This is a genomic window from Rhodopseudomonas sp. G2_2311 (assembly GCF_047501505.1).
Lineage (GTDB): Bacteria > Pseudomonadota > Alphaproteobacteria > Rhizobiales > Xanthobacteraceae > Rhodopseudomonas > Rhodopseudomonas palustris_H.
The window spans coordinates 57,307-112,468 of record NZ_JAZDRK010000006.1 but is presented as its reverse complement, the minus strand read 5'-3'; the positions used below and the strand labels follow the sequence as shown (position 1 = coordinate 112,468).

The following is a 55,162-nucleotide window of genomic DNA, read 5'->3' as shown; positions in this document are numbered from 1 at the left end:
TGATCTGTTCGACGTCGCGGCCGACATAGCCGACCTCGGTGAACTTGGTCGCCTCGACCTTGAGGAACGGTGCGCCGGCGAGCTTCGCAAGCCGCCGCGCGATCTCGGTTTTGCCGACGCCGGTCGGGCCGATCATCAGGATGTTCTTCGGCAGCACTTCTTCGCGCAAGGATCCTTCGAGCTGCAGCCGACGCCAGCGGTTGCGCAACGCGATGGCGACCGCGCGCTTGGCGTCGGCCTGGCCGACGATGAAGCGGTCGAGTTCGGAGACGATTTCACGGGGGGAAAAGTCGGTCATGGGGCCTACGTAAGGTCGGTCGAACGAGGGAACAAGCGGAGTCAGATGATCGGAGGTCCCGCCTGCCATTGCCGGATGGCATCGAACGGATGAATCAGCATGATCACGTTGAGGGTCAGATTGTCGCGGATGTGCAAGCCGACCAGCACTTCGAACAGCACCGCGATCGCGACGGTTGCGGCGATCGGCAGCCAGCGTGCGAGCAGGAATCCAAAGATCATCGCAAGCGTATCGGCGACCGAATTGACGATGCTGTCGCCGTAGTAATCGAGCGAGATCGTGCCGGCACGGTAGCGCTCGATGATGAAGCTCGAATTCTCAGCCAGCTCCCAGCCGCCTTCGATCAGTGTCGCCACGATCAGCCGCGCGGTCCACGACCAGCGCCGCAACAGCAGCCATGTGCCGGCATAGAACAGGAAGCCGTGGATGATGTGCGAGAACGTGTACCAGTCGGTGAGGTGCTGCGAGTTCTCCGAACTCTGCACCACGCCGTGCCACAGCTTGACGGTGCCGCAGGTGCAGATCGGCACCCGTCCCATCGCAAACAGCGCGGTCGCCTGGACGGCAAGCAGAGCCAGGACGACGGCCAGTGCCCAGCGGACCGGCAGGCCGGCCGCTGACGACATCGGCCGTTCGGCCCCGGCCGCGCTCATGCGGTCAGCGTCTCGAGCGTGAGATTGCCATTGGTGTAGACGCAGATGTCGGCGGCGATGCCGAGCGACTTGCGCACGATGGTCTCGGCGTCCTGATCGGTGTCGATCAGCGCGCGGGCGGCGGCCAGCGCGTAATTGCCGCCGGACCCGATCGCCATCACGCCGGCTTCGGGTTCGAGCACGTCGCCGGTGCCGGTCAACACCAGCGACACGTCCTTGTCGGCCACGATCATCATCGCTTCCAGTCGGCGCAGATACCGGTCGGTGCGCCAATCCTTGGCGAGTTCGACCGCCGCGCGGGTGAGCTGGCCGGGGTACTGCTCGAGCTTGGCTTCGAGCCGCTCGAACAGCGTGAAAGCGTCGGCGGTGGCGCCGGCGAAGCCGCCGATCACATCGCCCTTGCCGAGCTTGCGGACCTTCTTGGCGTTGGCCTTGATCACGGTCTGTCCGATCGAGACCTGGCCGTCGCCGCCGATCACGACCTTGCCGCCCTTGCGCACGGTCAGAATGGTGGTGCCGTGCCAGACCGGGGGGCCGGCGTCTGCCGAAGAGCTATGAGGTGCCATGGAGTTCCTTTCGCGAGCGCTGATCTAGGCACGGCCGGGCGGCGATGCAATTGCTCTCCGGGAGGCCGCCGGAGCGGCCAATCCGCTCACCATAGGACGAAGATCGGCCCCGCTCCGCAGCTGGCGCAGTAGCGAAGGTGTCACCGGCCTGTTAAAAGACCGGCGTTTTTACCGGAGAGCCCGCTTCATGCGCACGGCGACGATCAAGCGCAAGACCAAGGAGACCGACATCGAGGTCACGGTCGACCTCGACGGCACCGGTGTGGCCAACGCCGCCACCGGGATCGGCTTCTTCGACCATATGCTCGATCTGCTCGCCAAGCATTCGCGGATCGACATCACCGTCAAGGCGGTGGGCGACCTCCATGTCGACTTCCACCACACCACCGAGGATGTCGGCATCGCGCTCGGCCAGGCGGTCAAGCAGGCGCTCGGCAACATGGCGGGCATCAGCCGCTATGCCAGCATCTTCATGCCGATGGACGAGACCCTGACCCGGGTCGTGGTCGACGTCTCGGGCCGGCCGTTCCTGGTGTTCAAGGCCGACTTCCCGCGCGACAAGATCGGCGAATTCGACACCGAGCTGGTGCGGGAGTGGTTTCAGGCCTTCGCCATGAACGCGGGCGTGACTCTGCACGTCGAGACCCTATATGGCGAGAACAGCCATCACATCGCCGAATCCTGCTTCAAGGGATTGGCCCGGGCGCTGCGCGCGGCGGTCGCGATCGATCCCAAGACGGCCGGCGAAGTGCCCTCGACCAAGGGGCAGCTCGGCGGCTAAGCGCCGTCGGGCGGCGGAGACAAGTCCATGCCGGTGTTCACTGTTCATGCCCCGCGGGCGGACGATGACGAGCTGCAGCAGGCTGCGCCCGATCAATTCCGCTTTGTCCGCGATGGATTCTACGTTTGGGCCTTCGTGTTCGGCCCGTTCTGGCTGCTGTATCGCCGGCTCTGGCTGGCGACGCTCGGCTATCTGGTGGTGATCGCCGTCTCCGCAGTGGCGCTCACGGCGCTGCATGCGGGAAGCGGCACCCGGTTCGTGGTCGCGCTGCTGCTCGCCAGCCTGCTCGGGCTCGAAGCCGGCAGCCTGTGGCGCTGGACACTGGCCCGCCGCGGCTGGCAGTCCGTCGGCGTCGCGGTCGGCGAGGACCGCGAGATCGCCGAACGGCGGTTCTTCGATCGCTGGGTCGCAGGCCAGCCGCAGCCGATCAGCTTCACCCTTCCGGTCGACCGCGGCGCGCCGCCGCCGGCGCGCAGCATTCCGCTGCCCGCGTCGTCGATCCATGGCGACATCTTCGGTTCGTTCCCGAACCCCGGAGGCTCGCGATGAGCGTTGCGATCATCGACTACGGCTCCGGCAACCTGCACTCGGCGGCAAAAGCGTTCGAGCGCGCGGCGCGGAGCATGGAAAACCCCGAACCGATCCTGGTGACCCGCGATCCGGACCAGGTGTTTCGGGCCGACCGCGTCGTTCTGCCCGGCGTCGGCGCCTTCGCCGACTGCCGCAAGGGGCTGGATTCGATCGACGGTATGGTCCAGGCGCTGAACGAGACGGTGCGGGTCAAGGCCCGGCCGTTCTTCGGCATCTGCGTCGGCATGCAGTTGATGGCGACCCGCGGCAAGGAGCACGTCACCACCGACGGGCTCAACTGGATCGCCGGCGACGTCGTCAAGATCGCGCCCAACCGCGAGGACCTGAAGATCCCGCATATGGGCTGGAATACGCTCGATCAGGTCCGCGAGCACCCGGTGCTGGACCGGCTACCGCTCGGTTCGAAGGGCCTGCACGCCTACTTCGTGCACTCCTTCCACCTCGCCGCCGAACACGAGGGCGATGTGCTGGCACGCGCCGATTACGGCGGGCCGGTCACCGCCGTCGTCGGCAAGGACACCGCGATCGGGACTCAGTTTCACCCCGAGAAGAGCCAGCGCTTCGGCCTGGCGCTGATCTCGAACTTTTTGAAGTGGAAGCCGTGATTCTCTTCCCCGCGATCGATCTCAAGAACGGCCAGTGCGTGCGGCTCGAACAGGGCGACATGGCGCGCGCCACCGTGTTCAACCTCGATCCCGCCGCCCAGGCGCAGAGCTTTGCGGCCCAGGGCTTCCAGTACCTGCACGTCGTCGATCTCGACGGCGCCTTCGCCGGCAAGCCGATGAATGCCCAGGCGGTCGAGGCGATGCTGAAGGTGGTCAAGATGCCGGTGCAGCTCGGCGGCGGCATCCGCGACCTCAAGACGATCGAAGCCTGGCTGTCCAAGGGCATCGCCCGCGTCATCATCGGCACCGCCGCGGTGCGCGATCCGGCGCTGGTGAAGGAAGCCGCCAAGGCCTTTCCGGGCCGTGTCGCCGTGGGTCTCGACGCCCGCGACGGCAACGTTGCGGTCGAGGGCTGGGCCGAAAGCTCGCAAGTGACCGCGCTCGACATCGCGCAGCGGTTCGAAGACGCCGGCGTTGCCGCGATCATCTTCACCGACATCGCCCGCGACGGCTTGCTCAAAGGTATCAACTGGGACGCGACCATCGCGCTGGCCGAGGCGATTTCGATCCCGGTGATCGCCTCCGGCGGCCTCGCCTCGATCGAAGACGTCAAGACGCTGCTCAGCCCGCGCGCCAAAAAGCTCGAAGGCGCGATCGCCGGGCGGGCGTTGTACGACGGCCGGCTCGATCCCACTGAGGCGCTGGCGCTGATCGGCGCCGCCAAGGCCGCGTAAGGACACCGCGATGTTCAAGGTCCGCGTCATCCCCTGCCTCGACGTCAAGGACGGCCGAGTCGTCAAGGGCGTCAACTTCGTCGACCTGCGCGACGCCGGTGATCCGGTCGAGGCGGCGATCGCCTATGACGCTGCGGGCGCGGACGAACTCTGCTTTCTCGACATCACCGCCACCCATGAGAACCGTGGCATCATGCTCGACGTGGTCCGGCGGACGGCTGAAGCCTGCTTCATGCCGGTGACGGTCGGCGGCGGCGTCCGCACCGTCGACGACATCAAGACCCTGCTGCGCTCCGGCGCCGACAAGGTCTCGATCAATTCGGCCGCGGTGGCGCGGCGTGAGTTCGTCAAGGAAGCCGCCGAGAAGTTCGGCGATCAGTGCATCGTGGTGGCGATCGACGCCAAGCGGGTGCCGGGCCGCGACCGCTGGGAGATCTTTACCCATGGCGGCCGCAAGGGCACTGGCATCGACGCGATCGAATTCGCCCAGGAAGTGGTGTCGCTCGGTGCCGGCGAAATCCTGCTGACCTCGATGGATCGCGACGGCACCAAGTCCGGATTCGATATTCCGCTGACCCGGGCGATCGCCGACAGCGTCGGCGTCCCGGTGATCGCCTCGGGCGGCGTCGGCAATCTCGACCACCTGGTCGACGGCATCCGCGAAGGCCACGCCACCGCGGTGCTCGCGGCCTCGATCTTCCATTTCGGTGAGTACACCATTCGTCAGGCCAAGGATCATATGGTCCAGGCCGGGCTGCCGATGCGGCTCGATCCCTAGCGTAACGCGGCGAGGGGCGGTACTCTCGCACCAAGAACCGGCAGAGTTAGCGTATGGCCCGTTTCACCCTTCATGATCTCGCCGCGACGGTCGATGCCCGCGCGGCGTCCGGCGGCGAGAGCTCCTACACCAAGAAGCTGCTCGACAAGGGCCCCGAGCACTGCGCCAAGAAATTCGGCGAAGAGGCGGTCGAGATGGTGATCGCGGCGGTCGAGAACGATCGCGGCCATCTGATCTCCGAGACTGCCGACGTGCTGTTTCACATGCTGGTGCTGCTGAAGTCGCGCGGCGTGAAGCTTGAGGAAGTCGAGGCCGCGCTGGCGCAGCGCACCTCGATGTCGGGCTTGGAGGAAAAGGCGTCGCGCAAGCGCGACTGACGGCATCGGCCGCAGCAAGCGGTCGCAATAACAATAAATCCCGCCACTCAAAACCAAGGCGAAGGGCCCGCGAGATGGACGCAAGGTCGGATCTGCACCACTACAACCCCTACCGGGTGTTCTCGCGGGCGGAATGGGCGAGCATGCGTGAAGACACGCCGATGACGCTCGATGCCGCCGAGGTCGCGGCGCTCCGCTCGATGCACGACCGGCTCGATCTCAGCGAGGTCGAAGAAATCTATCTGCCGATGTCGCGGCTGTTGTCGATCCACGTCGCGGCGATGCAGCAGCTGTACTACGCGCAGCGCCGCTTCCTCGGCGTGGTCGAGCGCAAGATGCCGTTCATCATCGGCGTCGCCGGCTCGGTGGCGGTCGGCAAGTCGACCACCGCGCGCGTGCTGCAGGCGCTGCTGGCGCGCTGGTCGCCGCGCCCGACGGTCGATCTCGTTACCACCGACGGCTTCCTGCATCCCAACGCGGTGCTGGAGCGCGCCGGGTTGATGCAGAAGAAGGGCTTTCCGGAAAGCTACGACCTGCCGGCGCTGCTCGGCTTCCTGTCCGACATCAAGTCGGGCCGCCGCAAGGTCAAGGCGCCGATCTACTCGCACCTCACCTACGACATCGTGCCGAACAAGTTTACGGTGATCGACCGCCCCGACATCCTGATCGTCGAGGGCGTCAACGTGCTGCAAACCGGCCGGCTGCCGCGCGACGGCAAGGCGGTGCCGGTGGTGTCCGACTTCTTCGATTTCTCGGTGTATCTCGACGCCGACGAGCCGGTGCTGCGCGACTGGTACGTCCGGCGCTTCCTGGCGCTGCGCGATACCGCATTCCACGATCCGCGGTCGTACTTCCATCGCTACGCAGTGCTGTCGGACGAAGAGGCGACCGCGACCGCGATCGCGATCTGGGAACGCACAAACCTCGCAAACCTCGAAGACAACATCCTGCCGACCCGCCCGCGCGCGACGCTGATCCTGAAGAAGGGCGCCGACCACGTGGTGGACTCGGTGGCGCTGCGAAGGTTGTAGTCTTCGCCGGTTACTCAGCGTCATCCGCGGGCTTGACCCGCCTGCGCGGCCGAAGCCGCTTCGGCGCGGCGAAGGCCCGCGGATCCATCGCGCACGCAAGCGCGCGTGACGATGTGTTTTCTCGAAGACGATGGATTGCCGGGTCAAGCCCGGCAATGACGGACGTGTCGGGTGGATGAACCCTGCTACGCCGCGTGCCGCGACGCATCCGCGCCGAAATGCTCGATGTAGCGAGCGCTGATCGCCGACACCGGCAGGATGATCAGCACGTCGGTGGTACCGAACTGATAATCGATCACCGCGCCCTCGCCGATCGTGGCGCCGAGCCGCAGATAGCCTTTGATCAGCGGCGGCAGCTCGCGCAGCGCGGCCTTCTGGTCGATCGCCTCTTTGGGTAGCCGGTTCATCTCGACATAGCGCGACGGATGTGCGCGCGCGCGCCAGGCTTCCGGCGCCGGCGCGTAGTGATGCAGGAACGACAGCGGCAGCGCCAGGCGATCAGGATCGGTGCCGTCGAAGCTGGCGCAGCCGAGCATCACGTCGACGCCGTGCTGGCGGACGTAAGTCCAAATGCCGTGCCACAGCAGTTCGACGGTGCGCTTGTTCCGATACGGCGGCAGCACGCAGGAGCGGCCGAGTTCGAGGAAGCGCAGCTCCGGGTGCCGGGTGATCAGTCCGCCGATATCGAACTCGCTCTCGGTGTAGAAGCCGCCATTGCGATTGGCGACATCCTGACGGAGCAGCCGATAGGTGCCGACCACCGGCTGCTTGCCGCTCAGCGACGGCTTGGCGGCGTGATCGACCACCAAGAGGTGATCACAGATTGGATCGAACGCATCCTTGTCGCGCCGCGCCAGCATGGTGGGCGCGTCGGCAATCGCGGTGCCGTCCTTGTAGAACACCCGGTAGCGCAGCTTCTGGGCGCGCTTGACGTCCTGTTTGGTCTGCGCGAGCCGAACCTCGAGCGGGCCAAGGCGGCCCAGCGTCGCCGGCGACGGGCCGATCGGCTTGCCGGTCTCGGCCAGCTTCGACGCAGGCTTGAACCAAGTAATTGCGGTTTGCGCGGCGGCTCCGGCGGTCTCCGGGCGCAGCAGCTTAATGAATTTCTTCGAACGGGCGAGATGGTCGGTGTGCATGGCGTCCTCGCGACCGCACCCGTCCCGTAACGGAATCGCTGCGGCCTGATCGCACCAACAATCATGACCGTTCAACAGCGATGTGACACGATGATTGCCGAACGATGACATCGCGGCTGACTTTGTTGTTAGCAGCCGCGTTCGGTATTTACTTGCCGTGTCAGGCGGTTTGATGCGCGACGGATACGTTCGCCAGGATTTCGGCGAGCTTGTCGGGATCGACCGGCTTGATCAGGAAGCCATCCATCCCGGCCGCGAGGCACGCGTCGCGATCTTCCACCAGGGTATTGGCGGTCAGCGCCAGGATGGGCACCCGCGGCTTCGTGCGTTCGGCTTCCTGCGTCCTGATCTGACGGGCGGCTTCGAGCCCATCGAGGATCGGCATCTGCACGTCCATCAGCACGAGATCGAATGGTGTACCGGTGTTGTCAGCAGTGACCCACGCCTCGACGGCACGGCGGCCGTCACCGACGATCTCGGCGTGATGACCGAGCCGGTTGAGCAGCGCGCGAATCAGCAGCGCGTTGATGTCGTTGTCTTCGGCGACCAGGATCGCGAGCGGCTTATCCGGGATGGCTGACGGCCTATGTTGCAGCGTCGGCGGATCGCCGTCCGCGATACTCGGCGCCGCGACCTCGACCGGTGCGCCGAGCCGTGTGGCCAGCGAGGCGGCGCGTAGCGGCTTGACCAGATAGCCGGTGAATGCGGCTGGAAGAGTCGGTAATAGCTCCTGCCGTGCCGCCGGGGTCAGCATCACCAGGCGATGGGTCACCCGCGGCTGAGCCGCGCGCGCCAGGGTCTCGATTGCGCCTGGGCCGAACGCATGATCGATCAGCACCGCGTGCCAGTCGCGCTCCGGCAAACGTGTCGTCGCGGCGGCGATATCATCGCATAGGCAGGTCTCGGCGCCCCAGCGCCCCAGCCGCCGCGCGGCCAGCGACGCTTCGACCCCGTGCGGCGAGACGATCATCACCGAACTGCCGTGTAGATCGGGCAGCGCAAAGCCGGCGTTGCCGTCTTCGGCAGCGACGAGCGGCAGCGTAACGGTGAAGGTCGACCCCTGCCCCGGCTGACTGTCGAGCGCGATGCGGCCACCCATCGCCGTGATGATGCGGTCGCTGATGCTGAGGCCGAGACCGGTGCCGCCGAAATGGCGGGCGATGCCGGCGTCGGCCTGTTCGAACTCACGGAAAATCCGCGCCTGGGCTTCCGCCGCAATCCCGATTCCGGTGTCGCGGACGATCACGCGGAATTCGCCGGCCTCGCCCGGCTCGGCGATCAGCGCCACGCCGCCGGATTCAGTGAACTTGATGGCGTTGCCGCACAAATTGAGCAGGACCTGCCGCAGCCGGGCCGCGTCGCCGATCAGTCGTGCCGGCAGCCGTTCGTCGACATCGGCGGCGATCTCGAGCCCGCGCGCCTGTGCGCGCGGCGCCAGGAGTTCGGCCACGTCTTCGATCAGGCCGCCGAGCGCGAACGGCTTTGCGTCGAGTTCGATCTTGCCGGCCTCGACGCGTGCGTAATCGAGCAGTTCGTCGGTCAGTGCCAGCAGCGCCTCGCCGGAGGTTTTCACGGCCTTGGCGTAAGTTGTCTGTTCGGGGCTGAGCGGCGTATCGAGCAACAGCCGGCTCATGCCGATGATGCCGTTCAGCGGGGTGCGGATCTCGTGCGACGCCATCGCCAGCAGCCGCGACTTGGCGCGGCTGTCCGCCCCAGCGCTGTCGCGAGGTTCAGCCACGGCAGTTCGGCCGCCATGCTCCGGCGGGCTCGCCGTCGCTGTGTCACGCAGATCGGTGAGCAGGCGCAGGCGGCTCCGCATCCGCCGCAGCCGCATCGTCTGGATCGCCAGCGCCAGGCAGGCCAAGGCGAACAGGAAGCTGGTGCCGATCGCAAACGCATGCGGATCGTAGCCGGAGATCTCCGGCCCGCTGCCGAACAGCAACCCGTAGGCACCGCCAAACCCGGCGGAAAACGCCGTCACGGCGCGGCCCGCCATCGCGATGCGCGGATGCCGGCGCGCCAACAGACGCAGCCTCGATCTGATCCGCAGCTTTCCCGCCATCGCCGCTCCACCATTTGCCGTTGTCCGGCAACGCAGAAACATGCGCTTGGGGTGCTGCCATCCGGTTGAAAGTGGCACAGGACGGCGTCGGTGCTAATAACAGAGTTGATAGCGCGTTAACGGCGCTCACGCCGCGCGACGCTGATCGTCGGCCAACGCGCGATACGACAATGCTTCGGCCAGATGGACGCGGCCGATACGGTCGCAGCCGTCGAGATCGGCCAGCGTGCGGGCGACCCGCAGCACGCGGTGATAGCCGCGCGCCGACAGCCGCATGGTTTCGGCGGCCTCGTGCAGTAGTTTCAGCCCGGTCGAATCCGGCTGTGCCGTTGTTTCCAGCACCGCGGCCGGCGCTTCCGCATTGGTGCGGATCTGCGGCAGCCCGATCGAGGCGTAGCGCGTCCGCTGTACCTCGCGTGCCGCGGCCACCCGCGCCGCAACTTCAGCCGAGCCTTCGGCCGGTGGCGGCAGGATCAGGTCGGCGGCGCTCACCGCCGGCACTTCGATCCGCAGATCGATGCGGTCCATCAACGGACCGGAGATGCGGGATTGATAGTCCGAGGTGCAACGATCGATCCGGCCGCGCTTGCAAGCAAAGCCCGGTTCGAAGGCGTGGCCGCAGCGGCACGGGTTCATCGCCGCCACCAGCATCACCCGCGCCGGATAGGTGACGCGGTGATTGGCACGCGACACGGCGACTTCGCCGGTTTCGAGCGGTGCGCGCAGCGAATCCAGGACGCGCGGATCGAACTCCGGCAGCTCGTCGAGAAACAATACGCCTTGATGCGCCAGTGAAATCTCGCCCGGCCGCGCCTTGATGCCGCCGCCGGTCAGCGCCGCCATGCTGGCGGAGTGGTGAGGTGCACGGAATGGCCGCCGGGCCGTCAGTGCGCCATCGCGGATTTCGCCGGCGACCGAGGCGATCATCGAGACTTCCAACAGCTCGGCCGGTGACAGCGGCGGCAGGATCGACGGCAGCCGCGCCGCCAGCATCGACTTGCCGGCCCCCGGCGCTCCGATCATCAGGAGGTGATGCCCGCCGGCCGCGGCAATTTCGAGCGCGCGCTTGGCGCTCTCCTGGCCCTTGATGTCGCGCAGGTCGAGCATCGACGCTTCGGCTTCCCGGACCCGCGGCTGCGGCCGCCCGAGCAGTTGCGAGCCCTTGAAGTGATTGGCGATCTGGATCAGGGAGCTGGCCGCGATGATCTGGATGTCAGGGCTCGCCCAGGCTGCTTCGGAGCCGCAGGTCGCCGGGCAGATTAGGCCGTGCTCGCGCGCATTGGCGGCGATCGCGGCCGGCAAGACGCCGGCCACCGGCGCGATCGAGCCGTCGAGCCCGAGCTCGCCGAGGACCGTGAAGCCTTCGAGCGCGTCGGCCGGGATGGCGCCGATCGCCGCCATCAGGCCGAGCGCGATCGGCAGGTCGTAATGGCTGCCCTCCTTGGGCAGATCGGCGGGAGCGAGATTGACGGTGATCCGCCGCGCCGGCAGCGCCAGGCCCGAGGCGATCAGCGCCGATCGCACCCGTTCGCGCGCTTCCGACACGGCCTTGTCGGCCAGCCCGACCATGGCGAAGGCCGGGAGCCCCGGCGACACCTGCACTTGGACGTCGACGCTGCGCGCCTCGATGCCTTCGAACGCTACGGTGGATACGTGCTGGACCATAACGCCCTCTCCGCAGAGCAACGAGGCTAACCGCGGCGCAGTCCCTGCGCAAGAACATTAAGGGAACAAACCGGCGGGCATTCGCCCGCCGGCGCGCTGTCAGGCACTGCTTTTGGTGCGGCTTTCGAGCGCGATTTCGGTCAGGTCGACCTCGAGCCGCGCCATCATCAGCAGTTGGACCGCCGACGAAATGCCGAGCTCTTCTGCCTGCTCGATGGCGCGGTTGATGGTCGAGGCCAGCGCGTCGATGCAGACTGCGTGCTGCTTCAGCGGTGGGTTCAGGGTGATCGGCCGGGCGCCGCGCGGTTTGGAAGGGGCGTTCATGAAATCACCTGGAATTCCGGAAGCGAATGACGACGGATGGCTTCGAGCCCGCGCCATTCCAGCGTCGGGCCGGGCACCGCGCGGCGATTGCAGATGCCGACCCAGGCGTCGTCATCAACGTCGACGATCACCGCGGTGGTCGAGAAGCCGTTGATGTCCTGAGGCAGGCCGAGTGGCTTGGCCTTCCAGCCCTGGTCCACCAGCCGCGGCAGCCACCAGGTCTCCAGCACGATGGTGAAGGCCGACAGGCCGATCGACAGGCCGTATTCCATCGCGGCCGCCTGGATCACGGCTTCGGCCCGCGGGCCGCCATGTTCGCCGCGCTTGCGCGGCACCACGAAGATCCGCGACAGCTCGTAGGCATCCGGCCGCCGCACCGGGCCGGCCAGCGCAAGCTGCGGGAAGACGTCGCTGAGCAGCGTCGGTGACGTGGTCGGCAACATCCGCATCCCGGCGACGATGTCGTCATTGTCGACGCCGAGCAGATACACGGCGTCCTCGGTGTCGAACTGATCGATCTCGCGGCCGTCCGGCCGATCGAGCTCCTTCCAGCCGCGCTCGACGACGTAGATCTGGTGACGGATGCGGAAGTACTTGTCGAGCAGACCGGCATAGAGCGCGCGGTTCTCTCGACGGATGACATGAACCTGCATGATGAAATTCCCCTCCTGCAGCGGGTCTGCAGGCGGGAACAGTGCAGGTGCGAACGGGAACCGAACTACTGTCCGATCGGACAGGTCACAAACGGATCAGGCCGAGTGTTAATGCCTTGGCGACGGCCGCGGTGCGGTTGGCGGCATCGAGCTTGCGGGCCGCCTCGATCAGATGAAATTTCACGGTGCGCTCGGTGATGCAGAGGATCATCGAGATTTCCCAGGCGGTCTTGCCCTGGGCCGCCCACTGCAGGATCTCGCACTCGCGCGGCGTGAGCCGGTTGCGCCGGATCGGCTTTGGTCGGCTGAGTGCGCGCAGCCGACTATGTGCGTAGATGCTGACCAGCTGCATCGCGCCGCGGGCCGCCGGACTGAGGTCGGGCTCCCGACCGGCCATGCTGATCGCCGCGCTGCCGTCGTCATAGTGCAGCGGGATGCAATAACCCTCGACCAGTCCGAAGTCCGCCGCGCGGGTCATGACCCGGTGGGCGGCCGGATCGCGGTCGCGATCGTAAGGCGCCTCGGACCATACGAAAGGATGAACCGTGGTGGCGCCATGGCGCGGCACCGGATCGACCGCGCTGAAATTCTCGCTGACATAGAGATCGAACCAGTCGCGCGGCCAGCCGTTCGCCAGCGTCAGTTCGGGCAGTCCGGCGTTTCGCGACGGCAAGCCGGCCATGATGTAGGCGGTAAAACCGCAGCTCGCGATCAGCGATTCAAACCGGCTGATCAGCGCGGGCGCTTCGAGCCGCTCGACGGAATCGACAAATTCCAGCGCCCGCCGTCCCCAATGCTGATCTTCGCCGACGATCATACCGTCGCTACCTCTGATCCCATTACCAGGAACAGCGGGGCCATGTGCCTGCCGCCGTCCGACCTAACATCATTAGCTTACCGCTGCCGCTTTCACCATGCGTCCACGTCGCGGCAGATCCCGCGGACGTCCGCATAGTGGACGATCCTCGTAGTTGTGCGGCCACCTTTGCCGACTGGCAAGGGCGACGTTGCCTCAGCCGTGCTCCCGGCAGCAGATCAGGCGCGCTTGGCCTCGATCACGTCCCAGATCTTCGCCGCGATGTCTGGCCCGCCGAGCCGTGCCACCGCACGGATACCGGTCGGCGAGGTGACGTTGATTTCGGTCAGGTAGCCGTCGATTACGTCAATACCGACGAATAACAGCCCGCGCTCACGCAGCTTTGGCCCGAGTGTCGCGCAGATCTCGCGCTCGCGCGGCGACAATTCGGTCGCCGCCGCGGCGCCGCCGCGGACCATGTTGGAGCGCAGATCGTCTTCAGCCGGCACGCGATTCACCGCGCCGGCAAATTCGCCGTCGACCAGGATGATGCGCTTGTCGCCGTGCTTCACCTCGGGAAGGAAGCGCTGGATCACCCACGGCTCGCGGAACGTGACCGCGAACATGTCGTAGAGCGAGCCGAAATTGATGTCCTGCGGCAGCACCCGAAACACCGCCGCGCCGCCATGGCCGTGCAGCGGCTTCATCACCACCGCGCCGTGCTCGGCCCTAAAGGCGTTGATCTCATCCTTATCGCGGCTGATCAGCGTCGGCGGCATCAATTCGGCAAAATCCATCACGAACAATTTCTCCGGCGCGTTGCGCACGCTGGCCGGATTGTTGACCACCAGCGTCGACGGATGAATCCGCTCGAGTAGGTGGGTCGAGGTGATGTAGGCGAGGTCGAACGGTGGATCCTGCCGCAGCAGCACCGCGTCGTAACTACGCATATCGACGCGGGTCGGTTCACCCAGGGTGAAGTGATCGCCTTCCTGATCGCGCACTTTCAGGCTCTGCACCGAGGCGACGACGTCGTTGCCGCGCAGCGACAGCTTGTCCGGTGTGAAGTACGAGATCGCGTGGCCGCGAGCCTGCGCTTCGAGTAGCAACGCGAACGTCGAATCGCCGCGGATGTTGATCCGCGCGATGGGGTCCATCTGGACGGCGACCTTCAATGTCATATCGTGTGTTCCGAGGTTGGCAGAGCGGCGGTGACGATGCGGGGTGGCGGCGGCTTGGTCAAGCAGCCGGGCTCATGGCGTGGCGTCGAACGCGCCGGGCAGATGCCGAGGCGCTGTGTTGGGGGCAATCAGGATGGCGTCGAAGCGCAGCTCGCTCATCGCGTGTTCGGGATGCCGGCTCAGCCATGCTTCGGCGGCCGCAACGATGCGGCTCTGCTGCCGCGGTGTCACCGCGTAGGCGGCATCGTCAACATTGCCGCGTGCCTTCACCTCGACGAACGCCACCAGCGCGTCGCGCTGCGCCACCAGATCGATCTCGCCGCAGCGGGTTTTGAAGCGTCGCGCCAGGATCCGGTAGCCTTGTCGTTCGAGATAATCGGCCGCGCTGGCTTCAGCCGACAGCCCGGTGCGAAACGCTGCGATGCGCGCCAGCACGGAAGGTTGCGAACGATCAGTCTTCGCCATCGTCGGCCTCGCGTTGCCGCGACAGCTCCAATGCGCGCGCGTAGATCTCGCGCTTGTGACGGCCGGAGAGTTCGACCGCCTGCGCGACCGCGTCCTTGACGCTGTGGTTTGTTAGAGCTTGGTTCAGCCAGCGGTCGAGGTCGTCATCGCTCATCACGCGTGAGGCCGGATCGGGTGGCCCGATCACCACGACGAATTCGCCGCGCGTCTCCATCGTGTCGGCCTGCGTGGCGAGCTCGCCGAGCGTGGCGCGTCGTACCTCCTGATGCAGTTTGGTGAGTTCGCGGCAGATCGCCGCCTCGCGCGTCGCGCCGAGCAGGTCAGCAAGATCATGTACCGAGTTCTGAATTCGGCTGCCGGCCTCGAACAGCACCAGCGTCGCGTCGATCGACGCCAGCTCACCGAGCCGCGTGCGGCGGGCTCCCTGTTTGGAAGGCAGAAAGCCGTCGAAGAAGAACCGGTCGGTCGGCAGGCCGGCGAGCGACAGGGCAACCAAGACGGCTGACGCGCCGGGTAGTCCGATCACTTGATGTCCGGCGGCGTACACCTCGCGCACCAGCTTGTAGCCGGGATCGGAGATCAGCGGCGTACCGGCATCGGAGACCAGCGCGACCGACCGGCCCTGCGCCAGCATCTCCAAAAGCTTCGGACGCGCCTGCGCGGCATTGTGCTCGTGGTAAGGCTTCAGCCGCGCCGAGATGCCATATCGTTCGAGCAAGCGGTGGGTAATTCGTGTATCTTCGCACGCGATCAGATCGGCACCGGCGAGCGTTTCCAGCGCACGTAGCGTGATGTCGCCGAGATGACCGATCGGGGTGGCGACGAGATGCAGTCCCGGTGCGATACGCGGGGCGGCCAGACGTTGGCCGGCGACCAGAAACGTTCGTGCCTCCGGTTCCGCGGCTGCGGGCGGCGGTGCTGAAATGTCTGGTTTGACGCGCATCGTCACTAACTTGATCGGCCTGGACGGCAGGATGGCAGAGGAAAGGTTGAAAACGACGGCACGGTGATTTGTCCGGCGCTCGTAATGAGCATAAACCTTTTGGCCCGGTTATTCATTGGCCGACATTGTGATGAAATCTTCCGTCAAAGGCCGAAAGGCCGATCGTACGGAGGACGACACGGGATCCGGCAACCCGCCGGACCGCTGCAAGAGATGGCATGGCAAGCTTGCACGATCCACACACGAAACCGTTGCGAACCACCCGCCGCACCGCGCTGGGCCTGCTCCTCGGAGCGCCGCTGCTGAGCGCCTGCTCCGGCGTCCAGCAAAGCCTGAGCGATCAGTTCGGCCAGCAACAGCCTGCCGCCGGACCGGCGCAGCAGCCGGCTGCGGTCGGCAACGGCCGGGTCAAGGTCGGGCTGGTGCTGCCGCTGTCGGCGCCGGGTAACGCCGGGCTCGCCGCACAGTCGATGAAGAACGCCGCCGAAATGGCGCTCGCCGAATTCCGCAATCCGGACGTTCAGCTCCTGATCAAGGACGACGCCGGCAATCCGACCGGTGCACAGACCGCGACCCAGCAGGCGCTGGACGAAGGCGCCGAGATCATTCTCGGGCCGCTGTTCGCCCAATCGGTGCCGGCTGCCGCGCAGGCGGCCCGCGCCCGCGGCGTGTCGGTGATCGCGTTCTCGACCGACTCCAGTGTCGCCGGTCGCGGCGTGTTTCTGCTCAGCTTCCTGCCGGAGTCCGACGTCAACCGCATCATCGGCTATGCCGGCAGCATCGGTAAGCGGTCCTATGCGGCGCTGCTGCCCGAGAACGCCTACGGCGCGGTGGTCGAAGCTGCGTTCAAGCAGATCACCAGCCAAAAGGGCGGCCGCATCGTCGCGTTCGAAAAATACGGTGCCGACCGTGCCGGTCCGGCGCGGACCATCGCGGCCTCTCTTGCCAGTGCCGATGCGCTGTTGCTCGCCGATGATGGCGACGCGCTGGCCGCGGTGGCCGATGCGCTCGGGGCTGCCGGCGCCGATCTGAAGCGGGTGCAGCTGCTCGGCACCGGGCTGTGGGACAATCCGCGGGTATTCGCCACGCAGAGCCTGCAAGGCGGCCTGTTTGCGGCGCCCGATCCGTCCGGCTTCCGGGCGTTCGCGGGCCGCTATCGCGCCCGCTACGGCCAGGATCCTGTCCGCACCGCCACGCTCGCTTATGACGGCGTCGCACTGGTGGCGGCGCTTGCCCGCACCCAGGGCCCGCAGCGGTTTTCGGCCGAAACGCTGACCAATCCGTCCGGCTTTGCCGGCATCGACGGGCTGTTCAGGTTCAGGGCCGATGGCACCAACGAGCGCGGCCTTGCGGTGATGAAGGTCGCCAGCGGCGGTGCTCAGGCGGTTGCCGGCTCGCCGAAGAGCTTCGGCGCCTGACAACCAACGTCAGCGCCTCAGGGCTTCTGCTCCACCCAGCCCAGCAGGGCGTCGAGCGCGGGGCAAAGTGACTGCCCCCAATCGGTGAGGTGATATTCCACTCTCGGCGGTACTTCCGGATACACCGTTCGGGCCACGATGCCGTCGGCCTCCAGTTGCCGGAGTTGCTGGGCCAGCATCTTCTGCGAGACGTCGGGGATCGAGCGCTCCAGTTCGGAGAACCGCAAGACGCGGCCGCCGAACAGATGAAACAGGATCAGGATTTTCCAGCGCCCCTCGAGGAGCCGGAAGCCGGCCGCGATTCCCTGCGCGGCGGTCAGCGGCGTGTGGGCTGGGTTACTTCGAGGTAAGTCACCGACCTTTTCGTGCGTTCTTGCCATGGCCGCAGCCTATTGCCAGCTCTGTCACGTCGCAATCCTGCGGCGCTTTCGAGAGTTGAGCGAGGTCCCCATGACGGTTTCCCTTCCCGCACCGATCGAAGCCTATTTCGTCGCCTCCAATGCACGGGCGGTGCAGGATGTTGCAGCGGCCTTTGCCGCCGATGCCGAGGTCCGCGACGAGGGCAAGATCCATCGTGGGCGCGAAGCGATCGCGGACTGGAAGCGCGCGGCACTCGACAATTATCAGATGCAGATGGAGCCACTGACGATCGAACGGGCTGCACAGACCGCGATCGTGACGGCCCGTGTCGCAGGCGATTTTCCGGGCAGTCCCGCGCGGCTGACTTATCGGTTCGGTCTCGGCGAGGATGGCATCACATCGCTCGAGATCGGCGCATAGTCCGCTAGGCCGCCAGATCGGCCACCACGGCGTCCAGCACCGGGAAGCCCTCTTGCGTCACGCGCAAACGGCCGTCGGCGTCGACCGCGATCGCGCCCTCTTCGCGCAGCAGCGCGATCCGCGACGGATCGAGCGGGCGGCCGGACAGTAGCTGATAGCGCTGCGGATCGATGCCTTCGGCGAGCCGCAGCCCCATCAGCAGGAATTCGTCGGCGCGTTCTTCGCTGGTGAGGCGTTCGTCGGCGATCAGCCCGTCGCCGGTGGCTTCCACGCGCATCAGCCAGCTCTCGGGACGTTTCTCGGTGGCGGTGGCGTAGCGCGCCGCACCGATATCGAGCCGGCCGTGGGCGCCTGGGCCGATCCCGGCATATTCCTGGCCGCGCCAATAGATCAGATTATGCCGGCACTCCGCGCCCGGGCGGGCGTGGTTGGAAATCTCGTAGGCCGGCAGACCGAGTTCGGCGCAAACTGATTGCGTGACGTCGTACAGCGCCCGCGCCTCGGTCTCGTCCGGCGTCGGCAGCTTGCCGGCCTTGTGCAGCGAATAGAACGGCGTGTCGGGCTCGATGGTGAGTTGATACAGCGACAGATGCTCGGCGGCCTCGCCGATCGCGTAGCGCAGTTCGGCCTCCCACATCGCCGCGGTCTGTCCCGGCCGCGCGTAGATCAGGTCGAACGAGTAGCGGTCGAATGCCGACTTGGCGATCGCCACCGCATTCAAGGCCTCTTCGGCCGAATGCAAGCGTCCGAGCGCCTTCAGCGAGGCGTCGTCGAGCGCCTGCACGCCGAGCGAGACGCGGTTGACGCCGGCGGCGCGATAGCCGCGAAACCGCGTCGCCTCGACGCTGGTCGGGTTGGCTTCGAGCGTCACTTCGGCGTCGGGCGCGACCTGCCAGTGCCGGGCGATCGCGTCCAGGATTGCCGCCACCGTCGACGGTTGCATCAGGGACGGCGTGCCGCCGCCGAGAAAGATCGAGCTCACCTGACGCGGCCCGATCCGCTCGGCGGTGGTGGCGATCTCACGCGCAAACGCGCGGGCGAACCGCTCCTCGTCGATCGCGGCGTGGCGGACGTGGCTGTTGAAGTCGCAATACGGGCACTTCGACAGGCAGAACGGCCAGTGCACGTAGACGCCGAAAGCTGGGTCGGAGCTAGCCCGCAAGGCAGATCTCCGCCAGTTTGACGAACGCCTTGGCGCGGTGCGACAGACCGAGGCCGAGCGGCGGCAGGCCGTGTTTTTCGAGGCTGGTCATCTCGCCGAAGGTGCGGCTGTGACCCTCGGGCAGGAACACCGGGTCATAGCCGAAGCCGGCGGTGCCGCGCGGCGGCCAAACCAAAGTTCCGTCGGCGCGGGCTTCGACCTCTTCGATATGCCCGTCCGGCCAGGCAACGCACAGCGCCGAGACGAAATAGGCGCGGCGCTGATCCGGCGCGGTGGCGCCGCGTTCCTGCAGCAGCCGTTCGATCCGCGCCATCGCGCCGCCAAAATCCTTCGAATCCCCGGCCCAGCGGGCCGAATAGATCCCGGGAGCGCCGTCGAGCGCATCCACCGCAAGGCCGGAATCGTCGGCAAACGCCGGCAGCTGCGCGGCCTTGGCGGCGGCTTCGGCCTTGATCCGGGCATTGGCCTGGAAGCTGTCGCCGGTCTCGTCCGGCTCGGCGAGGCCGAGTTCGCCGGCGGAGATCGCCTCGATGCCGTAAGGCGCCAAGAGCTCTCGCATCTCGGCCAGCTTGCCGGGATTGTGGGTGGCGATCACGAGCTTGCCGGTGATTCGACGATGCATGGCGATGTCAGCCTAGCTCAGCTCGCGTTGCAAAGAAGTGGCAGGAATGACTCACCCAACCGCCATTTTCTGCAGGTCCACCAGCCGGGCGACGCCCTTTTGCGCCAGCGCCATCAGCTGCAGGAACTCGTCCTGCGAGAACGGGGTGCGTTCCGCGGTGCCCTGCACTTCGACCAGACGGCCGTCGCCGGTCATCACGAAGTTGGCGTCGGTCTCGGCCTCGGAATCCTCTGCGTAGTCGAGGTCCAGCACCGGCGTGCCGTTGTAGATGCCGCAGGAGATCGCCGCGACGTTGTCGCGGAGCACCTGGCCCTTGATCATGTTGCGGGCCTTCATCCAGTTCAGGCAGTCCGCAAGCGCCACCCAGGCGCCGGTAATCGAGGCGGTGCGGGTGCCGCCGTCGGCCTGCAGCACGTCGCAGTCCACCGTGATCTGGCGTTCGCCGAGCGCCTCGAGATCGACGATTGTGCGCAGCGAGCGGCCGATCAGGCGCTGAATCTCCACGGTCCGGCCGTTCTGCTTGCCGGCCGAGGCTTCGCGGCGGGTGCGCTCCAGGGTGGCGCGCGGCAGCATGCCGTATTCGGCCGTCACCCAGCCGCGGCCCTGCCCCTTCAGCCACGGTGGCAGCCGCTCTTCCAGGGTGGCGGTCACCAGCACATGGGTGTCGCCGAACTTCACCAGGCAGGAGCCCTCGGCATATTTGACGACGCCGCGTTCCAGCGACACGGCGCGCAATTCGTCGGGCGCACGGCGGCTCGGCCGCATGGGGGACCTCCATCTATGGCAGGGGGAAGAACAATGTTGCGGTGCTTTTAGGGGGCCGCAGCCGCAGCGGCAAGGGTTGCGGGCCAAAGCCATGCGCTCCCCGCTTGTAACCGGGCCGAAGCGACGACAAATTAAGGGGATTACGGAGGACAATTTGGCTCAGCACGACCCGATCGGCCTGATCGCGCCCAATGCCGGCCTTGCCCAGCTCAACGAGCGCTCGCGGGAGATTTTTCGTCAGATCGTCGAAAGCTATCTCGCGACCGGTGAGCCGGTGGGCTCCCGCAACATTTCACGTCTGATTTCCGTCCCGCTGTCGCCGGCTTCGGTGCGCAACGTGATGGCCGATCTCGAACAGCTCGGCCTGATCTACGCCCCGCACACCTCGGCCGGCCGGCTGCCGACCGAACTCGGCCTGCGATTCTTCGTCGACGCCCTGATGCAGGTCGGCGACCTGACCGAGCCGGAGCGGCAGTCGATCCAGGCGCAGCTTTCGTCAGTGGGGCGGGCCCACACGGTCGAAGCCGCGCTCGGCGAGGCGTTGACGCGGCTGTCCGGCCTGACGCGCGCAGCCGCGGTGGTGCTGACCGCCAAGGCCAACGTCCGGCTCAAGCACATCGAATTCGTCAGGCTGGAGCCTGAGCGTGCGCTGGTGATCCTGGTGGCCGAAGACGGACAGGTCGAGAACCGCGTGCTGACGTTGCCGCCCGGGGTGCCATCGTCGGCGCTGATCGAAGCGGCCAATTATCTCAACGCGCGGATTCGCGGCCGGACGCTGGCCGAAGCCCGGCTCGAGCTCGAATCGCTGATGGTTCAGAACAAGGCCGAGCTCGATCAGCTCACCCAGAAGGTCATCGCGGCGGGCATCGCCAGCTGGTCCGGCGGTGACGGCGAGGATCGCCAGCTGATCGTGCGCGGCCACGCCAATCTGCTCGAAGACCTGCACGCGCTCGATGACCTGGAGCGGGTGCGGCTCTTATTCGATGATCTCGAGACCAAGCGCGGGGTGATCGATCTGCTCGGCCGCGCCGAAAGCGCCGATGGCGTACGGATCTTCATCGGCTCGGAAAACAAGCTGTTCTCGCTGTCGGGCTCGTCCACCATCATCGCGCCCTATAGCGACGGCGCCGGCCACATCGTCGGCGTGCTCGGCGTGATCGGCCCGACACGGCTGAACTATGCGCGGGTGATCCCGATGGTCGATTACACCGCGCGGATCGTCAGCCGGATGCTCGGCGGCTGATTTTCCGAAACTTGATTTTCGCGCCGCAAACCACGATATCCCGGCCAGCTCTCCCGTAACGATCCAGAGATTTTTCAAGAAGGTAGCGTGATGACCGAGACTGATGGACAGAAGGACAACAACCAGGACACGGCGCAGGCCGCCGCCGATCCGGTCGTTTCCAAGCCGTACATCATGCCGGACGACCCGGAAGAAGGATCGAACGAGGCACTGGTGCGCGAGGCTGCGGACGCGCGCGACAAGATGCTGCGGACGCTCGCCGAAATGGAGAATCTGCGGAAGCGGACCCAGAAGGAAGTCGCCGACGCGCGCACCTATGGGGTGACCTCGTTCGCGCGCGACGTGCTCGATATCGCCGACAATCTGCAGCGTGCGCTCGACGCGGTGCCGGCCGACGCCCGCGCCAATGCCGAGCCTGGTCTGAAGGCGCTGATCGAGGGTGTCGAGCTGACCGAACGCTCGCTGCTCAACGCGCTGGAAAAGAACGGCGTCAAGAAGTTCGACCCGAAGGGCCAGAAGTTCGATCCGAACTTCCAGCAGGCAATGTACGAAGTGCCGGATCCGTCGGTACCGGCCGGCACCGTGGTGCAGGTGGTTCAGGCCGGCTTCACGATCGGTGACCGTGTGCTGCGTCCGGCGCTGGTCGGTGTCGCCAAGGGCGGCGCCAAGGCGGCGCCGAGCGACGGTGGCAGCGAGACCGGCAGCGTCAACTGAGCGAGCTGCGGCTTCGGCGCGAGCCGGAGCCGCGCCGCTGATCAGCCTCAAGTTGTTCTGAGTGACAAAAACGACGCGCCGCCTGCGCGTCGTTTTTCATTTGATCAGCGCGGTTGCAGACCGTCGCGGACTTTGCGGAAGCGCGGAAACGCGGTTTCCCATTGGTCTTTCGGCGACGAGCCGATCACCCGCATTGCCACATTGGCGCTGCCGAAGCGCAGCCACTGCACCACGGTCACCGGCGTATTGTCCTTGCCGCTGACGCCGGTGACCCGGGTCTCGAATCCGGGTGCGCCGTCGATCCGGATCGGCTCCGACATCGTGATTTTACTCTCGCGCACGCCGGGGATCGCTTCGGCCGCCTGCTGGGCGAAGCGGGCCCGGTCGTCGGTCTTCTCCGGCACCGAGCCGATCAGTCCGAGAACCATGAAAGGACCGGTCTCGACCGCCTCTTCGTTGCCGTCGGTCAGCAGCAGCGCAGCGCCGGGCGCCAGCGTCCGCACCGTCTTGAAGTCGCCGAGCTCGCGGATCTTGAACGGCATCTGCGCGACCTGCTCGTCGACCGGCACCTGCTGCCGCACCGACACCGACGACAGCATCTTCTTGACGGCCTCGTCCGAGTAGGTCTTGGCCTCGGTGGCCGGCACCTGGACGGCGACGTAGCCGGAAAACAGCTTGCTGCCGGGCACGATCAGCGAGTAGCGGCGGACCTTGTCGGGCCCCACCACAGCATCTTCGGCGGTGAAATAGCCGTTGCCGGCGGTGGTCTCGATCTTCTCCGGCTTGACGTTGCCGAGCGAGCCTTCGGGCGCGGCTTTGAAGGCCGCGTCGATCTGATCGAACGCCGGCCCCGGCAGCTCGGACACCAGCACCTTGACGCCTTGGTCGGCGGACTCAAAGCCCAGGAAGGCCGTGGACTGGTTCAGCCCCGGCATCGGCACGATGCCGACCCGGATGCCGCGTGGGTAAACCGCATCGGCGGCGACCGCGTTGGTCGCGGCGGCCGACAGCAGGGCAATCGCAAACAAGCGCGCTATCTGTCTCATGGCGAGTTGTCCTGGGGCTGCATTGAGGCCGTTGTTTGGTCGGGTTCGACCGGGTTTGGTGCTGCAAATCGGACGGCCGGCGACCGCGATGATGCGCTGCGCGCGCCAGCCCGGCAAGCCGCGCCGCAGCGCGCTATGCAGGCGGTTCGTAACGATTCGTAAAGCCCATGTTTTCGTGATCGAAACGCCGCCACGGTCCTTGCGGACCCGACCCCCCCTCCTATATCAGGCTCACCGCCGCCAAATCGCGAGCAAGTGAATTTTCTTAGGGGGTTTGGACCGGTGCGCCGTCAGGGCCCGTCCAACTCGCCGCAAAAAGAAGGATGTGAACACCATGGGAAAGGTCATTGGTATCGACCTCGGCACCACGAATTCGTGCGTTGCCGTAATGGATGGTAAGTCTGCCAAAGTCATCGAGAACGCCGAGGGTATGCGCACGACCCCGTCGATCGTCGCGATCACCGACGACGGCGAGCGTCTGGTCGGCCAGCCGGCGAAGCGTCAGGCGGTCACCAATCCCGAGCGCACCTTCTTCGCAGTCAAGCGCCTGATCGGCCGCCGCTACGACGACCCGATGGTCGAGAAGGACAAGGGTCTCGTCCCCTACAAGATCGTCAAGGCTTCCAACGGCGACGCCTGGGTCGAAGCCGACGGCAAGACCTATTCGCCCTCGCAGGTCTCGGCCTTCATTCTGCAGAAGATGAAGGAGACCGCGGAAGCGCATCTCGGCCAGAAAGTCGATCAGGCCGTCATCACCGTTCCGGCGTACTTCAACGACGCCCAGCGCCAGGCCACCAAGGACGCCGGCAAGATCGCCGGTCTCGAAGTGCTGCGCATCATCAACGAGCCGACCGCGGCCGCGCTGGCCTACGGTCTCGACAAAGCCAAGACCGGCACCATCGCGGTGTACGACCTCGGCGGCGGCACCTTCGACGTCTCGATCCTGGAGATCGGCGACGGCGTGTTCGAGGTGAAGTCGACCAACGGCGACACTTTCCTCGGCGGTGAAGACTTCGACATGCGTCTGGTCAACTACCTCGCCGACGAATTCCAGAAGGAGCAGGGCATCGACCTGCGCAAGGACAAGCTTGCGCTGCAGCGCCTGAAGGAAGCCGCCGAAAAGGCCAAGATCGAGCTGTCGTCGACGACGCAGACCGAGATCAACCTGCCGTTCATCACTGCGGACCAGTCCGGTCCGAAGCATCTGACCATGAAGCTGACCCGCGCCAAGTTCGAAGCGCTGGTCGACGATCTGGTGCAGAAGACCATCGAGCCGTGCCGCAAGGCGCTGAAGGATGCCGGCCTCACCGCCGGTGAGATCAGCGAAGTGGTGCTGGTCGGCGGCATGACCCGCATGCCGAAGGTCCAGGAAGTGGTGAAGCAGCTGTTCGGCAAGGAGCCGCACAAGGGCGTCAACCCGGACGAAGTCGTGGCGATCGGCGCGGCGATCCAGGCCGGCGTGCTGCAGGGCGACGTCAAGGACGTGCTGCTGCTCGACGTCACCCCGCTGTCGCTGGGCATCGAGACGCTGGGTGGCGTGTTCACCCGCATCATCGATCGCAACACCACGATCCCGACCAAGAAGAGCCAGGTGTTCTCGACCGCCGAAGACAATCAGAACGCGGTCACCATCCGGGTCTTCCAGGGTGAGCGCGAGATGGCGGCCGACAACAAGATGCTTGGCCAGTTCGATCTGATGGGCATTCCGCCGGCACCGCGCGGCATGCCGCAGATCGAAGTGACGTTCGACATCGACGCCAACGGTATCGTCAACGTCTCGGCCAAGGACAAGGCGACCGGCAAGGAGCAGCAGATCCGCATCCAGGCTTCTGGCGGTCTGTCCGACTCCGAGATCGACAAGATGGTCAAGGACGCCGAAGCCAACGCGGCCGAAGACAAGAAGCGCCGCGAAGCGGTCGACGCCAAGAACCACGCCGACGCGCTGGTGCACTCCACCGAGAAGGCGCTGGCCGAGCATGGTTCGAAGATCGACGAAGGCGAGCGCCGCAGCATCGAAGACGCGCTGAGCGATCTACGCGAAGCGCTGAAGGGCGACGACGCCGAGGCGATCAAGACCAAGAGCAATACGCTGGCGCAGGCTTCGATGAAGCTCGGCGAAGCGATGTACAAGCAGGCCGAAGCCGGCGGCGCCGCGCAGCAGGCCGGTAAGGACGACGTGGTCGACGCCGAGTTCACCGAAGTCGACGACGACAAGAAGAAGTCGGCGTAAGTCACCTCCGACGGAGACTACGCGACGTGGACCATGCCCCCATCTGAGGAACGCCATCCGCGGTCATCAGGTGGGGGTTGTCTTGTAAGGCGTATCGATCCCGTTTCGGGATTGGGCGCCGGCCGTGGCGGACCCTCCCTCGGAACGGTTCTTTCACCGGCATGAAAGCTGCACGCACCCGGAGCCAAACGGGTCGAATTCCAGCAGGTTTGACGGATGTCCACTACCAAGCGTTGCTACTACGAAACCCTCGAAGTCGAGCGCAACGCCGACGATTCGACGCTGAAGAGCGCCTTCCGCAAGCTCGCGATGAAATGGCACCCGGACCGCAATCCGGGCGACCCGCAGTGCGAGATCAAGTTCAAAGAGATCAACGAAGCCTACGAAGTCCTCAAGGATGGCGATAAGCGCGCCGCCTATGACCGCTACGGCCACGCCGCGTTCGAGCAGGGCGGCTTCGGCGGCGGCGCCGGGTTCGGCGCGGGTTTCGCGTCGTCGTTCTCCGACATCTTCGAAGATCTGTTCGGCATGGCGGCGCAGCGCGGCCGCGGCACCGGCCGCGAGCGTGGCGCCGACCTGCGCTACAACATGGAAATCACCCTGGAGGACGCCTTCAAAGGGAAGACCGCGCAGATCGAAATTCCGGTCTCGGTCACCTGCGAAGCGTGCTCCGGCACCGGTGCCAAGGCCGGCACCAAGCCGAAGACCTGTTCGACCTGCGGCGGCGCCGGCCGCGTCCGTCAGGCCCAGGGCTTCTTTACGCTGGAGCGCACCTGCCCGAGCTGCCAGGGCCGCGGCCAGACCATCGAAGACCCCTGCCCGTCCTGCACCGGCTCCGGCCGCGTCACCAAGGAGCGGACGCTGTCGGTCAACATTCCGCAGGGCGTCGAAGACGGCACCCGGATCCGGCTGGCCGGTGAAGGCGAAGCCGGTCTGCGCGGCGGACCGCCCGGCGACCTCTATATTTTCCTCTCGCTGGCCAACCACGCCATCTTCCAGCGCGACGGCGCCGACCTGCATTGCCGCGTGCCGATCTCGATGGTGACGGCGGCGCTCGGCGGCGAATTCGAAGTGCCGACGATCGATCGCGGTAAGACCAAGGTCAAAGTGCCGTCGGGCACGCAGACAGGCCGCCGATTCCGCATCGCCGGCAAGGGCATGCCAGTGCTGCGCTCGCGGCAGGTCGGCGACATGTATGTCCAGGTGGTCGTCGAAACGCCACAGAACCTCACCAAGAAGCAGCAGGAACTGCTGGCGGAGTTCGAAAAATTGTCCTCCGGCGAAACCCAGCCCGAGGCCGTGGGTTTCTTCTCGAAGGTCAAAGAATTCTTTGGCTCCCGCGCTAGCGCTCCCTGACGGTCGTCTAACTTGACCGGCCTGGGTGTGGCCTATACTTGTTGATGTAACAAAAATTTGACACTGGGCCGCGTTTTCCCGGTTGGTAGCTGAATGGCTTTGCAGTCGTCCGTTCGCGCGTTCAAGAAGCCGCCCCGTCCGCTTGTCGACGAGGTTCGCTTTCTGCGCTCCTGGATTGAGAAGCCGTTGCACATGGGCGCGGTGATGCCGTCGGGCAAGCTGCTCGCCCGGACCATGGCGCGTTACGTTGACATCCAATCCGATGGGCCGGTCGTCGAACTTGGGCCTGGGACCGGCGCGATTACCAGCGCGCTGGTGGAGCATGGCGTCGACCAGAAACGTCTGGTCTTGCTCGAATTTGATCCCGGGTTCTGCGCCTTGCTGCGCGAGCGCTTTCCGCTCGCCAAAGTCGTGCAGGGCGATGCTTACCGGCTGCGCGACTCGCTGTGGGACGCGCTCGAGGTCCCGGCAACTGCGGTCGTGTCCGGTCTGCCGCTGGTGACCAAGCCGATGCTGACGCGGATGAAACTGATCCGCGATGCGTTCACGCTGCTCGAACCCGGCGCGCCGTTCGTGCAATTCACCTATTCGGTGGCCCCTCCGATCCCGAAGTCGCTGCCCGGCGTGTCGACCGAGGGCTCCGAGCGGATCTGGATGAACGTCCCACCCGCCCGTGTCTGGGTTTACCGCAAGCGCTGACGCGCCGCCGGTTCAAGCACCGACTTCTCTGCTTTGCTGACAGCACTTGGTTCGCGATCACCCCGCCCGCCCTTGATCGCGGCGGCGCGCTGGGGGATACCGGGCCATGTCCGCGGTCAAGATCCTGATCATTCCCGGTTCGCTGCGCACCGGCTCGCACAATGTGCGGCTGGCGGCCGCTGCCGCGCATGAATTCGCCCGGGCCGATATCGACACCACCTGGCTGTCGCTCGCCGACTACCCGCTGCCGATCTACGACGCCGACTTCGAGGCGAAATCCGGGGTGCCGAAGAACGCCGTCGGCCTGAAGCGAATGATCGGTGCGCACCATGGCGTGCTGATCGTCAGTCCAGAATACAATTCGGCGCCGCCGCCGCTGCTCAAGAACGCGATCGACTGGGTGTCGCGGGTCGAGGATCCGCATGAGACCCAGGGGCAGGTGTTTCGCGACCGCGCCTTTGCGCTCGCCGCAGCCTCCGAAGGCAAGCTCGGTGGTGCGCGCTGCCTCGCCGCGCTGCGGCTGATCCTGTCCGGCTGCAGGGCGCCCGTGATTCCCAATCAGCTCACGCTGTCGTTCGCCCACGAGGCTTATGACGACAACGACCGGCTCAAGCATCCGGCCGACGTCGCCGCCCTGCAGGCGATGGTGAGGCAACTGATCGATTTCGCCCAGCAGATGATGAGGTAACGAGCTCATGGCGCCAGCCGACACCCCCGACCGCGACCGGCTGATCGTCGCGCTCGATCTGCCCGATATTCGTGTCGCGGAAGCGATGGTCGACCGGCTCGGCGACAGCGTCGGCTTCTACAAGATCGGATATCAGCTCGCTTATGCCGGAGGATTGCCGCTGGCCCGCGCGCTGGTCGGCGCCGGCAAGAAAGTGTTCGTCGACCTCAAGCTGCACGACATCGGCAACACCGTTGCGCGCGGCGTCGAAAGTCTGAGCCATCTCGGCGCATCCTTCCTCACCGTCCATGCCTATCCGCAGACCATGAAGGCGGCGGTCGAAGCCCGCGGCTCCTCCAAGGTGAAGATCCTCGCCGTCACCGTGCTGACCTCGTACGACGACCGCGATCTGGCGGACGCCGGCTATCGGTTCGGCGTGCGAGATCTCGTCGAAGCCCGTGCCCGCCAGGCGCAGGCGATTGGCGTCGACGGCCTGGTTTGTTCACCGGAAGAAGCCGCGCATCTGCGCGGCATCGTCGGTCCCGAGATGGATCTGGTAACGCCGGGCATTCGCCCCGCAGGTGCCGCGGCCGGCGATCAGAAGCGGATCATGACGCCTGCCAAGGCGATCGCTGCCGGCGCCAGCTATCTGGTGGTCGGCCGGCCGGTGCTGGACGCGCCAGATCCCAAGGCCGCTGCGGATGCGATCGTCGCCGAGATCACCGCCGCACGCGGATTATAACAAACAACAAGGGAGAGCTTTGAGATGCCCAAAGGCTATTGGGTGGCGCGGATCGACGTGCACGATCTCGACAGCTACAAGCGTGATTATGTGGCCCATAATGGCGCGGTGTTCGCAAAATACGGCGCCAAGTTTCTGGTGCGCGGCGGCAGCTTCGAGGCTAACGAAGGGCCGGCGCGATCGCGCAACGTGGTGATCGAATTCAAGGACTACGAGACCGCGCTCGCCTGCTACCACTCGCCGGAGTATCAGGCGCTGATCAAGGCGCGGTCGCCGTTCTCACAGGGCGAACTGGTGATCATCGAGGGTTATGACGGGCCGCAGCCGTCCTGACGTCGAGACGAAACGCCACCGCCCCAGCTTTCGGTAAGTTGCCGGACGCGGGGCCGGCGGTTATACCGCGGCATTGAACAAGGATGCTCAGCCGATGTCCGATATGCGCCTGATCGTTGCCGGAGCCGGTGGCCGCATGGGCCGGGCGCTGACCCGCGCCATTAGCGAGACCGAGGGTGTGGTGCTGACGGGCGCTCTGGAGTCGCCGAATTCCGAGCTGCTCGGCAAGGATGCCGGCACCCTCGCCGGCCTGTCCGCCAACGGCGTGCTGCTGTCGGCCGACCTGTGGTCGCTGTCGGCGAATGCCGATGGCATCGTCGATTTCACCGTGCCGCAGGCCACCATCGCGAATGTGGCGATCGCGGCGCAGCGCGGCATCGCCCACATCATCGGCACCACTGGGCTGTCGGCCTCCGACAATGCGGTGATCCAAAGCGTCACCAACCGCGCCGTGGTGGTGAAGTCCGGCAATATGAGTCTCGGCGTCAATCTGCTGGCCGCGATCGCCAAGCGCGTGGCGCAGTCGCTCGACGACAGCTTCGACATCGAGATCGTCGAGATGCATCACCGCGCCAAGGTCGATGCGCCGTCCGGCACGGCGCTGCTGCTTGGCGAAGCGGTGGCGGCCGGCCGCAAGATCGACCTGGCTACTCACTCCGCACGCGGCCGCGACGGCCTCACCGGCGCCCGCAAGCCCGGCGATATCGGCTTTGCGTCGCTGCGGGGCGGCACCGTCACCGGCGATCACACCGTGATCTTCGCCGGCGCCTCGGAGCGGATCGAACTCACCCACAAGGCTGAAGATCGCATGATCTTCGCCCATGGTGCGCTGACCGCGGCACGCTGGGCCAAAGACAAGAAGCCCGGCCTGTATTCGATGGCCGATGTGCTCGGCCTCGGCGACATCTGAAGTCCGCGTCGATTCGTTGAGCGTTATGACTGAGGCGGGCCGTTCGGCCCGCCCTTGCAGCGCTTCAGTGCTCGATCAATCCTAACCGATCAGCGATTTGCCGGTCATCTCCGCCGGCTGCGGCAATTCCATCAGCTTCAGCAGGGTCGGGGCGAGGTCGGAGAGCTGGCCGTCGCTCAGCGGGCCGTTGTCGCCGACCAGCAGCACCGGGACCGGATTGGTGGTGTGCGCGGTGTGCGGGCCGCCGGTTTCCGGATCGCGCATCATTTCGCAATTGCCGTGGTCGGCCGTGACCAGCAGCGCACCGCCGGCCTTGCGGATCGCCGCGACGATATGGCCGAGCTGGGTGTCGACGGTCTCGACCGCCTTGATCGCCGCCGGCAGGCTGCCGGTGTGGCCGACCATGTCCGGATTGGCGAAGTTGAGGACGATCAGGTCGTACTTGCCGGACTCGATCGCCGCGACGGCCTTGTCGCCGAGCTCCGGCGCCGACATTTCCGGCTGCAGATCGTAGGTCGCGACCTTCGGCGACGGCACCATGATGCGATCTTCGCCCGGATAAGGCACTTCCTCGCCGCCATTCAGGAAGTAAGTGACGTGCGGATATTTCTCGGTCTCCGCCATCCGGAGCTGATGCAGGCCGGCGTCGGCGACGACCTGGCCGAGGCCGTTCACCAGGCTTTGCGGCGGGAAGATCGTGCCCATCAGCGCATCGAGCGCGGTCGAGTACTGCGTCATGCCGACGGCGGCCGCAATCTTCTTCACCTGCTTGCGCGGGAAGCCGGCGAACGCAGGGTCGAGAAAGGCGGCGAGGATCTCGCGCACCCGGTCGGCGCGGAAGTTGAAGCACAGCACGCCGTCGCCGTCGCGCATGCCCTGATAATCGCCGACGACGGCCGGCACGATGAACTCGTCGTTCACCCCGGCCGCATAGCCGTCGGCGATCACCGCACCCGCGTCTGCAAACCGCGGCCCGTCAGCATCGGCGATCACTCCATAGGCCTTCGACACGCGCTCCCAGCGGTTGTCGCGGTCCATCGCGTAATAGCGGCCGCTGACGGTGGCGATCGGCACATTCGGCGGCAGATCGGCGCGCAGCCGGGCGATGTCGTCGACCGCGGACTTCGGCGGCGTATCGCGGCCGTCGGTGAAGGCATGGAGCACCGTCGGCACGCCGGCCTTGGTCAGGATCCGGGCCAGCGCGCAGGCGTGGTCCTGGTGCGAGTGTACGCCGCCGGGCGACACCAGGCCCATCAGATGACAGGTGCCGCCGCTGGCGCGCAATTTTTCGATGAACCTCACCAGACCCGGCGCCCGCTCGATCTCGCCGCTGGCGATGGCGTCGCTGATCCGCGGCAGATCCTGCATCACCACGCGGCCGGCACCGATGTTGAGATGGCCGACCTCGGAATTGCCCATCTGGCCGTTCGGCAGTCCGACCGATTTGCCGGAGGTGCGCAGAAACGCATGCGGGCCGTTGGTCCAGAGCGCGTCGAAGGTCGGCGTCTTGGCCTGCAGCACGGCGTTGTCCGCCGGGTCCTCGCGCCACCCCCAGCCATCGAGAATCACAAGCATCACGGGGCGGCGGGACTGCATGGCAACAACTTTCCTGGATGTGGGGGGCGCCTCAGCGCCCCTCACACCTATGGTCGCGACCCGCCCCCGTCAATCGGGTTAGGCCTGCAGCTCAATCGGCCTTGAGTTGCCCGGCTTCCCAGCCGATCATCGCCTGCTTGCGGGTCAGGCCCCAGTGATAGCCGGTGAGCGCGCCGCCTTTGCCGAGCGCGCGATGGCAAGGCACCACGAACGAGATCGGGTTCTTGCCGACCGCCGCGCCGACCGCGCGCGAGGCTTTCGGCAGGCTGATCTTGGCGGCAATGTCCGAGTAGCAAACCGCCTTGCCGAGCGGGATCTTCAGCAGCGTTTCCCACACCCGCACCTCGAAGTCTGTGCCGATCAGCACCACCCGCAGCGGCTGCTCGGCGCGCCACTGTGCTGGATCGAAGATCCGCTCCGCCAGCGGCGCGGTCGCCTCCTGGTCCGGCACGCTGAGCGCGCGCGGCCAGCGCTGTTGCAGATCGAGCAGCGCCGCCTGCTCCTCGCCGGGATCGGCGAAGGCAAGACCGGCAAGGCCGCGATCCGACGCGATGATCACCGCCGTGCCGAACGGCGACGGATGGAATCCGTAGCGCAGGCTGAGCCCGGCGCCGCCGCTCTTCCATTCGCCCGGCGACATCGCCTCGTGGGTCACAAACAGATCGTGCAGCCGGCCGGGGCCAGACAGACCGGACGCCAAGGCGGCGTCGAGGACGCTGGCAGAATCGCGCAGCAGCGACTTGGCATGGTCGAGCGTCAGCGCCTGCATGAATGCCTTCGGCGTCAGCCCGGCCCAACGCCGGAACAGATGGTGCAGCTCGTCGGGCGTCAGCCCGGCGGCCTCGGCGATCGCCTCGATGGTGGGCTGCGCCTTCCATTTCTGCGAGATGAAGGCGATGGCGCGCCGCACGCAGTCGTAATCGGCCAGCGCGGAATTGCGGGCACCGGGTTTGATCAGCTGGTGGTCGGCAAGGGCGAGGTTCATCATACCGCCGATGTTACCCGCCGCGGCGCGCGCCGCCACCCGATTTCCTGGTCTCAGGCCGGGTACAGCGGACCACGCCGGGCGGCGTCGAGCGCGGCCATCAACGCTTTGGCGAAGTTCGCTTTTTCCTCCGCGCCAAGGAAGCTGGCGATCGCCAGCCGCCGGCCGGACGAGACCAGATACAGCCGCTCGACGCCGGCCTCGTGGTGGACGATTTTTTCCAGCCGCACCCAAAGCGGGTTCAGCACCCATTCGGCGACTTCGCCGCGCGCCGAGGTGCGGCGGACCCGCAATTCGCTGCAGGTCATCGAGATTTCCTCGCTAGCCCGGGCGCGCGCGAAGCTCACCTTGAAGGCGAAAGCGAGCGCCAGCACATCCAGCCCGAAGAAGCCGAACACCGGCCAAGCGCCCATCAACCAGAACGCCAGCCCGGCGGCGAAGCTGGCGGTGCCGACCAGCCCAATCAAAATCAGAAATCCGTTGTGACTCAAGGCGCGATGCGGCTTCAGCTGCGCCGAAAACAGTTTCGGCTCTCTCGAATCCGGACCAAGATCGGGTTCTGTCGCCATAGCGGAATATTATACCTCACCCATGCCGAAAACCACCCGCCGCCCCGCCAAGCCCGCTGCCAAGCCGCCTGCGACGCCCCCTGCCAAACCCGCCAAGCGCATCGCAACCGCAAAGCCGAAATCGGCGTCAGCCAAGCCTGCGATGTCTCGCCGCGGCAAGTCTCCGGTGCGCTGGAGTGCAGCCGAAGTGCACGAGGCGTTCAGCCGCTTTGCAAAGGCCAACCCGGAGCCGAAGGGCGAACTTGAGCATCTCAATCCGTTCACGCTGCTGGTCGCGGTCGTCCTCTCGGCGCAGGCGACCGACGCCGGCGTCAACAAGGCGACGCGGCCGCTATTCGCGGTCGCCGACACGCCGCAGAAGATGCTGGCGCTCGGTGAGGAGCGGTTGCGCGAGTACATCAAGACCATTGGGCTTTTTCGCACCAAGGCGAAGAACGTGATTGCGCTGTCGCAAAAGCTGATCACCGACTTTGGCGGTGAGGTGCCGAATACGCGCGAGGAGCTGGAGACGCTGCCCGGCGCCGGCCGCAAGACCGCCAACGTGGTGCTGAACATGGCGTTCGGTCAGCCGACGATGGCGGTCGATACCCATGTGTTCCGGGTTGGCAATCGCACCGGCATGGCGCCAGGCGAAACGCCGCTTGCGGTGGAGCTTGAACTGGAGCGGGTGATCCCGGCCGAATTCATGCAGCACGCCCATCATTGGCTGATCCTGCACGGCCGCTACACCTGCCTCGCCCGCAAGCCGCGCTGCGAGGTCTGCCTGATCAACGATCTGTGCCGCTGGCCCGAGAAGACGGTGAGTTAGTTCGGGTTGTCCTGCGTCCGAAGCCCGTCCGTCATTGCGAGCGAAGCGAAGCAATCCAGAGCCCGCGGCGCGGGACCTGGATTGCTTCGTCGCTTTGCTCCTCGCAATGACGAGGAGGCCGACGTCAAACTACTTCATCATCGCTTTCACTTCGTCGTGCAGCGATTGCCGTGCGGCGTCGTCGGCGTAGAACATGTGGCCGCCGGGATAGACGACGAACTTGACGCGCTTCTCGGCCAGCGTCGGCGGCAACTGATCGAGCACCATTTGGGTGCCGAAATACGGCGCGGCGAGATCGAACAGGCCACCGGTCACCAGCACCTGCAGGCTCGGGTCGACGCTGAGGATCTCGCGGAGCTGGGTAGTCGATTCCAGCGGCTGCCGGCCGCGGCCGAAATCCCATTGTTCGGCGACCGAGCCATTCAGCAGTTCGTACGAGCCGTCCGGCTTCCAGTTAAGCGTCGAGCGGGTCAGCTGCACGGCCGCGCTGGTGAGCGGTGCGATCAGCGAATCTGCCGACGGATCGCCGAAATGCGAGCCGCTGGAATCCGGGAACGGATCGAGCCCGAGTTTGGCCCCGTCGAACCGTCCGGTGACCCGGCCGCGATCGCGGTCGAACTCACGCTGGAATTCGCGCGTGTCGAACCGTCCGGCCAATCGCCGGCTCACCGTCTTGTCGATTCCCGTCAGTGCAGAAACGCGGTCGGCGAGCCGCGTGGTCGCTTCCTTGTCGGCTTCGCCTTTGACCAGGTCAGTAAGGAATTCGCTGCGCGCGTAGCTCTCGACATCGGCGAGGTCGGCGCGGGTCACCTTGCCTTTCTGCTGCCGCGCCACCGCGGTCATCGACGGCAGCCGCGCCGCATATTGCAGCAGGCTGGAGCCGGATAGGTCGCGGAAGTCGAGCACCGGCGATACCAGGATCAGACCGTTGACGCCGACGCCCTGCTTAGTCTGCAGATTGTCCACCACCTTCGGTCCGCGAATGCCGCCGTAGCTTTCGCCGGCCAGATACTTCGGCGAAGCGAGCCGGTCGTTCTTCTCCAGCCAACGCCGGATCACCACCGCCATCGCCGAGATATCGCCCTCGACCGCATAGAAATGCTTGCGCACCTCGTCGCCGCTAGCGACGAAACGGCTATAGCCGGTGCCGACCGGATCGATGAACACCAGATCGGTGAAGTCGAGCCAGGTCTCCGCATTGGCCTGCAGCACCGGCGGCGATGACGCCACCACGCTGCTGCCGATCGGCAGCCGCCACGGTCCGGCGGCGCCGAGCTGCAGCCAAGCCGAGGATGCGCCGGGGCCGCCGTTGAACAGGAACGTCACCGGCCGGTTGCGCGGGTCGGCGCCGTCGAGCTTGTAGGTGGTGACGGCGATATCGGCCTGCGGCTCTCCCTTGCCGTTGTACAGCCGGATCGAGCCGGCGGTGGCGGTGAACGCCAGAGTGCGCCCCGGCAACGCAATACTGTGCTTGGTGGTGACGTCCGGCGGCAGGCTGTTGAGTTCGGCGCGGGCCGGCGACGCCTCGGCTTTGCTTGCGACCGTGTCGGTCTGCTCCGCAGCTGATTTCGCCCGATCGGCGTGCGGTGCTGCGGGCCGCGCCTCTTGGGCGATGGCGTTCGAATGCAGCTGCGGCAGCGCCAGCGCTGCGATCAACATTGAGGCGGTCACGGCGGACCGGGGCGACAGCGGCATCGACATCTCCTTCGGCAACGCCGCAGCGTCACCGCAGCGTTGGGCATGGGGCTTGAAATCGTCGGGACCGACTCTGAGCGCAGGACTGCGTCAGTTTGGCGACGCTGCGGCCGGTGCGGCCGCCAGCGTCATTCCGCCGCGGCGAGCGCCGACGGCAGCGCGCCGAGCTCGCGGGCGAATTCCACCATCAGGCCGGCCACGTCCTGCGGACGTTCTTCGTGCGCGAGGTGGCCGAGGCCCGGCATGATCACGCTGCGGGCGCCGGGGACCATCGCTTGCACCCGCTCGGCATCCGTCGACGCGATCGTCTTGTCGTTGTTGCCGGCGACCAGCAACAGGCGCGGCGTCAGCTGCGGCAGCTCCGCGGCGAGGCGCTCCAACCGCCAGCTCGCCATCATGGTCAGTGCCGCCGCAACGTGACCCGGGCTGCACACCAGTCCGCGATACAGCTCGATGCCGTCCGGCTCAAGCGACGAGCCGGTGTCGCCGATCATCCGCTCCACCATGCCCTTCGTGCGCGCGAACCGCGCCACCAGCCGCGGCACCATCGCGCTGCCCGCCAGCACTCTGGCGAGCGGCAACATCCAGCGCCCGGTGCGTCCACCGATCGGCAGCAGCGCGCCGTTGAGGCTGACGAGCCCGGACGGCACAATCAGACCGGCGAGGCACATCCGCGCCAGCACCGCGACGCCGGCCGAATGTCCAGCCACCAGCGCCGGACGTTGCCCCAGCGCGCCTAGAAGTGCGGCAATGTCCGCGGCCATCGCATCAAGCGACATCCGTCCGCGCTCCGGCGTCTCGGTGAAGCCATGACCCGGAAGGTCCGGTGCGATCACCGTGAAGTGCGCGGCGAGGAGCGGTGCCAGATCGCGCCATGAATGCGTCGCCGCGCCGGTGCCGTGGAGCAGTAGCAACGTCGGCCCGCGCCCCATCTGCTGCACGTGCCAACGCAGCCCGGCGGCTTCGACGAAGCGGCTGCGGTCGCGGTGAGGCCAATCGCCGCCGTCACGCTGCCAATCAGGCTTTGGATGATGCCGTCGTGAGGGCCTCGGCGACGAGGTCTGCAGAGTGTCGCGCGCGGGATGAAGGACCAAAGCTGATCGCCTCCATGGCGCCGGAAGCAAACTGGCGCACACGGACAAACGCAGTCCCGCCGCAGAGTTCCTGCAGCGAATCGATTTTGCGCCTCACAATTGCAGAATGGTAATTAGTGCGGAAAAACAGAGAGTGTCGATGGGAATGCAACTAACAGCTCGGAGTGAACCCTGCGCGAGGTTGACATCGCTTCGTCAAGTTAGCCCGACACCAGGCACAGCTCATCATCTCTCTGCGTCGTGTTAGCTTGACGCTGAGTGTCAGCTCCGACCGACACATCATCGATTATATCAAGCGGCGATCTCTTTTGTGCATCCGGCCGACGCAAACCACCTGATACTTCATCGCAACTTGGAACGATCGCAAGATCCTCCAGGTTCAAGTTCGAAGCGGTGCCCATGCCCGCCAGGAGTGCTCAGCGATGAAGATGTCTCACCTTGCCAATTTCCTGATGATGATCGTCGGTGGGGCCGTGCAGGAGTTGTCGTCCGCGGTTCGCCGCAAGCTTCGCGGCGTGGCGCGCACCGACTAACGTTCCGCGCGGCTCCTCTTACTGCAGCATGCTGCGCCGGTCCGGCGCCAGAACTTCGGGCCGCGATCCCGACAGCCGCTTGTGCAGATGCACCATGAAGGCCATGCCGAACAACGGCGTCGCCAGGTTGACGATCGGGATCGACACGAAGGCGGCGATGATCAGGCCGCCGATGAACACCGTGGTGGCGTTGTCGCGCCGCATCGCCTTGGCTTCAGGCGCTGGGCGGAAACGCATTGCGGCGAGCTCGAAATATTCACGGCCGAGCAGCCAGGCGGTGGCGACGAAGAACACGATCGCGCCGGCGCCGGCGACGAACAGGAACGGCAGCGCCACCAGATACACCAGGATGGTCAGCAGCGCGGTCTTCACCGTTTCCCAGGTGGCGAGCCCGATCGGCAGCGCGACGCCCGGCGCTTCGTGCGGATAGTATTCGCGCTCGACGTGCTCGGCGGCCTCGTCGACGAAAATGCCGGCCACCAGTGAGGTCACCGCCGGCATCAGGAACACCGCGCCGACAACGATGCCGAGCCCCGCCGCGATCGAAACGATCCACGACAAGATGTTCAGCGGGGTGTGGAAGCCACCCAGCGTGGCTTCGGCCCAGATCTCGCTCGAGCTTGCCAGCCAGCTCAGCAGCCGCTGCAATCCGACCGCCGCGACCGCGATCAACGCCAGCGCGAAGCCGACCGAGCGCCACAGGATCGAGCGCATCGGCGGCGACAAAATCTGGGTCAGCGCCTTGATGGCGGCGTCGAGCATGGCGGCGTCCTCGTCCCGGAAAAACAGCCTCGAACAGGTAGAGACCGCGCCGATGTTCGGCAAGGGCCGGGACGGCTGCGGCGCGCGCGCTTACCGCCGCAGCCGCCGCGACGCCGGATAATTCATCACCTTCGGCACCTTGCCGTCGCGAAGCGCCTGCTGCATGCCTTCCCAATAATCAGCCTGCATCAGCTCCGGATGGGCGTCGCGGAAGGCCCGTCGCAGGCCGGGGTCATCGATCCGCAGCCCCTCCAGCATCTCCTGCGGCCTGAACACCATGCCATTGTCGAATTCACCCGGCGCCGCACCGTCACGGCTCACGGTGACCGAGGTCAGCGGCTCCACCGCGTCGTAGTCGAACAGATAGACTTTGCGGATGCGGCTGACGCCGTAATTGCGACCGTCGAGATCCTTGTTGAAGATATCGGCCGCGGCGTTGTTCTTGATGCAGTCGCCGAGATTGATCACCGCGGCGCGGGATTCGGCTGCGGATGCGTTGGCGAGATACAGCGGCAGCGGCGTCAGTTTGATCTGCACGATCAGGTGCCGGAACACCAGCGCGCCGCGATCGAGCGTCACCGTGCCGATTCCGGCCTCCAGCAGCTCGTCGAGCAGCTCGGGTGCGAACATCGTGCGGTCGAGCTTGACGTTGGAGTAGATGATGTTGTCGAGCATCGATCCGGCGCGGTCGATCTCATGCACGAGATTGTATTTGCGCAGCACCTCGTCGAGGCCGTCGAAGTAATCGAATTTATAGTCGTCGGTCGGATGGTCGCGGATGATCTTCAGCACATAGGCCGACGACGGCATCGTGAAGGCGATCGCCACCGTGCCCTTGAAGCCCGGTGCGGTGGCGAGCTTTTCCTTGGTCTTGCGATGTTCGGCCAGGATCTCGGTCATCACCGCGACCTTGCCGAGGTGATGGAAGCCGATGCACGAATATTGCGTGCCGAGCGGCCGCTTCGGCATCAGCTCATGGAGCAGCCGGGCAAGCTCGTGATAGCGCGGGTTGGTGGCGTGATAGTTCGCCAGCGTCGACGAGAACGCATATTGCAGCTCGTCGCTGTCGGTCAGCACCGCATCGACGACCAGCCCGTCCTTCTCGTTGAGCAGAGCGATCAGCAGCGGCAGGTTGCGCATCGGCATGTCGCCGCGGTCGCGCAGTTTGATCCGGCCAACTAGGCAGGCGCCGCGATTGCGGAAGAAGCCGGAGTCGGCGATCTCGATTTTGACCGGCTCGCCGGGACGCGGGCTGAGCGGCTCCAGCGCCGTCTCGATTGCCTGCGCGGCAAGTGCGGCGTCACCGCCGCGATCGCGCCATGGCACGCGGAAGCCGGCGTCGCCGAGAATCCCGGCGATCACTTCGGCGGTGATCGGCAACGTAGTGGTGGTCGTCTTCAGCACCGCGGCGGGCGAAGTGGTGCGCCGTGCGGTGGCGCCGGCGTCATAGGACACCGGCCGCCATTCGTCGCTCACCAGCTTGCGGCGGAGCGACTGCCAGAACGCGAAGGCGAAGTCCGCCTCATAGCGGCCCTCGATCGCGGCGAGCAGTTCGGCCTCGGCGGTCGGCCACAGCTGCTCGTCGGTCGTCAGCTCCGGCAGCCCGGCTTTCAACAGCGGCACCAGCTGGTCGATGCAGGCGGTGTACAGCCCGATCCGGATCTTCGACAGCCGCACCGTCACCGGCCAATCGCGCGCCTCGAACGCCGCCTGCGCCAGCGCCGGAATCCGCCGCGATACCGAGTAGTAGTTGTCGAACGCCGACAGCACCACGCGCGCCAGCAGGCGCGCCTGATCGTCGGGATCGTCGGTGCGGTACAGCGCGTCGAGCAGGTCGAAATCGGGCTCGGCGATCCGCGTGGCGTGCTCGATCTCGGCGGCGCCGAGCGGCCGGGCGCGGGTGTGGGAAATGGTGGCGGTCATTGCGTCGGGGTCAGGGCATCTCGTCAGGTCGCGCCTCCGGCTGCCTGTCCGGACCGGCCGCCCAGCCGGCCACCGGACCGAACCACCGGGGCGATTGCGCCATCATGGGAGGCTTTCGCCCCTCCAAGCGTGATCTGACGCAAAACACCCCCCGCCGAAAGACGGATGCGACAATCTGTCGGGGCGGGAAGGCTTGGGGCCGTGAGGTCTGGTGGACCGAGATTGGACCATCAGCGGGCGAGGCGGAGAACGACGTCGCCCGCGTCAACCTCTCTCATGGCTGCGCGGGTGGCGGAGCGACGGAGGCGTTCGGCTCGATCTTCGGCGTCACGGTCTCGTTGGTTTCGAAGAACGTCAGCGCGGCGGCTGAGAAGCCTTCTGGAGTCTCGTACATCAGATGGTGCGTTGCGCCCTTGAACTGGACCAACCACGCTCCGGGAATCGCGGCGGCGATCGTCTTCGAGCTGTCGGTGCCCACCACGTTGTCGGCGGTGCCGACCAGCAGCATCACCTGATTGTCGATCGACGGCAGCTTATCCAGCGGGGTCTTCCAATGGGTGGTCGCCTCGACCTGCCGGGCCACGATCGGGTCGGCCGGCACCCTTCCGTGCAGCGCCTTGGCGACGTTGCTGCCGTCGGTCGAGGTGGCGTGGATCAGCGCCTTGTTGAACCGGTCTGGATACTGCAGCAGCAATTGCTGGGTAATCGTGCTGCCCATCGAATAGCCGAGCACATCGCTGCGCTTGACGCCGAGCGCGTCGAGCAGGCCTATCACGTCGGCGGCGAACAACGGATAGCTGAAGGTGGTGTCGTTCGCGGTCGTGTGACCCATGCCACGATTGTCCATCAGGATCAGCTGATGGGTCTTCGACAGTGCCTCGACCACCTGGGGCGGCCAGTTCTCGGCGGTGCCGCCGAGCCCCATGATCATCACCATCGGCGCGCCCTGGCCGATCAGCTTGTAGCCGATCGAGATGCCGTTGGCGTCGACTTGGTAGATGGTATGACCGCCCGCGTCCTTGCCGATCGCTTTGCCGGCCGGTGCGATGGGGTCGGCGAGGGCGGAGGTTGTGGTGATAAGCAGCGCATAAGCGCCAGAAACCAGAAACTTACTCAGCTTCGCCATCCCACCCACCTCGCAGCGCCTCGAATCGCCGTCACTTAGCAGCCCTTCGGATCGCTGTCCTTGAGCCTGCGCGGATGCTCGCCGTCTGGAAGGGCGCTCCGCGCTTACATCACCTTCGGCCCGAAGACGTTGTTCTCTTCGAATCGTCGATCGGTCGGAAGCCAGCCAAAGCGGCTTGCAAAACGCGAACGATTCGGGAACATTGGTCGAGAGGGGATCATGAAAGTTGCGGGACTTTTCGCCGGCGTCGGAGGCCTTGAGCTCGGTTTGCATCGAGCGGGGCACGACACGCTCGTATTCTCTGAAATTTGGGAGCCCGCGGGCGCCGTGCTCGAAGGGCGTTTCGGTGGTGTGCCCAACGTCGGCGACGTTGCAGGTTTGAAGTCACTGCCCGCTGGTGTTGACCTTATGACCGCGGGCTTTCCTTGCCAGGATCTTAGCCAAGCTGGAAAGACGGCCGGAATCAAGGGACGGAAGTCGGGCTTGGTCAGTCACGTCTTCCGGCTGATCGACCGCAGCCGGCCGAAATGGGTTCTGCTGGAAAATGTCTCCTTCATGTTGCGCCTCGACGCGGGCAGCGCCATGACCCGCCTGGTCACCGAATTTGAACAGCGTGGCTATCGCTGGGCCTATCGCGTGGTGAATTCGCTCAGCTTCTTGCCGCATCGCCGCGCACGCGTGTTCTTCCTGGCGAGCCTAGAAGGGGACCCTGCCGATGTCCTTTTGGTCGATGACGCGGAGCCAGCGGAGCTGCAGACCAATCTGCAGAGCCACGCCCACGGGTTCTATTGGACCGAGGGAACGCGCGGCTTGGGATGGGGGCCGGACTGCGTGCCGACCCTCAAAAACGGATCAACCATCGGTATCCCGTCGCCGCCGGCGATCCTGCTGACCAACGGCGAGATCGTCACGCCTGATATTCGTGATGCAGAGCGGCTCCAGGGCTTGCCCGCGGACTGGACGAAGCCGGCGGCGCAAGTTACGCGAGCGTCTTTCCGGTGGTCATTGGTCGGTAACGCCGTGAGCACTCCGGTAGCTGCTTGGATCGGCAAGCGTCTGGTCAAACCTGGTCGATTCGATCCAGCGCGCGATGGCGCTGTTGTCGTGAAGGGAAATTGGCCGAAGGCTGCCCGATCTGACGGCGAGGTTCGGCGCGAGGTGATGATTTCCGAGTTTCCGAAATGGGCCAAGCGGGAAAGCCTGCAAGATTTCCTGCGTCATCAACCAAATCTGCTGTCGGCACGCGCGACGGCGGGCTTTCTGTCGCGGATCGAAAAGAGCAGTCTGCGGTTCGTGCCCGGCTTCAAGGACAAGGTTCGCGCGCATCTTGAGCATATACGAGCAATCGACTCATTCGTCGAACCGAGTCGTTTGCTCGTCGCGGCGGAATGACGTCTCCCGGCTGTCAAAGGCCTACGGACCCGGCACGCTCCGCATTGATGCGGCGCGTCCGTCAGACAGGTACCAAGGGCGAAGACGAGGTGGCTGCGATCCTCCGTCAATCCGGTTTGCGTTTTCGCCGCAACGTCAAATCGTTGCCTGGGTCGCCTGATTTCGCCAACAAGACCAACCAATGGGCGATATTCGTCCATGGGTGCTTCTGGCATCGTCACGAAGGGTGTCGTCGCACCACGACGCCGACCCGAAATCGGGATTTCTGGCTCGCCAAGTTCGCGGCTAATGTGAACCGAGACAAAATCAAAGCGCGATTGCTGCGCGCGATGGGGTTCAAGGTTTTGACGATCTGGGAGTGCGAAACACGCAATCCCTCCAATGTACGCCGCCGGCTGCAAAGGTTGCGATAACTCCATGGCAAAGACCAAGAAGATTGCGAGAAAATTCGCGACCGGTCAGGCGAACCTTTTGGAGAATTCGATCCAGCGCGAGCTCGATTGGGCCGGCGACCGGAGCGTCGTCGAGAAAGGATCGGCGACCGACAAGAAAAACTACGCCGAGGGACTCTCGCGTGCGTTGTCGCAGCGCTTCGCCGACGCGCTTCGAAAGTCTTTCGACGGCATTTTGCCCGACGCCGATGGATTCGGCCAAGAGTCGAAGGCGCGAACCGGCAAGGGTTTGAAGAAGCTGGACGTGAACTATTCCACCGTGGAATTGGGGCTCGGCCTCGGCGTATCGATCAAGACCATCAATTTCCGTGACGCCAAGACGAAGCGCTATACGAAGAACTACACACGAGTCGATAACGAGCTCCGAGCCGAAGCCGCGGACTACCACGAGCGACAGCCGTATGCGGTGCTGTGCGCGGTGGTGTTCATTCCGCTCGACTCTTGCGACGACGGAGGAAGTGCGCCGTCCAGTTTCGGCCAAGCCGTCCAAATCTTTCGCTACCGGGCGGGGCGCGAAAAACCGGTCGACGACGCGACGCTGTTCGAGCGGATTCTTGTCGGTCTTTACGATGCAGGCTCACCCTGCTTCGGAACAACCGGGTTCTTCGACGTGATGGACGCGCCGCCACGAACCGGACGTCCTTCTGCGCTAATGACCTTCGAGCAAGCGATCGATAAGATCGTCGAGGCGTACGACGCACGCAACAAATCCGCCTTCAAATGGGCGGAGGGCGAAACCGAAATATTGGCCGCGCCCGAGGCAGAGGACGACGAGGACGAAACGTAACGGCCCTCAACTATCCACCTTCAGCGCGGCGATGAAGGCTTCCTGCGGGATGTCGACCTTGCCGAACTGCCGCATCTTCTTCTTGCCCTCCTTCTGCTTCTCCAGAAGTTTGCGCTTTCGGGTGATGTCGCCGCCGTAGCACTTGGCGGTGACGTCCTTGCGCAGGGCGCGGACGGTTTCGCGGGCGATCACCTTGCCGCCGATCGCCGCCTGGATCGGGATCTGGAACATGTGCGGCGGGATCAGCTCTTTCATCTTCTCGACCATGGCGCGGCCGCGGCCTTCGGCGCGGGTGCGGTGCACCAGCATCGACAGCGCGTCGACCGGCTCGGCATTGACCAGGATCTGCATCTTCACCAAGTCGGCCGGCTTATAGTCGGTGAGGTGATAGTCGAACGAGGCGTAGCCCTTCGATACGCTCTTGAGCCGGTCGTAGAAGTCGAACACCACTTCGTTGAGCGGCAGGTCGTACTTCACCATCGCGCGGGCGCCGACGTAGGTCAGCTCTTTCTGATTGCCGCGGCGGTCCTGGCACAGCTTCAGCACGGAGCCGAGATACTCGTCCGGTGTCAGGATCGTGGCCTCGATCCACGGCTCCTGGATTTCGGCGATCTTGACCACGTCCGGCATGTCGACCGGATTGTGGATCTCCATCTCGGTGCCGTCGGTGAGCTTCATCTTGTAGATCACGCTCGGCGCGGTCGCGATCAGATCGAGGTCGAATTCGCGGCTGAGCCGCTCCTGGATGATCTCCAGATGCAGCAGGCCAAGGAAGCCGCAGCGGAAGCCGAAGCCGAGCGCGGCCGAGGTCTCCATCTCGAACGAGAAGCTGGCGTCGTTCAGTCGCAGCTTGCCCATCGCGGCGCGCAACGTTTCGAAATCGTCGGCGTCGACCGGGAACAGGCCGCAGAACACCACCGGCACGGCGGGCTTGAAGCCCGGCAGCATGTCGGTGACCGGCTTCTTGTCATCGGTGATGGTATCGCCGACCCGGGTGTCGGCGACCTCCTTGATGGCCGCGGTGATGAAGCCGACCTCGCCGGGGCCGAGTTCTTCGACATTGACCATCTTGGGCGTGAAGTAGCCGACGCGCTCGACGTCGTAGGCGGCTCCGGTGCCCATCATCCGGATCCGCTGGCCCTTCTTGAGCACGCCATCGACCACGCGCACCAGCACCACGACGCCGAGATAGACGTCGTACCAGCTATCGACCAGCAGCGCTTTCAGGGTGGCGTCGCGATCGCCCTTCGGCGGCGGCAGACGCTTGACGATCGCCTCCAGCACGTCGGGGATGCCGAGGCCGGTCTTGGCCGAGATCATCACCGCGTCTGAGGCGTCCAGGCCGATCACGTCCTCGATCTGCTGCTTGATCTTCTCGGGCTCGGCCGCCGGCAGGTCGACCTTGTTGAGCACCGGGACGATTTCGTGATTGGCGTCGAGCGCGTGATAGACGTTGGCCAGCGTCTGAGCTTCGACACCCTGCGAGGCGTCGACCACCAGCAGCGAACCCTCGCACGCCGCCAGCGACCGCGACACTTCGTAGGCGAAGTCGACGTGGCCGGGCGTGTCCATCAGATTGAAGATGTAGTCCTTGCCGTCCTGTGCCCGGTAGGTCAGGCGCACGGTCTGCGCCTTGATGGTGATGCCGCGCTCGCGCTCGATGTCCATCGAGTCCAGCACCTGCTCCTTGCCGGCCATTTCGCGGTCGCTGAGCGCGCCGGTCATCTGGATCAGACGGTCGGCGAGCGTCGACTTGCCATGGTCGATATGGGCGACGATGGAGAAGTTGCGGATATTATCGATGGGGGCGGTTGTCATGGCGGCCAGATAGCATCGCGACTCAGGCCCGGCAAGGCGAACGGAAGCCGCAACCTCCCGAAAAACCGCCAGTTTTGCCGCGCTTGACGTGGCCGGCGGAAGCGGATGATGTCCGCCGCGCTACGCCTCAAGCCCAGGGCCCGGATGTCCTCTCCCTCTACCCCCCGCCGCCCCTTCGCTCCACTGACGCGCTGGCTCGATGCCCTGCTCGATCCCAAGCGGCAGGAGCTTACCGTTATCTGGACGCTGCTCGCCTATATGGCGGTGTGGACCGCGTACCGGATCATTGCCACCTGGCCGCGTGACCTGCACGCCGACGAGACCGAGCTGTATGGCTGGTCGCGGCATCTGGCGCTCGGCACCGACAAGCACCCGCCGTTCTCGGCCTGGGTGGCGCGCGCCTGGTTCACGCTGGTTCCGCCGTCCGATCTGTCGGTCCACCTGCTGGCGACCGCCAATATCGCGCTGACGCTGTACATCGCCTGGCGGACGATGCGGCGCTACATGGACGCCGAGAAGTCGCTGTTCGGCTTGGCGCTGCTGACGCTGATCCCGTTCTTCAATTTCATCGCGCTGAAATACAACGCCAATGCGGTGCTGCTGCCGCTGTGGGCGCTCACCATCCATTGCTTTTTGCGGGCGCTGGAGAGTCGTGCGGCGCTGTGGGGGGCGCTGGCGGGGGTGTTTGCTGGCGCCTCGATGCTGGGCAAATACTGGTCGATCGTGCTGGTCGTCGCGCTGGGGCTGGCGGCGCTGATCGATCCGCGGCGCGGCCGGTTGTTCGCCTCACCGGCGCCGTGGCTGATGATCCTGTGCGGCGGCCTGGTGCTGGGGCCGCACGTCTGGTGGCTGGCCGCCCACGGCTTTCCGACCTTCGCCTATGCGGCCGCGCACGAGTCGGCGGATTTGGCCGATAACCTGCGGGACACACTGACCTATCTGCCCGGCGCCGTCGCCTATGCGGCGGTCGCGCTGATCACCTCCGCGGTAGTACTGCGGCCGTCCCGCGCGGCGCTCGCCGACATCGCATGGCCCGCCGAGCCCGAGCGGCGCACCATCCTGCTGATTCAGCTGCTGCTGATCGTGGCGCCGATGCCGGTGGCGCTCGTCACCGGCATCCGCATCGTGCCGCTGTGGGCGATGCCGGCCTACACGCTGCTGCCGGTCGTGCTGCTGGCCTCGCCGCTGATCGCGGTCGGGCGCGAGGCGGTGCGACGCGGGTTGATCGTCGCCTCCGCGGTGTCGCTCGGTTCGCTGGCGCTGTCGCCGGTGGTGGCGCTGGTGATCCACCTCAGCGATCCGCCGGGACCGTTCGAATACGCCTCGCTGCTCGCCGACCACGTCGACCGCGAATGGCGCCGGCACAGCGACGAGGCGGTGCCGCTGGTCGCCGGCGAAACCGTGCTGGCCGAGAATACCGCGTTCTACCTCCGCACCGACACGCTGGGCTTCGAAACCGCCGACCTCGCTGCGCTGAAGCAGCGGGCTGCGGCGCGTGGCGCCGTGCTGGTGTGCCCGGCCGAGGACAAGGGCTGTATCGCGACCGCCGAGCAGATTATCGCCGGCCAGCCGCAGATCCTGCGCGGCAAGGTGTGGCTGAGCCGGCCGCTGTTCGGACAGCCGGGCGGTCGGGTCAGCGACGTGTTCTTCCTGGTGCTGCCGTCGGGGGCGACCGCGAAATAGCGGGGAGTTGCCGCCGGCGTGGCGGCTCGGCCAGCCGGCGTGGCGGCGGCGCTATTCTTCTTCGCCGAACTTCGAGCCCATCAGCTCGGTGATCGCATCCAGCGCCTGGCGCGCTTCGGGGCCGCTGGCCGAGACGGTGACGGTGGTGCCGATCCCCGCCGCCAGCATCATCAGGCCCATGATCGAGGTACCGCCGACGGTCTCGCCGTTGCGGGTGACCCAGACCTCGGCATTGAAGCGCTCGGCCATCTGCACGAACTTCGCCGAGGCCCGCGCATGCAGGCCGCGCTTGTTGATGACCGGGATCTCACGGGAAATCTTATCGCCGGAAGCGCCGGAGGCTTGGTCCGGTCCGGAACCGGGCTGAGGCGCGTCGATCGTCATTTACCGGCCAATACCCGACTGGCGATGGTGACATATTTGCGCCCGGCCTCCTGGGCCAGCGCAATCGCCTCCGGCAGCGAGCGTTCCTCGCGGACTTTGGCGAGCTTCACCAGCATGGGCAAATTAATGCCGGCAAGCACTTCGACTTTCGGCCGGCTCATGCAGGAAATCGCCAGGTTGGACGGCGTGCCCCCGAACATGTCGGTCAGGATCGCGACGCCCTCGCCGCTGTCGACGCGGTTGACCGCCTCGATGATGTCGCTGCGGCACAGATCGGCGTCGTCCTCGGCGCCAATCGTGACGGCTTCGATTTGTTGCTGTGGCCCCATCACGTGTTCCAGCGCTGCCTTGAACTCGTCGGCGAGGCGCCCGTGGGTCACAAGTACCAGACCAATCATCGGAAACTCCTCGCGGGTGCTTGTGGTGCACCGCGCGAACCGGTCACTTTGACCATCCAGAGCCCCTATGCAAGGGGGTCTTCGCGATTCTCCGTCGAAGGCAAGGCGCTGAGGAGCTGCGGCGGGGCCGTTCAGTGACGATTGTGTGGCTGATATAGTTACCAAATCGCTGCGAACAAACCTCCAATCAAGCGTCCTCCTCCGCGGCGTCGGTTGTTGTCAGCGCCGCCACTACCAGGGGTAGTGGATCGTAGCCGGCTCCGACCGGAACCCGCGGCAATTGGACGCCGCCGATTTCGGTCAGCAACGAGGCCGCCTCCGGCATGCGCGACGCATCCGCGGCGTCCAGATCGACCACCAGACCAGCGACCGCGCAGGCGGCCGAAGCCGTCCGCCGCAGGCCGAGACCGCGGATTTCGATCATGCCGGCGAGCTCAGGCACCTGCCGAACCGTCACCCGTCCCTGGTCCGGTTCCATGAAGACACGGTCGTCGCCAATAAGTTCCACCGGCGGGATCTGGCCGGCACGGCCGGCGAGGATCAGCGCCCAGGCCAGCCGTGACTTGCCGGAGCCGGACGGGCCGCGAATCACCACCGCCAGGTCCCCGACCTTCACGGCGGAGGCATGGACGGTGCGCGGCGCAGCTTCGGTCATGTCGCCGGCAGCCGGACGATGAAGCGGGCGCCGGCGATGGTCGGCTCGCCGTCCTCGCCGCGCGGGCCGACCCGGTTCTCAGCCCAGATCTTGCCGCCATGGGCTTCGACGATCTGCTTGGAGATCGACAGGCCGAGGCCCGAATTCTGGCCGAAGCCCTGGTGCGGCCGGTCGGTGTAGAAGCGCTCGAAGATCTTCTCGAACGCGTCGTCGCGAATGCCGGGGCCCTCGTCCTCGACGATGATCTCGATCTCGGTCTTGCGGCGGCGACACAGGATGCGGACCTTGCCGCCTTCGCGCGAGAACGACTGCGCGTTCGACAGCAGGTTGGAGATCACCTGGCCGAGCCGGGAGTCGTGGCCGGGCACCGAGAACTGATCGGCCGCCGGGCCGTCGAATTTCACCTCGACCAGCGCGTTGTGGCCGAGCCGGGTCTCGTTGGCGACCAGCGTCAGCGTCGTCAGCAGCCGGCGCAGGTCGACCTGCGCGGCGTCCTGGCGCTGCAATTCGGCGTCGAGGCGGCTGGCGTCGGAGATGTCCGAGATCAGCCGGTCGAGCCGTTTGACATCGTGTTCGATCACGCTGAGCAGCCGCGCCCGGCTGTTGTCGGTCTTGGCCAGCGGCAGCGTTTCCACCGCCGAGCGCAGCGACGTCAGCGGGTTCTTCAATTCGTGGCTGACGTCGGCGGCGAACCGCTCGATCGCCTCGATGCGGTTGTAGAGCGAGTCCGTCATGTCGCGCAGCGCGCCGGACAGATGCCCGATCTCGTCGCGGCGCTTGGTGAAATCCGGGATCTCGACGCGGGCGCGGATGCGGCGGCGGACCCGCTCGGCGGCATCGGCGAGACGGCGCACCGGGCCGGCGATGGTCGAGGCCAGCAGCACCGACAGCACGAACATCACCACGGCGGCGACGCCGAACACTTTGAGGATCGCGAGCCGCTCGGCGGTGACCATCTGGTCGATGTCGTCGCCCTGGGTCGACAGCATCAGCGAGCCGTAGATCGCGCGGAAGCGCTGCACCGGCACCGACACCGAGACGATCACTTCGCCGCGGTCGTTGATGCGCACCATGCTGCTCTTCTGGCCTTTGAGCGACTGTGCGACTTCCTGATAGCCGTTGCCGTTCTCCGGCCCGAGCTCGCGATATAGCGGCAGGTCGCCGCGATTGAACCAGGTGCGGATCGCGATCATCGCACGCTCGACGATGCCGGGCTTCTCGGCGGTCGGCGGCGGCAGCTCGAACCGCATCACGTCGCCGCGGCCATACAGGCTGCGGCTGTCGAGGATCAGCACGCCGTCGCGATCGTAGATCCGGGCGCGGGTCTTGGTCGGCGAGATCAGCCGCCGCAGCACCGGCGCGACGCGCTCCGGATTGATCGGGAAATCCAGCACCGCATATTCGTCCGGCGGGCCGTAGCTCTCGCCGGGCTTGAGGTCGAGCAGCCGGTCGGGGTCGATGGTGATGGTGTTGGTTTCGACCGTCGCCGAGGCGGCGATCGCGCCGGCGATGATTTCGGCCTGCACCAGCAGGCTCTGGGCGCGGGCGTCGATCAGTCCGGCGCGGAATTGCGACAGGTACAGAATGCTGGTCGACAGCGCGAGCAGGCCGGCGAGGTTCAGCGACAGAATCCGCCGCGTCAGGCTCGAGAAGCTGAGCGTGAAGAAGAACTGACCGGTGCGGCGCACCCAGTCGAGCGGCCGCGGCCAACGGCGGCCGTGCACCGGAGTCTCGTCGCGCACCGAGGAGTCGTCCTCGGTGTCGCGGACATCTGGATCAGGCGAGGTGCGATCTAGCAATGGCCATCAGCCCGATGGTTACCGACACGCGCCAAGCGCGCGTCGCGGATTGTAGCGCAATGCAGCGACATCGTCAGCCGCAGCGCCGGCGACATGCCGCCCGATCAGATTTCCTTGAAACGATAGCCGACGCCGTACAGCGTCTCGATCATCTCGAACTCGTCGTCGACCGCCTTGAACTTCTTGCGCAGCCGCTTGATGTGGCTGTCGATGGTTCGGTCGTCGACATAGACCTGGTCGTCATAGGCCGCGTCCATCAAGGCATTGCGGCTCTTCACCACGCCGGGTCGGGTCGCCAGGGCCTGCAGGATCAGGAATTCGGTGACCGTCAGCGTCACCGGCTCGTTCTTCCAGGTGCAGGTATGGCGCTCCGGGTCCATCCGCAGCGGGCCGCGGTCGAGCGCCTTGGCGTCGTTCTCCTTCGGAGCCGCCGCCGGGTCCTTCGGCGCCGAGCGCCGCAGCACGGCCTTGACGCGCTCCACCAGCAGCCGCTGCGAGAACGGCTTCCGGATGAAATCGTCGGCGCCCATCTTCAGGCCGAACAGCTCGTCGATCTCCTCGTCCTTGGAGGTGAGGAAGATCACCGGCAGGTCGGACTTCTGCCGCAGCCGGCGCAGCGTTTCCATGCCATCCATCCGCGGCATCTTGATGTCGAGGATGGCAAGGTCGGGCGGCGTGGTCCGGAAGCCGTCGAGCGCCGAGGCGCCGTCGGTATAGGTCATGATCCGGTAGCCTTCGGCTTCCAGCGCGATCGAGACCGAAGTCAGAATGTTGCGGTCGTCGTCGACCAAAGCGATTGTAGGCATGAGGCTTCTTTCCGAAACGGCGTGGCGAGACAGCGAAACGATTCGGCGATCCGCGGTGTGAGGTGGCCCAGAAAGCACAGTCAACGAGCAATGCAAGCTGGGCTGAAATGTGGCCGGTTCCGAATTCGCGCGATCGGGCCAAGCCGGCCCTGATATATGCCGGTTTTTCGGGCTGCAAAGGGCCCAACCTGCCAATCCTTGGCAGGAACTGAACTCCAATCGACAGGTGTTCGATGCAGCCGACCCCCGATTTCAGCGCCCCCAAGCTCGCCAAATCGCTGCTGCGCCGCCGCCGCGAGGGCGCGCTGGCGACCCTGATGGAGAAAGACGGTGCGCCGTATTGCTCACTGGTCAATCTCGCCAGCCATCCTGACGGCTCGCCGCTGCTGCTGATCTCCCGCCTTGCGATCCATACCCGCAACGTCCTGGCCGACCCGCGGGTATCGCTGATGCTGGATGAGCGCAGTGCCGGCGACCCGCTCGAGGGTGCGCGGATCATGTTGGTCGGCAAGGTCGTTGCGGCGCGCCCCGACGAGCTGCCGCTGTGGCGGCGGCGGTATCTCGCGGCGCATCCCGGGGCAGAGGGCTACATCGACTTCGCCGACTTCTCGCTGTTCAAGATCGAGAGCTCGGGGCTGCATCTGGTGGCCGGGTTCGGCCGCATCCTCGACCTTTCGCCCGACCGTTACTTGACCGACCTGACCGGCGCAGAGGCGCTGCTCGAGGTCGAGGCTTCGGCGGTCGAGCACATCAATGCCGATCATCCAGATACAATGAAGTTGTACGCAACTCAGCTACTCGGCGCCGGCGAAGCCGACTGGCGCTGCACCGGCATCGACCCCGAAGGTCTCGATCTGCAATGTGAGCGTGCGACCCTGCGGCTCGACTTTCCATCTCGCGTGGAAAACTCTGTTGCATTGCGGGACATGCTGAAACGCATGGCTGACATTGCCCGCAAAACGGAATGACTTGAGCCAGCGCAATGTCGCTCGGCGGTAAACGAAATAATGCCGGCCGGGTTGGCAAACCCCTCGTTCGCCACTATTCAGTCGCCCCACTGGATCAGGGCGGTATATATTGACGTTACCGCGGCCAGTGATGCGCGTTGGCGGCAATCGCGCGATCGAGACAACGCGGATTCGAGGAGGATCTATTCGTGCAAGAGACGGGCGTGCATAACGGTGCTTACGGCACCGACAAATTCGGCCTCAAAAATCTCAAAGGCGTGTACTGGAACTTCGGTGCACCTCAGCTCTATGAGCACGCCCTGAAGAACAGCGAAGCGGTGTTGTCGTCGGATGGCGCGCTTGTCGCGGACACCGGCGTATTCACCGGTCGCAGCCCGAAGGACAAGTTCACGGTGCGCGACGCCACCACCGAAAACACCATGTGGTGGGGTGGTAATCAGTCGATCACTGCCGAGCAGTTCGAGACGCTGTATCAGGACTTCCTCAAGCACGCCGAAGGCATGACCCTGTTCGCGCAGGACCTGTACGGCGGCGCCGATCCGACCTTCCGCATCAAGACCCGCGTTTACACCGAGCTCGCCTGGCACTCGCTGTTCATCCGCACGCTGCTGCGCCGTCCCGAGCGCGCCGAGCTGGAAAACTTCGTTCCCGAGCTGACGCTGATCGATTTGCCGAGCTTCCGCGCTGATCCGAAGCGCCATGGCTGCCGCTCCGAAAACGTCGTCGCGATCGACTTCGCCCGTAAGATCGTGCTGATCGGCGGCACTCAGTACGCCGGTGAAATGAAGAAGAGCGTGTTCACCACGCTGAACTACTACCTGCCCGAGAAGGGTGTGCTGCCGATGCACTGCTCGGCCAATGTCGGCCCGAACGGCGACACCGCGATCTTCTTCGGCCTGTCCGGCACCGGCAAGACCACGCTGTCGGCCGATCCGAACCGCACGCTGATCGGCGACGACGAGCACGGCTGGGGCAAGGACGGCGTCTTCAACTTCGAAGGCGGCTGCTACGCCAAGTGCATCAAGCTGTCGGCCGAGAACGAGCCGGAAATCTACGCCGCCTCGACCCGCTTCGGCGCCGTGCTCGAGAACGTCGTGCTCGGCGACATCGATCGCAAGCCGGACTTCGACGACGGCTCCAAGACCGAGAACACCCGGTCGGCCTATCCGCTCGAGTCGATCCCGAATGCGTCGCTGACCGGCCGCGCCGGCCAGCCGAAGAACGTGGTGATGCTCGCCGCCGACGCGTTCGGCGTGATGCCGCCGATCGCCAAGCTGACCCCGGCGCAGGCGATGTATCACTTCCTGTCGGGCTACACCGCCAAGGTGGCCGGCACCGAGCGCGGCGTCACCGAGCCGACCCCGGAATTCTCGACCTGCTTCGGCTCGCCGTTCCTGCCGCGCGATCCGTCGGTGTACGGCAACATGCTGCGCGAGCTGATCGCCAAGCACAATGTCGACTGCTGGCTGGTCAACACCGGCTGGACCGGCGGCATCTACGGCACCGGCCACCGCATGCCGATCAAGGTCACCCGCGCGCTGCTGACCGCGGCGCTCGACGGCTCCTTGCGCAACGTCGAATTCCGCACCGATCCTTACTTCGGCTTCGCGGTCCCGACCGCGCTGCCGGGCGTGCCGAGCGAAATCCTCGATCCGGTGAAGACCTGGGCCGACAAGGCGGCGTTCGACACCACCGCGCGCAAGCTGGTCGGCATGTTCCAGAAGAACTTCGCCAAGTTCGAAGCGCAGGTCGACGCCGAAGTCCGCGCCGCCGCGCCGGACGTCAAGATGGCCGCCGAATAAGCGCGCCGGCGATCGATTGAAATACGAAGGGCGGCCCGCAAGGCCGCCCTTTTTCTTGGCCGTGTGCCGGACACCCGGCAACGACGATTACTTCAGCGACGCGGTCTTGCCGGTGGCGATGGTCGTCACCGCGCCGTCTTCGAGGCTGATCCGATAGACCTCGCGCAGCACGTTGCCGGCAAAGCCGAGCTCGACGATCGACACGGTTTTGAAGGTAGCGTCGATGCCGTCCGGCAGGATCTGGTTGAACTCCTTGGCGGCCTGATTCATCTGCGCCTGCAGCTCCGGCGTGAACTTGGCCATGCTGTAGACCAGCGTGGTGTGCGGATTGTGCGAGCGCAGCTCCTTGCCGTCCTTGACGACGTTGACGCCGCTGACGCCGACGGTGCGGACCAGATCCTTGGCGGCGTCGCCCATCGCCGCATAGACCGGGCCGGTGCAGCGCGGCAGCGGGCCGTCGCGCAGCGGAGTCAGCGCCGCGGTCGCGGTGGTGTTGAACGCCATCATGTCGTCGAAGCTCTTGCCTTCCTTGACAACACCGAGATCGAACCACCACGGACGGCCGGCGCCTTTGGCGGCTTCGGTGGTGTAGAACGTCTTCAGCTTGACGGTGAGCACCGGCGGCAGCTTCGGCATCGCCGCCAGCATCTTCTCCGGCGTCGCCGGATCGGCGCTGTGGACGTGCACCACGGTGACGTGCGGGATATTGAACATCTGCGCTTCGGTGTCGAGCTTGGCGTTCAGCAGCTTTTCTTTCAGCGGGCCGCGGATGGTGTTGTCGAGCACGTCGTTGACGTTCTG

General features: G+C 65.8%; 57 protein-coding genes (2 of these 57 running past the window's edge). 25 read left to right on the top strand and 32 right to left on the bottom strand.

The features are described 5' to 3' along the window. The 3 genes in view from hslU to hslV are tightly spaced (at most 41 nt apart) and all read right to left on the bottom strand, a layout consistent with a single transcriptional unit that may run on beyond the window. Window positions 1–298, bottom strand: the beginning of a protein-coding gene (gene hslU, locus VRZ08_RS11525; RefSeq protein WP_012494055.1) for an ATP-dependent protease ATPase subunit HslU. Its footprint begins 1,004 nt before the window's first position; the window shows 298 of its 1,302 coding nt (coding positions 1–298); it begins with the start codon at window positions 296–298; the stop codon falls past the left edge of the window. A gap of 41 nt (window positions 299–339) precedes the next feature. Continuing rightward, window positions 340–951, bottom strand: a complete 612-nt coding sequence (locus VRZ08_RS11520) for a DUF2585 domain-containing protein (RefSeq protein ID WP_414532613.1) — start codon at window positions 949–951, stop codon at window positions 340–342. Then, window positions 948–1,517, bottom strand: coding sequence for an ATP-dependent protease subunit HslV (hslV, locus tag VRZ08_RS11515; RefSeq protein ID WP_011155876.1), 570 nt, complete (start codon window positions 1,515–1,517; stop codon window positions 948–950). Before hslV ends, VRZ08_RS11520 begins: the two co-directional genes overlap by 4 nt. Window positions 1,518–1,704: 187 nt before the next feature. Here hslV and hisB point away from each other — a divergent pair, with 187 nt between their 5' ends. The 7 genes from hisB to coaA all read left to right on the top strand — a co-directional run bounded on the left by hisB (window position 1,705) and on the right by coaA (window position 6,414). Next, window positions 1,705–2,298: an imidazoleglycerol-phosphate dehydratase HisB gene (gene hisB / locus VRZ08_RS11510; RefSeq protein WP_107342551.1), complete on the top strand. Its 594-nt coding sequence runs from the start codon at window positions 1,705–1,707 to the stop codon at window positions 2,296–2,298. 27 nt (window positions 2,299–2,325) lie between these two features. Further along, window positions 2,326–2,847 carry a DUF2628 domain-containing protein gene (locus tag VRZ08_RS11505; RefSeq protein ID WP_414532612.1) on the top strand — a complete coding sequence of 174 codons (522 nt, stop codon included), beginning with the start codon at window positions 2,326–2,328 and terminating at the stop codon, window positions 2,845–2,847. Beyond that, window positions 2,844–3,494, top strand: a complete 651-nt coding sequence (hisH, locus tag VRZ08_RS11500) for an imidazole glycerol phosphate synthase subunit HisH (protein WP_346296121.1) — start codon at window positions 2,844–2,846, stop codon at window positions 3,492–3,494. Before VRZ08_RS11505 ends, hisH begins: the two co-directional genes overlap by 4 nt. Beyond that, window positions 3,491–4,228, top strand: coding sequence for a 1-(5-phosphoribosyl)-5-[(5-phosphoribosylamino)methylideneamino]imidazole-4-carboxamide isomerase (hisA, locus tag VRZ08_RS11495; RefSeq protein ID WP_408018319.1), 738 nt, complete (start codon window positions 3,491–3,493; stop codon window positions 4,226–4,228). Before hisH ends, hisA begins: the two co-directional genes overlap by 4 nt. A gap of 10 nt (window positions 4,229–4,238) precedes the next feature. After that, complete coding sequence (gene hisF, locus VRZ08_RS11490; RefSeq protein WP_011155881.1) at window positions 4,239–5,006, top strand: imidazole glycerol phosphate synthase subunit HisF; 768 nt, start codon at window positions 4,239–4,241, stop codon at window positions 5,004–5,006. A 53-nt stretch (window positions 5,007–5,059) separates the two neighbouring features. Beyond that, window positions 5,060–5,383, top strand: a complete 324-nt coding sequence (locus VRZ08_RS11485; protein WP_011155882.1) for a phosphoribosyl-ATP diphosphatase — start codon at window positions 5,060–5,062, stop codon at window positions 5,381–5,383. A 74-nt stretch (window positions 5,384–5,457) separates the two neighbouring features. After that, complete coding sequence (gene coaA, locus VRZ08_RS11480) at window positions 5,458–6,414, top strand: type I pantothenate kinase (RefSeq protein ID WP_011155883.1); 957 nt, start codon at window positions 5,458–5,460, stop codon at window positions 6,412–6,414. Between the two features lie 185 nt (window positions 6,415–6,599). Here the strand turns inward: coaA and VRZ08_RS11475 are convergent, their stop codons facing one another. The 9 genes from VRZ08_RS11475 to rsmI all read right to left on the bottom strand — a co-directional run bounded on the left by VRZ08_RS11475 (window position 6,600) and on the right by rsmI (window position 15,639). After that, window positions 6,600–7,550: a GNAT family N-acetyltransferase gene (locus tag VRZ08_RS11475; RefSeq protein ID WP_414532611.1), complete on the bottom strand. Its 951-nt coding sequence runs from the start codon at window positions 7,548–7,550 to the stop codon at window positions 6,600–6,602. A 160-nt stretch (window positions 7,551–7,710) separates the two neighbouring features. Then, complete coding sequence (locus VRZ08_RS11470) at window positions 7,711–9,612, bottom strand: ATP-binding protein (RefSeq protein ID WP_414532610.1); 1,902 nt, start codon at window positions 9,610–9,612, stop codon at window positions 7,711–7,713. A gap of 126 nt (window positions 9,613–9,738) precedes the next feature. Next, entirely contained in the window at window positions 9,739–11,277 is a 1,539-nt protein-coding gene (locus VRZ08_RS11465; RefSeq protein ID WP_414532609.1) for a YifB family Mg chelatase-like AAA ATPase, read from the bottom strand. 99 nt (window positions 11,278–11,376) lie between these two features. Then, complete coding sequence (locus VRZ08_RS11460; RefSeq protein ID WP_414532608.1) at window positions 11,377–11,601, bottom strand: hypothetical protein; 225 nt, start codon at window positions 11,599–11,601, stop codon at window positions 11,377–11,379. After that, a complete protein-coding gene (gene rpaI / locus VRZ08_RS11455) occupies window positions 11,598–12,254 on the bottom strand; it encodes a 4-coumaroyl-homoserine lactone synthase (protein WP_414532607.1) in 657 nt (218 codons plus the stop codon). Before rpaI ends, VRZ08_RS11460 begins: the two co-directional genes overlap by 4 nt. An 85-nt stretch (window positions 12,255–12,339) precedes the next feature. Beyond that, the gene (rpaR, locus tag VRZ08_RS11450; RefSeq protein ID WP_164573425.1) at window positions 12,340–13,071 is read right to left on the bottom strand and encodes an HTH-type quorum sensing-dependent transcriptional regulator RpaR; all 732 of its coding nucleotides are present in this window, start codon (window positions 13,069–13,071) and stop codon (window positions 12,340–12,342) included. A gap of 218 nt (window positions 13,072–13,289) precedes the next feature. Further along, on the bottom strand, window positions 13,290–14,231 hold the full coding sequence (gene gshB, locus VRZ08_RS11445) for a glutathione synthase (RefSeq protein ID WP_414532606.1): 942 nt from the start codon (window positions 14,229–14,231) through the stop codon (window positions 13,290–13,292). Between the two features lie 72 nt (window positions 14,232–14,303). Next, complete coding sequence (locus tag VRZ08_RS11440) at window positions 14,304–14,696, bottom strand: YraN family protein (protein ID WP_011155891.1); 393 nt, start codon at window positions 14,694–14,696, stop codon at window positions 14,304–14,306. After that, window positions 14,683–15,639, bottom strand: a complete 957-nt coding sequence (gene rsmI / locus VRZ08_RS11435) for a 16S rRNA (cytidine(1402)-2'-O)-methyltransferase (RefSeq protein ID WP_414532605.1) — start codon at window positions 15,637–15,639, stop codon at window positions 14,683–14,685. Before rsmI ends, VRZ08_RS11440 begins: the two co-directional genes overlap by 14 nt. Before the next feature lie 218 nt (window positions 15,640–15,857). On the opposite strand from rsmI, the gene VRZ08_RS11430 reads away from it, so the two are divergent. Continuing rightward, window positions 15,858–17,057 (top strand): penicillin-binding protein activator, encoded by a 1,200-nt coding sequence (locus VRZ08_RS11430; protein ID WP_263990251.1) that lies wholly within the window; start codon window positions 15,858–15,860, stop codon window positions 17,055–17,057. Window positions 17,058–17,074: 17 nt separating this feature from the next. Here the strand turns inward: VRZ08_RS11430 and VRZ08_RS11425 are convergent, their stop codons facing one another. Continuing rightward, on the bottom strand, window positions 17,075–17,437 hold the full coding sequence (locus VRZ08_RS11425) for a winged helix-turn-helix transcriptional regulator (RefSeq protein ID WP_107342563.1): 363 nt from the start codon (window positions 17,435–17,437) through the stop codon (window positions 17,075–17,077). Here VRZ08_RS11425 and VRZ08_RS11420 point away from each other — a divergent pair. After that, window positions 17,436–17,837, top strand: a complete 402-nt coding sequence (locus tag VRZ08_RS11420) for a nuclear transport factor 2 family protein (RefSeq protein WP_414532604.1) — start codon at window positions 17,436–17,438, stop codon at window positions 17,835–17,837. The two genes, VRZ08_RS11425 and VRZ08_RS11420, sit on opposite strands and share 2 nt — an antisense overlap. A gap of 4 nt (window positions 17,838–17,841) precedes the next feature. Here the strand turns inward: VRZ08_RS11420 and hemW are convergent, their stop codons facing one another. The 3 genes from hemW to rph are packed head-to-tail and all read right to left on the bottom strand — an operon-like array spanning window position 17,842 to window position 20,386. Then, on the bottom strand, window positions 17,842–18,999 hold the full coding sequence (gene hemW, locus VRZ08_RS11415) for a radical SAM family heme chaperone HemW (protein ID WP_414532603.1): 1,158 nt from the start codon (window positions 18,997–18,999) through the stop codon (window positions 17,842–17,844). Then, window positions 18,989–19,621, bottom strand: coding sequence for an RdgB/HAM1 family non-canonical purine NTP pyrophosphatase (gene rdgB, locus VRZ08_RS11410; RefSeq protein WP_414532602.1), 633 nt, complete (start codon window positions 19,619–19,621; stop codon window positions 18,989–18,991). The genes hemW and rdgB overlap by 11 nt, the downstream gene beginning before the upstream one ends. A gap of 51 nt (window positions 19,622–19,672) precedes the next feature. Further along, window positions 19,673–20,386, bottom strand: a complete 714-nt coding sequence (gene rph, locus VRZ08_RS11405) for a ribonuclease PH (protein WP_011155897.1) — start codon at window positions 20,384–20,386, stop codon at window positions 19,673–19,675. A gap of 154 nt (window positions 20,387–20,540) precedes the next feature. Here rph and hrcA point away from each other — a divergent pair, with 154 nt between their 5' ends. After that, a complete protein-coding gene (gene hrcA, locus VRZ08_RS11400; protein WP_107342567.1) occupies window positions 20,541–21,629 on the top strand; it encodes a heat-inducible transcriptional repressor HrcA in 1,089 nt (362 codons plus the stop codon). A 90-nt stretch (window positions 21,630–21,719) separates the two neighbouring features. Continuing rightward, a complete protein-coding gene (gene grpE, locus VRZ08_RS11395) occupies window positions 21,720–22,343 on the top strand; it encodes a nucleotide exchange factor GrpE (RefSeq protein ID WP_107342568.1) in 624 nt (207 codons plus the stop codon). A 104-nt stretch (window positions 22,344–22,447) separates the two neighbouring features. On the opposite strand, the gene VRZ08_RS11390 is transcribed toward grpE, so the two are convergent. Beyond that, window positions 22,448–23,389 (bottom strand): hypothetical protein, encoded by a 942-nt coding sequence (locus VRZ08_RS11390; RefSeq protein ID WP_414532601.1) that lies wholly within the window; start codon window positions 23,387–23,389, stop codon window positions 22,448–22,450. Window positions 23,390–23,723: 334 nt separating this feature from the next. On the opposite strand from VRZ08_RS11390, the gene dnaK reads away from it, so the two are divergent. The 7 genes from dnaK (at window position 23,724) to dapB (ending at window position 30,326) form a co-directional block, all read left to right on the top strand. Further along, complete coding sequence (gene dnaK, locus VRZ08_RS11385) at window positions 23,724–25,619, top strand: molecular chaperone DnaK (protein ID WP_107342570.1); 1,896 nt, start codon at window positions 23,724–23,726, stop codon at window positions 25,617–25,619. Window positions 25,620–25,835: 216 nt separating this feature from the next. Next, entirely contained in the window at window positions 25,836–26,975 is a 1,140-nt protein-coding gene (dnaJ, locus tag VRZ08_RS11380; RefSeq protein WP_011155902.1) for a molecular chaperone DnaJ, read from the top strand. Between the two features lie 93 nt (window positions 26,976–27,068). Then, on the top strand, window positions 27,069–27,674 hold the full coding sequence (locus VRZ08_RS11375; RefSeq protein ID WP_107342571.1) for a class I SAM-dependent methyltransferase: 606 nt from the start codon (window positions 27,069–27,071) through the stop codon (window positions 27,672–27,674). A gap of 106 nt (window positions 27,675–27,780) precedes the next feature. Next, window positions 27,781–28,362 (top strand): NADPH-dependent FMN reductase, encoded by a 582-nt coding sequence (locus tag VRZ08_RS11370; RefSeq protein ID WP_414532600.1) that lies wholly within the window; start codon window positions 27,781–27,783, stop codon window positions 28,360–28,362. 7 nt (window positions 28,363–28,369) lie between these two features. Further along, complete coding sequence (gene pyrF / locus VRZ08_RS11365) at window positions 28,370–29,083, top strand: orotidine-5'-phosphate decarboxylase (RefSeq protein ID WP_414532599.1); 714 nt, start codon at window positions 28,370–28,372, stop codon at window positions 29,081–29,083. A gap of 24 nt (window positions 29,084–29,107) precedes the next feature. Further along, the gene (locus VRZ08_RS11360; protein ID WP_107353916.1) at window positions 29,108–29,416 is read left to right on the top strand and encodes a DUF1330 domain-containing protein; all 309 of its coding nucleotides are present in this window, start codon (window positions 29,108–29,110) and stop codon (window positions 29,414–29,416) included. Between the two features lie 94 nt (window positions 29,417–29,510). Continuing rightward, complete coding sequence (gene dapB, locus VRZ08_RS11355) at window positions 29,511–30,326, top strand: 4-hydroxy-tetrahydrodipicolinate reductase (protein ID WP_107342575.1); 816 nt, start codon at window positions 29,511–29,513, stop codon at window positions 30,324–30,326. An 81-nt stretch (window positions 30,327–30,407) separates the two neighbouring features. Here dapB and gpmI read toward each other — a convergent pair whose 3' ends face one another. From gpmI to VRZ08_RS11340, 3 genes are all read right to left on the bottom strand, one after another. Further along, a complete protein-coding gene (gpmI, locus tag VRZ08_RS11350) occupies window positions 30,408–31,922 on the bottom strand; it encodes a 2,3-bisphosphoglycerate-independent phosphoglycerate mutase (protein ID WP_414532598.1) in 1,515 nt (504 codons plus the stop codon). Between the two features lie 91 nt (window positions 31,923–32,013). Continuing rightward, window positions 32,014–32,910: a methylated-DNA--[protein]-cysteine S-methyltransferase gene (locus tag VRZ08_RS11345; RefSeq protein ID WP_414532667.1), complete on the bottom strand. Its 897-nt coding sequence runs from the start codon at window positions 32,908–32,910 to the stop codon at window positions 32,014–32,016. Window positions 32,911–32,960: 50 nt separating this feature from the next. Then, window positions 32,961–33,476 (bottom strand): DUF2244 domain-containing protein, encoded by a 516-nt coding sequence (locus tag VRZ08_RS11340; protein ID WP_263990260.1) that lies wholly within the window; start codon window positions 33,474–33,476, stop codon window positions 32,961–32,963. A 22-nt stretch (window positions 33,477–33,498) separates the two neighbouring features. Between VRZ08_RS11340 and nth the strand changes: the two genes are divergently transcribed. Continuing rightward, window positions 33,499–34,284 carry an endonuclease III gene (gene nth, locus VRZ08_RS11335; RefSeq protein ID WP_414532597.1) on the top strand — a complete coding sequence of 262 codons (786 nt, stop codon included), beginning with the start codon at window positions 33,499–33,501 and terminating at the stop codon, window positions 34,282–34,284. A 129-nt stretch (window positions 34,285–34,413) separates the two neighbouring features. On the opposite strand, the gene VRZ08_RS11330 is transcribed toward nth, so the two are convergent. The 5 genes from VRZ08_RS11330 to VRZ08_RS11310 form a co-directional block, all read right to left on the bottom strand. After that, a complete protein-coding gene (locus VRZ08_RS11330; protein ID WP_414532596.1) occupies window positions 34,414–35,979 on the bottom strand; it encodes a S10 family peptidase in 1,566 nt (521 codons plus the stop codon). A 128-nt stretch (window positions 35,980–36,107) separates the two neighbouring features. After that, window positions 36,108–37,073, bottom strand: coding sequence for an alpha/beta fold hydrolase BchO (bchO, locus tag VRZ08_RS11325; RefSeq protein ID WP_414532595.1), 966 nt, complete (start codon window positions 37,071–37,073; stop codon window positions 36,108–36,110). Between the two features lie 551 nt (window positions 37,074–37,624). Next, complete coding sequence (locus VRZ08_RS11320) at window positions 37,625–38,368, bottom strand: sulfate transporter family protein (protein WP_107353921.1); 744 nt, start codon at window positions 38,366–38,368, stop codon at window positions 37,625–37,627. A gap of 90 nt (window positions 38,369–38,458) precedes the next feature. Then, complete coding sequence (gene aceK, locus VRZ08_RS11315) at window positions 38,459–40,291, bottom strand: bifunctional isocitrate dehydrogenase kinase/phosphatase (protein WP_414532594.1); 1,833 nt, start codon at window positions 40,289–40,291, stop codon at window positions 38,459–38,461. 274 nt (window positions 40,292–40,565) lie between these two features. After that, window positions 40,566–41,417 (bottom strand): alpha/beta fold hydrolase, encoded by an 852-nt coding sequence (locus tag VRZ08_RS11310; protein ID WP_414532593.1) that lies wholly within the window; start codon window positions 41,415–41,417, stop codon window positions 40,566–40,568. Between the two features lie 219 nt (window positions 41,418–41,636). On the opposite strand from VRZ08_RS11310, the gene VRZ08_RS11305 reads away from it, so the two are divergent. The 3 genes from VRZ08_RS11305 to VRZ08_RS11295 are packed head-to-tail and all read left to right on the top strand — an operon-like array spanning window position 41,637 to window position 44,048. Continuing rightward, window positions 41,637–42,809, top strand: a complete 1,173-nt coding sequence (locus VRZ08_RS11305) for a DNA cytosine methyltransferase (protein WP_414532592.1) — start codon at window positions 41,637–41,639, stop codon at window positions 42,807–42,809. Further along, window positions 42,806–43,222, top strand: coding sequence for a very short patch repair endonuclease (locus tag VRZ08_RS11300; RefSeq protein WP_414532591.1), 417 nt, complete (start codon window positions 42,806–42,808; stop codon window positions 43,220–43,222). Before VRZ08_RS11305 ends, VRZ08_RS11300 begins: the two co-directional genes overlap by 4 nt. A 4-nt stretch (window positions 43,223–43,226) precedes the next feature. Then, entirely contained in the window at window positions 43,227–44,048 is an 822-nt protein-coding gene (locus VRZ08_RS11295; RefSeq protein ID WP_414532590.1) for a hypothetical protein, read from the top strand. A gap of 6 nt (window positions 44,049–44,054) precedes the next feature. On the opposite strand, the gene lepA is transcribed toward VRZ08_RS11295, so the two are convergent. Beyond that, a complete protein-coding gene (gene lepA / locus VRZ08_RS11290) occupies window positions 44,055–45,866 on the bottom strand; it encodes a translation elongation factor 4 (protein ID WP_107342585.1) in 1,812 nt (603 codons plus the stop codon). 144 nt (window positions 45,867–46,010) lie between these two features. On the opposite strand from lepA, the gene VRZ08_RS11285 reads away from it, so the two are divergent. Then, on the top strand, window positions 46,011–47,549 hold the full coding sequence (locus VRZ08_RS11285; protein WP_414532589.1) for a glycosyltransferase family 39 protein: 1,539 nt from the start codon (window positions 46,011–46,013) through the stop codon (window positions 47,547–47,549). 51 nt (window positions 47,550–47,600) lie between these two features. Here the strand turns inward: VRZ08_RS11285 and VRZ08_RS11280 are convergent, their stop codons facing one another. The 5 genes from VRZ08_RS11280 to VRZ08_RS11260 form a co-directional block, all read right to left on the bottom strand. Next, complete coding sequence (locus VRZ08_RS11280; protein ID WP_012494088.1) at window positions 47,601–47,933, bottom strand: HPr family phosphocarrier protein; 333 nt, start codon at window positions 47,931–47,933, stop codon at window positions 47,601–47,603. After that, window positions 47,930–48,331, bottom strand: a complete 402-nt coding sequence (locus VRZ08_RS11275; RefSeq protein WP_011155923.1) for a PTS sugar transporter subunit IIA — start codon at window positions 48,329–48,331, stop codon at window positions 47,930–47,932. Before VRZ08_RS11275 ends, VRZ08_RS11280 begins: the two co-directional genes overlap by 4 nt. Window positions 48,332–48,518: 187 nt before the next feature. Next, on the bottom strand, window positions 48,519–48,986 hold the full coding sequence (locus VRZ08_RS11270) for an HPr kinase/phosphorylase (RefSeq protein WP_414532588.1): 468 nt from the start codon (window positions 48,984–48,986) through the stop codon (window positions 48,519–48,521). After that, window positions 48,983–50,785 (bottom strand): stimulus-sensing domain-containing protein, encoded by a 1,803-nt coding sequence (locus VRZ08_RS11265; protein ID WP_414532587.1) that lies wholly within the window; start codon window positions 50,783–50,785, stop codon window positions 48,983–48,985. The genes VRZ08_RS11270 and VRZ08_RS11265 overlap by 4 nt, the downstream gene beginning before the upstream one ends. 104 nt (window positions 50,786–50,889) lie before the next feature. After that, window positions 50,890–51,591, bottom strand: coding sequence for a response regulator transcription factor (locus VRZ08_RS11260; RefSeq protein ID WP_011155926.1), 702 nt, complete (start codon window positions 51,589–51,591; stop codon window positions 50,890–50,892). Window positions 51,592–51,824: 233 nt separating this feature from the next. On the opposite strand from VRZ08_RS11260, the gene VRZ08_RS11255 reads away from it, so the two are divergent. Further along, window positions 51,825–52,559: a HugZ family protein gene (locus tag VRZ08_RS11255; RefSeq protein ID WP_164572003.1), complete on the top strand. Its 735-nt coding sequence runs from the start codon at window positions 51,825–51,827 to the stop codon at window positions 52,557–52,559. Between the two features lie 188 nt (window positions 52,560–52,747). Continuing rightward, complete coding sequence (locus tag VRZ08_RS11250) at window positions 52,748–54,361, top strand: phosphoenolpyruvate carboxykinase (RefSeq protein ID WP_107342590.1); 1,614 nt, start codon at window positions 52,748–52,750, stop codon at window positions 54,359–54,361. Between the two features lie 87 nt (window positions 54,362–54,448). Here VRZ08_RS11250 and VRZ08_RS11245 read toward each other — a convergent pair whose 3' ends face one another. Beyond that, window positions 54,449–55,162 carry the 3' portion of a hypothetical protein gene (locus VRZ08_RS11245; RefSeq protein WP_414532586.1) on the bottom strand. Its footprint extends 162 nt past the window's final position, so only the last 714 of its 876 coding nucleotides appear in the window; its start codon lies beyond the right edge, outside the window; the stop codon is at window positions 54,449–54,451.

Bases quoted from the DNA above. Each gene is read 5' to 3' on its own strand.
- VRZ08_RS11520 (WP_414532613.1), bottom strand. From the start codon at position 951: ATGAGCGCGGCCGGGGCCGAACGGCCGATGTCGTCAGCGGCCGGCCTG.
- hslV (WP_011155876.1), bottom strand. From the start codon at position 1,517: ATGGCACCTCATAGCTCTTCGGCAGACGCCGGCCCCCCGGTCTGGCAC.
- hisB (WP_107342551.1), top strand. From the start codon at position 1,705: ATGCGCACGGCGACGATCAAGCGCAAGACCAAGGAGACCGACATCGAG.
- VRZ08_RS11505 (WP_414532612.1), top strand. From the start codon at position 2,326: ATGCCGGTGTTCACTGTTCATGCCCCGCGGGCGGACGATGACGAGCTG.
- hisH (WP_346296121.1), top strand. From the start codon at position 2,844: ATGAGCGTTGCGATCATCGACTACGGCTCCGGCAACCTGCACTCGGCG.
- hisF (WP_011155881.1), top strand. From the start codon at position 4,239: ATGTTCAAGGTCCGCGTCATCCCCTGCCTCGACGTCAAGGACGGCCGA.
- VRZ08_RS11485 (WP_011155882.1), top strand. From the start codon at position 5,060: ATGGCCCGTTTCACCCTTCATGATCTCGCCGCGACGGTCGATGCCCGC.
- coaA (WP_011155883.1), top strand. From the start codon at position 5,458: ATGGACGCAAGGTCGGATCTGCACCACTACAACCCCTACCGGGTGTTC.
- VRZ08_RS11475 (WP_414532611.1), bottom strand. From the start codon at position 7,550: ATGCACACCGACCATCTCGCCCGTTCGAAGAAATTCATTAAGCTGCTG.
- VRZ08_RS11470 (WP_414532610.1), bottom strand. From the start codon at position 9,612: ATGGCGGGAAAGCTGCGGATCAGATCGAGGCTGCGTCTGTTGGCGCGC.
- VRZ08_RS11465 (WP_414532609.1), bottom strand. From the start codon at position 11,277: ATGGTCCAGCACGTATCCACCGTAGCGTTCGAAGGCATCGAGGCGCGC.
- VRZ08_RS11460 (WP_414532608.1), bottom strand. From the start codon at position 11,601: ATGAACGCCCCTTCCAAACCGCGCGGCGCCCGGCCGATCACCCTGAAC.
- rpaI (WP_414532607.1), bottom strand. From the start codon at position 12,254: ATGCAGGTTCATGTCATCCGTCGAGAGAACCGCGCGCTCTATGCCGGT.
- rpaR (WP_164573425.1), bottom strand. From the start codon at position 13,071: ATGATCGTCGGCGAAGATCAGCATTGGGGACGGCGGGCGCTGGAATTT.
- gshB (WP_414532606.1), bottom strand. From the start codon at position 14,231: ATGACATTGAAGGTCGCCGTCCAGATGGACCCCATCGCGCGGATCAAC.
- VRZ08_RS11440 (WP_011155891.1), bottom strand. From the start codon at position 14,696: ATGGCGAAGACTGATCGTTCGCAACCTTCCGTGCTGGCGCGCATCGCA.
- rsmI (WP_414532605.1), bottom strand. From the start codon at position 15,639: ATGCGCGTCAAACCAGACATTTCAGCACCGCCGCCCGCAGCCGCGGAA.
- VRZ08_RS11430 (WP_263990251.1), top strand. From the start codon at position 15,858: ATGGCAAGCTTGCACGATCCACACACGAAACCGTTGCGAACCACCCGC.
- VRZ08_RS11420 (WP_414532604.1), top strand. From the start codon at position 17,436: ATGGCCGCAGCCTATTGCCAGCTCTGTCACGTCGCAATCCTGCGGCGC.
- VRZ08_RS11425 (WP_107342563.1), bottom strand. From the start codon at position 17,437: ATGGCAAGAACGCACGAAAAGGTCGGTGACTTACCTCGAAGTAACCCA.
- rdgB (WP_414532602.1), bottom strand. From the start codon at position 19,621: ATGCATCGTCGAATCACCGGCAAGCTCGTGATCGCCACCCACAATCCC.
- rph (WP_011155897.1), bottom strand. From the start codon at position 20,386: ATGCGGCCGAGCCGCCGTGCGCCCGACGAATTGCGCGCCGTGTCGCTG.
- grpE (WP_107342568.1), top strand. From the start codon at position 21,720: ATGACCGAGACTGATGGACAGAAGGACAACAACCAGGACACGGCGCAG.
- VRZ08_RS11390 (WP_414532601.1), bottom strand. From the start codon at position 23,389: ATGAGACAGATAGCGCGCTTGTTTGCGATTGCCCTGCTGTCGGCCGCC.
- dnaK (WP_107342570.1), top strand. From the start codon at position 23,724: ATGGGAAAGGTCATTGGTATCGACCTCGGCACCACGAATTCGTGCGTT.
- dnaJ (WP_011155902.1), top strand. From the start codon at position 25,836: ATGTCCACTACCAAGCGTTGCTACTACGAAACCCTCGAAGTCGAGCGC.
- VRZ08_RS11375 (WP_107342571.1), top strand. From the start codon at position 27,069: ATGGCTTTGCAGTCGTCCGTTCGCGCGTTCAAGAAGCCGCCCCGTCCG.
- VRZ08_RS11370 (WP_414532600.1), top strand. From the start codon at position 27,781: ATGTCCGCGGTCAAGATCCTGATCATTCCCGGTTCGCTGCGCACCGGC.
- pyrF (WP_414532599.1), top strand. From the start codon at position 28,370: ATGGCGCCAGCCGACACCCCCGACCGCGACCGGCTGATCGTCGCGCTC.
- VRZ08_RS11360 (WP_107353916.1), top strand. From the start codon at position 29,108: ATGCCCAAAGGCTATTGGGTGGCGCGGATCGACGTGCACGATCTCGAC.
- dapB (WP_107342575.1), top strand. From the start codon at position 29,511: ATGTCCGATATGCGCCTGATCGTTGCCGGAGCCGGTGGCCGCATGGGC.
- gpmI (WP_414532598.1), bottom strand. From the start codon at position 31,922: ATGCAGTCCCGCCGCCCCGTGATGCTTGTGATTCTCGATGGCTGGGGG.
- VRZ08_RS11345 (WP_414532667.1), bottom strand. From the start codon at position 32,910: ATGATGAACCTCGCCCTTGCCGACCACCAGCTGATCAAACCCGGTGCC.
- VRZ08_RS11340 (WP_263990260.1), bottom strand. From the start codon at position 33,476: ATGGCGACAGAACCCGATCTTGGTCCGGATTCGAGAGAGCCGAAACTG.
- nth (WP_414532597.1), top strand. From the start codon at position 33,499: ATGCCGAAAACCACCCGCCGCCCCGCCAAGCCCGCTGCCAAGCCGCCT.
- VRZ08_RS11330 (WP_414532596.1), bottom strand. From the start codon at position 35,979: ATGCCGCTGTCGCCCCGGTCCGCCGTGACCGCCTCAATGTTGATCGCA.
- VRZ08_RS11320 (WP_107353921.1), bottom strand. From the start codon at position 38,368: ATGCTCGACGCCGCCATCAAGGCGCTGACCCAGATTTTGTCGCCGCCG.
- aceK (WP_414532594.1), bottom strand. From the start codon at position 40,291: ATGACCGCCACCATTTCCCACACCCGCGCCCGGCCGCTCGGCGCCGCC.
- VRZ08_RS11310 (WP_414532593.1), bottom strand. From the start codon at position 41,417: ATGGCGAAGCTGAGTAAGTTTCTGGTTTCTGGCGCTTATGCGCTGCTT.
- VRZ08_RS11305 (WP_414532592.1), top strand. From the start codon at position 41,637: ATGAAAGTTGCGGGACTTTTCGCCGGCGTCGGAGGCCTTGAGCTCGGT.
- VRZ08_RS11300 (WP_414532591.1), top strand. From the start codon at position 42,806: ATGACGTCTCCCGGCTGTCAAAGGCCTACGGACCCGGCACGCTCCGCA.
- VRZ08_RS11295 (WP_414532590.1), top strand. From the start codon at position 43,227: ATGGCAAAGACCAAGAAGATTGCGAGAAAATTCGCGACCGGTCAGGCG.
- lepA (WP_107342585.1), bottom strand. From the start codon at position 45,866: ATGACAACCGCCCCCATCGATAATATCCGCAACTTCTCCATCGTCGCC.
- VRZ08_RS11285 (WP_414532589.1), top strand. From the start codon at position 46,011: ATGTCCTCTCCCTCTACCCCCCGCCGCCCCTTCGCTCCACTGACGCGC.
- VRZ08_RS11280 (WP_012494088.1), bottom strand. From the start codon at position 47,933: ATGACGATCGACGCGCCTCAGCCCGGTTCCGGACCGGACCAAGCCTCC.
- VRZ08_RS11275 (WP_011155923.1), bottom strand. From the start codon at position 48,331: ATGATTGGTCTGGTACTTGTGACCCACGGGCGCCTCGCCGACGAGTTC.
- VRZ08_RS11270 (WP_414532588.1), bottom strand. From the start codon at position 48,986: ATGACCGAAGCTGCGCCGCGCACCGTCCATGCCTCCGCCGTGAAGGTC.
- VRZ08_RS11260 (WP_011155926.1), bottom strand. From the start codon at position 51,591: ATGCCTACAATCGCTTTGGTCGACGACGACCGCAACATTCTGACTTCG.
- VRZ08_RS11255 (WP_164572003.1), top strand. From the start codon at position 51,825: ATGCAGCCGACCCCCGATTTCAGCGCCCCCAAGCTCGCCAAATCGCTG.